This is a genomic window from Actinoallomurus acaciae (assembly GCF_042429965.1).
Lineage (GTDB): Bacteria > Actinomycetota > Actinomycetes > Streptosporangiales > Streptosporangiaceae > Actinoallomurus > Actinoallomurus acaciae.
Window position 1 is genome coordinate 1 of record NZ_JBHLZP010000056.1, and the last position, 53,858, is coordinate 53,858.

Genomic DNA, 53,858 nt, shown 5'->3' on the forward strand with positions numbered 1-53,858 from the left:
CTCCAGCGCGGTCCCGTCCGCGGCGACCACGGCCGCGAGCAGTCCCGGGCCGTGGCCGACCACGGTCGCCGCGGCGACGGCGGGATCGGCCAGCAGCGCGGCCTCCACTTCGCCGGGCTCCACCCGGAAGCCGTGCACCGATACCTGATCGTCGAACCGGCCGAGGAACTCCACGGTGCCCTCCGGCCGGTAACGTGCCAGATCGCCGGTGCGATACCAGCGCCGACCGTCGTGCCGTACGAACCGGTCCGCGGTGCGCTCGGCGTCGCCGAGATAGCCGCGCGCGACTCCGGCGCCGCCGATCCACAGCTCGCCGGTCACCCAGTCCGGGGCGTCGCGCCCGCGGGCGTCGACCACCCGCATCGCCACCCCGCGCAGCGGCGTGCCGTAGGGCACGCAGGCCCAATCCGCCGGCACGTCGCCGGTGACCTCGCAGATCGTGGAGTGGATCGCGGTCTCGGTGGTGCCGCCGAGACCGGCGAACCGGCAGCCGGGGACCGCCGCGCGAAGCCGCGCGGGCAGGTCGACCCCCACGCGGTCACCACCGAGCAGGACCACCCTGAGCGTGTCGCCAAGGGGCTCGCCGGAGGACAGCAGCACGTCCAGCAGCGGTGGCGCGCAGTTCAGGACGGTCACGCGGCGGTCGCGGACCAGCCCGGCCCAGGCGGCCGCGTCGAGCCGGTCCTCCTCCGCGGGCAGCACCACCGCGCCGCCGCTGCCCAGCGGGGCGAACAGGTCGAAGACCGACAGGTCGAAGTCCAGCGCCGACACCCCGAAGGTACGGTCGTCCGGCCCGAGGGCGAACCGGCCGACCAGGTCGTCCACGGTCGCGGCGGCCGCCCGGTGCGGAACCTCCACGCCCTTGGGCTCGCCGGTGGAGCCGGAGGTGAAGATGACGTACGCGGTCGACTCGACGCCGTGCGGCGGGGCGACCGGCGCGGCCAGCGGCGGCGCGGAGCGTGCCACCTCGACACCTACCGCACCGTCGCCGTCGTCCTTCTCCTGTACGGTGACGCGCGCCCCGGCCAGCGTCCGGATCCGCTCGGCCCGTGCGTGCGGCTGCGCGGTTCCGATCGGCACGTAGGCGGCACCGGCGGCGAGCACGCCGAGCAGCGCCGCGGCGTGGCCAGGCCCCTTGGGCAGGCGGACCGCGACCAGGTCGCCGGGGCGTACGCCACGGGCCACGAGCGTGGCCGCGATCCGCAGCGCGTGGTCGGCCAGCGCCCCGTAGGACACCGAGCCGGGCGCCGTCACCACGGCAGGGGCCGCCGGATCCCGCTCGGCCCACGCGAAGAACCCCTCGTGCAGGCACCGGCCGCGTGGTGCTCCACCGGCCGGATCCTCGTCCGTGTCGTTGACCCGATCCCGTACGGCGCGCTGGGCCGGAGGGAGGAGCGCGCCGACCGGCTCTCGCCAGGCCGCGGGCGCGTGCGCCATCCGGCGTACCAGACCTGCGAAGGCGTCGAACATCGCGTCGGTCACGCCGTCGGGGAACGCGTCGGCGCGCAGATCCCAGTTCACCAGCAGGCCGCCGTCGACCTCGGTGACCTGGGCGTCGAGGAGTACCTGTGGCCCCTGCGAGACGATCCACACCGGGTCGCCGAAGCGGTCGCGGACCTCGGGCGCGAACAGCTCGCCGAGCCTGAGGGCGCTGGTGAACACCACCGGCGCGAGCACCGGCTCGCCGCGCCGCCGGCCGAGGTCGCGCAGCACTTCCAGGCCGGAGTACGCGGCGTGCGCGGCGTCGGCGTGCAGGCGCGACTGCACCGCCCTGGCCCGGTCGGCCAGGGGCAGCTCCGTGGACAGGTCGACGTCGAGGAGCACCGAGCTGGTGAAGTCGCCCACCAGCCCCGGTACGTCGGGGTGCAGCGGCTCCCGGTCGAACAGCGGCACGTTGAGCAGGAACCGCGGGGTGGCGCTCCAGGCGCCGAGCGTCTCGGCGAACGCGGTGGCCACCGCCGCGGCCGGGGTGATCCCGTACGCGCGGGCCGCCGCCTCGAGGGCGGCGCGTTCTCCGGCGTCCAGGACGATACTGCGGCGGGTGACCCGTGGACGCCGCTCCCCGGGAGCGAGGGTGGGGAGTTCGGGGGCGCCCGGGAGCGTGTCCAGCCGGGCCGCCCAGTGCTCACGGGCCCGGGTCAGGGACCGTTCGCGGGCGGCCGCTCGTGCGGCGAGGTAGTCCAGGTAGCCGAAGCCGGCCGGTTCGGCAGGCCGCCCCGGATCGTCGTAGTGGCGGGCGAGGTCGGCGAGCAGTATGCGGTAGCTCACCGCGTCCGCGGCGACCATGTCCACGTCCAGGTGCAGCCGGGTCCGCCCGCCGGGCAGCAGGGACAGCGCCGTGGCGAACACCTCGCCGGCGGCGAGGTCGAGCATCGCGTGCGAGCGTGTCTCGCGCTCCCGGGCGAGCCCTCGCTCGATCTCGTCCGGCTCGGCCTCCCGCAGGTCCTGGACGGCCAGGCCCCGCCAGCCGGCGGGTCCGCCGACGGTCTGCTCGCCGTCCTCGGTGACCCGTACGCCGAGCATCGGGTGCCGGGCGATGAGTCGTTCGACGGCCGTGCGGAGCCGCTGCGGGTCCACGCCGTGGCCGTCGAACTCGGTGTAGAGGTGGGCGGCGACGCCGCCGAAGGCATGGGTGTCGCCCCGTCCGAACCAGTACGCGTGCTGCATCAGCGCCAGCGGCGCCGCCTCGCTCGCCTTGCGTACCGGGGCGGGCTCCCCCGCGTCTCCCGCGGCCCCTGAGTCCGGCCCGTGTGTCGTGAGCAGGGCGTACCAGGCGCGCAGGGTCGGGTCGCGGGACAGCGCGGCGAAGTCGACCTCGGCGCCGTCCCGGCGCAGCGAGGACACCAGCCGCATCAGCGCGATCGAGTCCAGGCCGAGTTCGAACAGGTTCGCGTCGTCGGCGAGGTCGGCCGGGTCCTCCTCGACCAGGTCGGCGACGACCGTCCGCAGTCGTTCCCACGATTCGAGGCCGGGCTCAGCCATCCTGCCGCACCTCCCGGAACGTACCTTTCGGATCGGCGCCGGCGGGGACCAGGAACCGGCTGACGCTGCGCAGCTTCTCGCACGTCTCCTCGAACTCCCGGGCCGGATCGGACGCACCGACGATCCCGGCCCCGGCGCGCAGGACGTACCGTCCGTCCTGCTCGAAGATCGTCCTAAGGACCAGGGCCGCATCCAGCGAGCCGTCGGCGTCGGCGATCAACACGGCGCCGCTGTAGAGGCCGCGCGGCTCCGGCTCGTTCCGGTGGATCCACGAGCAGGCCGCACGCTTCGGAATCCCGGACGCGGTGATCGCGGGGAACAGCGCACGCAGCGCGTGCCAGGCGTTGCGGCCCGCCGGCAGCTGCCCGTACAGGCGTGAGGCCAGGTGCTGCACGGACCCCCGTTCGAGCACGTCCATGAACCCGGTCACGCGCACCGAACCCTCCTCGCACAGTCCGCGGAGTTCTTCCTGAGCGAGCTGGACGGACATGGCATGCTCCACGATCTCCTTGCTGTCGCCTTGCAGGTCCCGGCGCAGTCTGGCGTCGGTCGCGGGGTCGCCGACCAGGGCCCGGGTCCCGGCCAGCGGGTGAGTGGACACCGTCCCCTCGGCGGCGACCTCGACCACCGTCTCCGGGCTGAACCCGGCCGCTCGAAGACCGCCGAGATCGAGCAGGAAGGATCGGGCGGGCGTATTCGCCCGCCGCCCGGCGAGATAGGTCGCGGGCAGGTCCAGCGGCCGGTCCACCAGCACCCGCCGGGAAAGGATCACTTTCTTCAGGGCGCCGGAGTGGATCCCGGCGATCGCCTCGGCCACCAGCCGCGGGTAGTCCGAGTCCGGACGGTGCTCGTCGACCAGGTGCTCGACCACCGGTTCGGCGTCCGGCCGGGTGACCCGCACCAGCTCGGTCAGCCGGTCGAGCTCCGCCTCACGCACCGCCCGCAGCTCCACGTACCCCGGCCTTAACCGGATCTCGCGTTCCGGCACGACCACATACGCCAGCGTCTGGTCCGGTGCGCCGGGGACGCCGATTCCGAACAGCGCCGCGGCCAGCTCGAAACGGGCCCAGCCATAGGCCCGCCAGCCCGTCGAAGGCAGCTCGCTCAGGACCGCGCGCACCACCTGGAGGGGGTCCTCCCCGGACGGCCGGAACTCGGAGGCGCCGTCCGCGCGGCGTACCCGTACTCCGTCCCGCCGTACGGAGATCTCGACGAGGGCTCCCGACCCCAGGGACCACTCGCCGGCGCGCTCGTACAGCATCACGGGAGCGGCCGACCGCCGGGCGAGCGCCGTGCCCAGGGCGAGCGGATCGGAGGTGGAGGGAAGGGTACGGGATCGGAAGCGCTCGGGCAGCATCGCGCCGTCGCCGACGGAGGTCACGACGTGGTGGCCTGGGGTCCGCCGTCTTCGGCCATGTCCCGGACCAGCGACGCCGGCCGCATGTCGGTCCACACGGACTCGATGTAGTCCAGGCAGCGTTCCCGTGTGTCCGTACCGAACGCCACCGTCCAGCCGTCCGGGACGGCCGCGAAGCTCGGCCACAGCGAGTACTGCCGCTCGTCGTTGACGAGAGCCAGGAAGGTCCCGTCGGGATCGTCGAAGGGGTTGGTCGTCATCTCGGCCTCCTTGGAGTTGACGGTCGCGATGTGCTCAGCCGCGGCGGCTCGCCAGTGCGGGCCGCAGGCTGTCGAAGAATTCCAGGAGCAGGGCGTTGACCAGGTCGGGACGCTCCAGGTAGCCGTAGTGCCCGCAGCCGGGCACTACGTGGTAGCGGGCCCCGGGCACCGCGTCGGCCACCTCGCGAGACAGGAACGGCGGGATCATCCGATCGTCGGCGAACCCCACGACGAGCGTCGGCACGGTGATGTCGCGGTAGGCCGGGACACGGTCGGCGAACTCGCACAGCGCGATCTGCGCCAGCGCCCCCGCGCTCCGCGACGGCGGGTACAGCTCGAACAGCTCCAGCCAGTCCTGCGCGCCGCGCGGGTCGGCGAGTGTGGCCGGAGACAGGTTGTGCAGCGCCGTCACCGCCGCGGCGTACTCCGGCGGAAGCTCGACGCCCGCCCGTATCAGCTCGGCCTCACCGCGGGACAGCGCCCGCTGGACCGGGTCCAGCCGACCGTGCGCGGCCAGCAGGGCGATGCCGCCCAGCAGGTCCGGGCAGGCCAGCGCCAGCTCCTGTGCGATCCGGGCCCCCAGGGACGTACCGGCGACCAGCGCCGGCCTGCCCTCGGCGACCGCCTCGACCACCGCCGCTGTGTCGTCGACGAGGTCGTCGATCGTGAAGGCACCGGCGTCAGCGGTGTCGCCCGTACCCCGGTTGTCGAACACGGTGACCCGGTATCCGGCCGCGACGAGCGCAGGAACCTGATGGAGCTCCCACGACCGGCCGGTGCTCCCGGCCCCCATCACCAGGACGACCGGATGGCCCTCCCCGGCGCTGTGGTAGCGGATGTGCAGGCCGGCCCGCTCAACGGTCGACACGCCTTGCTCTCCTCGGTCGGGTACCGCAGCCGCCACCCCTTGACCAGCGAAACGACATCCAGTCAAAGTTAGGCGAGCCTAACCATACAAGAATTAGGCGAGCCTAACCATACTTAGCGCGTCCGCCAATAGGTCATCTGATACGTCCCGATCAGTGGGTGTACCAACACACCCGGTGGGTCGATCAGCCGGCGGCCGGCGATCAAGCCAGTACCGATGAGACAACGGACTTCGGGATCCTGAGCCGGATTCTTCGTACTGACGCGGTGCTGCCGCCCAAGCTCAAGGCCACGATCTTCCAGATGAGTGACGCAACGTCAACGGGCCGGGTCGGCGGCTCCGCCGGGATCCGCGGCGATGGGGGCGGCCGCGGCCTCCGGGCCCGAGAGGCTCACCCGCCGCAGCGGCGGGGAGGTCGCGCCGAGCAGCGCGGTGAGAGCGACGCAGATGCCGCCCCCGAGGGTGATCGCCGACCGCGGGCCGGCCAGCCGCGCGCCGAGACCGGCCTCGACCCCGCCGAGTGAGGGCCCCACCATCGCCTGGGCCAGCCACACACCGTTGACGCGGCCCTGCAGGTCGTCCGGGGTCGCGGCGGTCAGGATCGAGCGGCGGAGGATCTCCGAGACCATGTCGGCCGCGCCGGCGACGGCCAGCAGGACCAACGCCAGCGGGAGGGGCGCTGGCCCGACCAGGCCCGTCGCCAGCCCGAACAGGGCCACCGACCCCAGCAGCACCAGGCCCGACCGGCGTGGCCGCGACACCCACCCGGAGGTCAACGCGGCCGCCATCGCCCCGACGGCCGACGCGCTGTAGAGCGCGCCGGTCACGGTGGCGGAACCGCCGAACGCCTCGTCGGTCAGCTGCGGGAAGAGCACCCTGGGCATGGCGAAGACCATCGCGGCGACGTCGACCAGCAGCACCCCGCGTACCACGGATGCGCGCCACATGAACTCCGCGCCCTCGCGCAGCGCCGACCACGGACGCACCTCGCCCGGCACGCCGCGCGAGGTGGGACTCAGCGGCACCGAGAGCGCCGCGCCGAACAGGATCATCGCCGCGGTGACCGCGTAGAGCCAGAACAGTCCGACGGCGGAGATCAGCACGCCGCCGATCAGCGGGCCGACCACGGCGCCGACCTGCGTGCTGAGGGCGAGCAGGGCGCTGGCCGCCGTGAGCTGCTCGCGTGGGACGGCGGTCTGCGCGAGCGCGTTCATGGCCGCCTGCCCGAAGGCGGTGGCGCCGTTGACCGCGGCGCAGGCATAGATGATCCACATCTGGGGTGCGGGCAGCGCGGCGTTCACCGTCAGCGCGGCGAACACCAGCACGGCCAGGCCCCGCGACCACACGACGAGCGCCCGCCGGCTGTAGAGGTCCGCGAGCACCCCGCCGCACAGCGTGCCCGCCAGGATCCCCACGCCCAGGACCGCACCGACCGCGGCGACCTGGAGCGAGGAGGCCGTGAGGTCATAGACCTGGATCGGTATCGCCACCGTCGCCAGGCCCACGCCCAGCAGCGACAGCACCCGGACGGTGAACAGAATCCGGAAGTCCCGACTCGTCCCCAGCGGCTTCAGATCGATCCAGAGCACGCTCACGGACTCCTCCCGTCGACGGTCGCCTCTACGGCGATGGTGTTGTTCGGGCCGCTCGGGCCGAAGGGATGATCATGGGGGTGCCGGTCACGGGGTCGGGTACGACGGTGCAGGGCAGGCCGAAGACGTCGGCCACCAGCGGGGCCGAGACGACGTCCTCCGGGCGTCCGGTCGCCACGATCGCGCCTTCGCTCATGACGACCAGGTGCGTGGCGTACCGGCACGACTGGTTGAGGTCGTGCAGGACGGCGACGAGCGTCTGCTCGCGGTCCCGCCGGAGCCCGGCGCACAGGTCGAGCACGTCGTACTGGTGGGCGATGTCGAGGTACGTCGTCGGCTCGTCGAGCAGCACGATGCGTGTCTGCTGCGCGAGCACCATGGCGAGCCAGGCCCGCTGGCGCTGACCGCCGGAGAGCTCGTCGACGTAGCGGTGCGCGATGTCGGCCACGCCGGTGAGCGTCATCGCCTCGGCCACGACGTGTTCGTCCTCGACGGACCAGCGCCGGAAGATGCTCTGGTGCGGGAACCGGCCGCGGGCCACCAGGTCGCCGACCGTGATCTGGCTGGGTACGAGGGCCGACTGCGGCAGAAGGCTGAGACGGCGGGCGATCTCCTTGGTGGAGTAACGGTGGATGTCCTTCCCGTCGAGCACCACCGAACCGGCCTTCGGGCTGACCATCTTGGACAGGGTCTTGAGCAGGGTGGACTTTCCCGACGCGTTCGGTCCGATGATCACGGTGAACGACCCGTCCGGAACGACGATGTCGACGTCGTCGATCACGACCCGGTCGTCGTAGGCGAAGGTCAGGCCGGTGCCGGCCAGTCGGCTCGTCTCCACTGCCTCCGCTCTCCTCTCCGTCGTGATCGGCTCGTCCCGCGGTGGCCTCACGGTGACCGCCTCCGTACCTGGGTGATGAGCAGCCACATCAGGTAGCCGCCGCCGATGACGGCGGTGCCCACCCCGACGGGCAGTTGAAGGGGAGCAACGACGCGCTGCACGGCCAGGTCGCTGGCGACGACGAGCAGGATCCCGGTCAGCGCCGACGGCACGGGCACCGGGCCGGGCGCCCGGGTGAGCCTGCGGGCGATGTGCGGCGCGGCCAGCGCCACGAACACCACGGGGCCGGCCACGGCCGTGGCGGCGGCCACCAGGGCGACACCGACGAACAGGGCGGCGACCCGGGTCGATCGCACCGGGACACCGCGGGCCTGGGCGGTCTCGTCGCCGAGTTCGAGAACGGTCAAGCGCGGCCCCAGCGCGACCGCCACCACGACCAGGACGACCAGCATGAGCCCGGGAGCCGCCAGCGCGGCCCACTGGGTGGCGTTGAGGCTGCCGGACAGCCACCGCTGCGCCGTCTCGGCGTCGGTGAGGTCGGCCCGGGTGATCAGGTAGGAGTCGACTCCCTTGAGGAGCGCGCTGACCCCGATGCCGGTCAGGATCAGCCGGAAGCCGCTCAGGCCGTGCCGGGCCGTCAGCGCGTAGACCACGACGGCGGTCAGCACGCCGCCGGCGAACGCGCCGGCGGCGATCTCGGCCGAACTGCCGTGCAGGATGAGGATGGCGGCGATCGCGCCGGTGGCCGAACCCGACGTGAAGCCGATGATGTCCGGGCTGCCGAGCGGATTACGCGACACGCTCTGGAACAGCGCGCCGCTGACCCCGAGTGCGGCACCGACGAACGCCGCGCCGACCAGCCGGGGAAGGCGGATGTTCACCACGGTCTGGGTCAGCCCGCGCGGCCCGTCGCCGCCCGTCAGCACCGTGAGCACGTCGCCGACCGGCGCCGTGTAGCTGCCGGTGACGAGGGTCCAGAAGCCGATCGCGGCCGACGCGAGCAGCAGCGCCAGCGACACCCACACCGTACGGCGGCGCACCTGCAGCGACAGTCTGCCCGACGGTGTCCGTAGAACCCACATGGACGTGCGCGGTACCCCGGTCACGGCATCGCGATCCTGCGTCGCCGGGTGAGAGCGATGAGCACGGGCGCGCCCAGCACGGCGGTCACGATGCCGACCTCCAGTTCGCCGGGACGTGCCACGATCCGTCCGATCACGTCCGCGCCGATCAGCAGCACCGGTGCGATGAACAGCGCGTACAGCAGCACCCACCGCTGGTCGGGACCGGTCATGAGCCGCGCGAGGTGCGGCACCGCCAGCCCGACGAACACGATCGGCCCCGCCGCGGCGGTGGCCGCGCCGCACAGCAGCGCGATCGACACGGCCGCGCCGACCTGAGTGCGCTTGACGTGCACGCCGAGTGACCGCGCGACCTGGTCGCCCATCGCCATCGCGTTGAGCGAGCGCCCCAGCATCATCGCCACGGCGATGCCGACGGCCAGGAACGGGCCGATCTGCCACACCACGTCGATCTTGCGCCCGGTCAGCGACCCGACGGCCCAGAACCGGAACGCGTCGAAGCTCTGCGGGTCCAGGATCAGCACGGCCGACACGAAGGCGCCGAGCGCGGCGCTGATCGCCAGCCCGGCCAGGACCAGCCGGTCCGGGGTGCCCGGCCGGCCGCTCCCGCCCAGCAGGTACACCACGACCGAGACCGCGCCGGCGCCCGCGATCGCGAACCACACATAGGCGCCCGGGGCGGTGACACCGAACGCCGAGATGGCGACCACGACCGCGGCGGACGCGCCGGTGTTCACCCCCAGCAGCCCGGGATCCGCCAGCGGGTTGCGCACCAGCGCCTGCATCAGCGCCCCCGACAGCCCCAGCGCGGCGCCCACGAGCAGTCCGAGCACCGTACGGGGAATCCGCACGTCGTGAACGGCGAAGGCATCGTCGCTGCCGTTGTCGTGCCACATCAGACCCCACACCGAGGTCAAGGGGACCGTGCGGGCACCGATCGCGAGGCTCAGCAGGCAGACCAGCGCCAGCACAGCGATCACGACGACGAGCCCGCTCCAGCGCCACCATCGGCGGCTTCGCCAATCGAGGTCCGCATCCGCCCGGCGGGGCTCACCGACGCCGACGTCGCCTACCAGCGCCATGACCTGTTTCCTGCCTTACGCGTTGGATGCCTCCGCCCTCGCGATGGCTGATCGTACCCGGCCCGCGTCGGCCGCCTAGGACAGCGTCTTCGCGACCAGCGGTACGAGCTCGTGTACGACGTAGGGGATGCTCAGCACGGACGCGGCGGACAGCGCGAGGCCGATGTTGGGGTCCTCCGGGTAGACCATGCGTCCTTCCTTGTTCGCCGCCATGCGCTCGATCTGTGGGTACTGGGCGAAGGTGTCCTTTTTCGGCCGGCCCTGCTGGCTCAGCACGATCACCAGATCGGCGTCGGCGTCGTCCATCTTCTCCGGCGACAGGTCCACGAAGTAATCGGTGGTGCCCAGGCTCTTGACGTAGGGGGACGGCTTGAACCCCCATGCCGTGACGACCTGCATGCGCGTGTCGTTGGCCGTGTAGACGCCCACCTTGCCGCCGTAGGCGAGCAGGATCGACACCGTACGCCCGTTGAACTTCGGGTTCTCCTTCGCGACCGCGCTCAACCCCGCCTGGGTTTGGGCCACGAGCTTGTCGCCCTGGTCCGGCTGCCCCAGCGCGGTCGCGATCAGCTTCGTCGACGTCTGCCAGGGAACCTGGTTCGGCGCCGTGTTCTTCGGCAACCCGATCGTGGGGGCGTATTTGTTCAGCGTCTTGTATTCGGCGTCGTCGCCCGAGGACTGCACGTTGAAGATGACGTCGGGCTCAAGCGCCCCGACCTCTTCGAAATTGAACGGAGGGCGGAAGAATTTCGGCGTGGCCCCCTTCAGCCGGTCCTCGGCCCACACTCCGACGCCGTGTTTCATCGTCGGCACGAACTGAAAGACGCCGACCGGTACGATCCCCAAGGCCAGCAGGACATCGTGGTCCGTACGGCCGAGGGACAGCACCCGCGACGGCGCCTTCTTGACGGTCACCGACCCGAACTTGTCCTCGACGGTCGCCGGGAAATGCCCCTTGGACGCGGCCGTGGCGTCGCCATTCGCCGACTTGTCGTCCGTGCCGCAGGCCGCCACCAGCGCCGCCGCACCGATCCCCATTACACCGGCCGATAGAAATCCGCGGCGGCTCATCGCCCGGCCGCCCAGCAAGGAACCGCTCATGTCACACATCCCGCAGTCAGTCAAGGCCATCTAACGGAAGCCAGCAAAGATTAGGCTAGCCTAGCCTAATCTCTATCGGCTCCGCTGTGCGGATATATCGCCCGACGCGAGCGAGAAGGCGGGACGTCCGATGAACGCCCGCCCCCCGATACGCTTCGCGGACTATCCGGTCTTACGGGCGGGTAGGCGGATGCCGGTCCAGACCCGCTCGATGTGGTCCAGGCAGGTCCGCCGGTCGCCGTGTACGCCGGTGTACCACCAGCCTGGGGGCAGGTCGCGACCGTCCGGCCACAGGGAGTACTCCCCGCGGCCGTTGACGACGACGTGGTGGGCGGACCGGTCCCCGCGGGTCTTGCCGGTCCCGGAGTGGAACGGGCAGCCGTGGATCTCCTCTTCGTTGCCGTCCGGCAGGAAGTACTGCTTCCACTCCCGGTTGTCCTCGGCGCCGTAGTCGCCGAGCTGGGGTGCCGGTTCCATTCCGTCGAAGCGGCGGATCCGGTTGCGGATCACCCGGCGGGCCGCGCCACCGCGCGGTGTGCCCGATTCCAGGCCCTCGAAGACCCAGCGGGGCTGGAAGGTGATGACCATTCCGCTGCTGTGGCGGCTGCGGCGCCGCGTGTGCGCCGGAGTGTTGCACACCACGAAGATCGGTGTGCCCCCGAAGCTGAACTCCCACAGGGGTTCGCCCGGGTCCTCGGGTATCTCACCGGGCCAGGGCAGCGTGTCCTTTCGGTGCAGGTATTGCAGGACGTCCCAGAACCGGGAGAAATACGACGACATCCCGGCGGGCTCCTCTTCTGGGCGGAAGAAGACGACCAGTGAGGTCTCCCGGTCGATGTCCTGGTAGACGCGAAGGTACTCGCCCAGGATGTCGGGCAGCGGGCCCCAGCGGCTCGGGTCCTTCTCGCTGTCGATGAAACCGAAACGCAAGGTGTGTTTCTTCGCGGCGGCGACCGCGAACGTACAGGGGAAGGACTTCTCCACCAGGAGGTTCGACATGAGCTCCTCGGCGCACGCCCGGCCCCAGTCCGGTAGGTCTCCGATGGTCTGGCGCTCCAGGTCCGGTACGGCTCCCACCCTCGGCCCCGGCATCAAAACCGCTGGTACATCTCTTCGGGAATGATCGGCTGATGGTAGGTACAGGACCCGGACAACACCACCGAGCCGTGCAGGCGCCCCAGCGGGATCAGCAGCTTGTCGCCCTGTTCCAGCTTGATCTGGTGGGTGACGTTGTTCCAGAAGTGCATCTGCCCCACCTCGATCATCACCACCGGTGCTCGTCGTGAACGTGGGTGGTGGAGGTCTCCTCACACGACTCCACGAACGTGTCGAGGTCGACGTCGATGTGCTCGTCCGTGATGTGCTGTTGGATCCGCTCCGCGCGATCCATGTACGCCGGGATCTCGTCCGCCCAGGCGAGTTGCTCGGACAGGTCGCGGTTCCACAGCTCTGCGAGTCGGCGAGCATCCTCGAACCCGGCGTGGAACTCCTCGACGACCCGGGTTCCGAACCGTGCGATCAGCGGTTCCAGCAGCACGTCCAAGCGGCCCTCGTCGAACGCCGCGGCCTGGTCGAACAGGCGGGTCCGGTGTCCGAACGCCTCCTCCGACAACGCCGCGTACCGGTTCGCCGTCACCGCGTCGTCGATCCTCTTGTGCACCCAGGCGCCGAGGAACCGGAAGGCGTGCTCGCGGGTCCGGGACAGGTGATGCAGGTGGTTACCACGGGCCAGGGAGGTGCCCAGGAACAGCTGCCAGTACGCCGCGGTGCCCGGCTTGAGCCCGGCCGCGCCCAGCAGGCCGGCGTAGTCGGAGGCGCGGTCAGACCAGTCGGCGTAGTCGGCCAGCAGGGTCCCGCGCAGCGTCGGATGGGCGAGCGTGTACTCGCCGAGCGCGGCCCGGCCGACCGCGTCGTAGGCGGCGGGTAGGTAGGCGCTCAGCTGGAGCAGCACGAACGTGGCCGCCTCCCGGCGGTCGCGGCGGGTCAGCGCGATCGCGAAGGCGTCGTCGCGGATCGCCGACCGCTCCTCTCGGTACGCCCGCAGGTGCGCCTTCAGCGGGCCGAGTTCGGGCACCGCCAGCGGCTCACGGTCCTCCTCAAGGTAGGTGAACAGGTGCCGCTCCAGGATCGGCCCGGCGAGCGCGCCGAGCACCCGGTTCTCCAGCGAGTAGAACTCCCCGCCATCCCGATCCGCCGCCGCACTGGGACCCGGCGGCAGGTGCAGCAGATCCGTGTCGTAGACGTTCCGCAACATGCGATGGCCCAGCAACCAGCTCAGCAGCAGCGTCTTGTCCGCGGGCATCGGGGTCGAGTAGTCGAGCCAGGCGAGGTCGTCGGGCCGTACCGGACGACGGTACGGATCCTCCTCCGTCGTCAGTTCCTCCTGCGTCGCGGCACGGTACGCGGGGTTGGCCGCGAACCGTCGGACGATGTCATTGGGGTCCGTGCCGTCCAGCTTCGACACGAGCTCAGCGGGCGTGGCGGCCATGGCAGCTCCTTCGAATGAGCGGATCAGTCGTCCAAGCGCGAGCAGGTTAACTTAGGTAAACCTAACCTAACAAGCCAGGCCTCACTCGGAGTCAAGTGCCGTAAACCGCCCCCTAACAGGCAATCCACCTTCAATACCTCCACCGCGAACCATCACCGTTAGGTTAGGCATACCTTGCTCATTTTGCGACGGCTCCGTCGGCCCCGCCACCCGATGGCAAGGGCACTGCGGAGTCAAGAAATGAGTTTCCGTAATCGTCAGGCCGGAGGGTCCGTATTCCGCCGGTTTTCGGTGCCCTCCGGAATTGCCGGCCCTCCCAGCGACGGTCCTATTCGCGGGCGGTGAGCCGCCAGCCCTGGGCCTTGTGCCGTGACTCCCAGAAGTCGGCGTATCGGCCGCCGGTCGCAAGGAGTTCGGTGTGGGTGCCGGCCTCGGCGATCCGGCCGTCGTCGAGGACGAGGATCTGGTCGGCGGCGGCGACCGTGCCGAGGCGGTGGGCGATGACGAGCAGGGTGCTGCGCTCGGCGATGCGTCGCAGCGACCGCTGAAGGTAGCGTTCGTTCTCCGGGTCGAGGGCCGCGGTCGCCTCGTCGAGGAGCACGATGGGTGCGTCCTTCAGCAACGCCCGTGCGACGGATACGCGCTGGCGTTCGCCTCCCGACAGCCGGGCACCGCCTTCACCGACGCGGGTCCGCCATCCGCCGGGCAGGCGTTCGACGATCTCCTCGACCCCCGCGAGACGCGCCGCCTCGCGGACCTCCTCGTCCGTGGCGTCGGGCCGGCCGAGCCGGATGTTGGCCTCAAGGGTGTCGTCGAAGAGATAGACGTCCTGGAAGACGAGGGCGAGCCGGCTCATCAGTTCCTCGGTCGAGGTGTCCCGCACGTCGACGCCTCCGACGCGGACGACGCCGGCGTCGGTGTCCCAGAAACGGGCGATGAGCCGGGTGACGGTCGTCTTACCGGAGCCGGAGGCCCCGACCAGCGCGGTCATCGACCGCGCCGGCACCCGCAGGCTGACCTCACGCAGCACCGGGCGGGCGGGGTCGTAGCCGAAGGTGACGTGGTCGAACTCGATCTCGCCGGGGGCCGGCGCCGGGGCCGAGGCCGGGGGTTCGGGCAGGCCCGGCTCGCGGAGCACGTCGGTGACGCGGCGCAGGTCGTTGCCGACGACGCGAAGGACGCCGGCGAACTCACCGACCTCGGCGAGCGGGCCGGCGAACCGGAACGTCAGCGCGAGGACCGCGACCGCCGATGCGGCCGTGATGTGCCCGTCCAGCGCCAGCCACACGCCGGCGGCCAGGAGGACGGTGAGGACGAACTGGACGGCGAGGGCACCCACGCTGAGGCCGACAGTGGTGAGCCACAGCGACCTGCGCCCGGCACGGCGCTGGCCTTCGATGGCGGCCTCCAGCGGTGCGTACCCTTCGGCCGTACGGCCGAAGGCCCGCAGGGCGGCCTGGCTGCGGGCGAACTCGATGACCCGGTTGCCCGACTCGACCGCGGCCGCGTGGTCGATCTCCTCTCCGCGCCCGACGCAACGCGCGCCGTACCGGAACGCGACGGCCAGCACGGGAACGCAGGCGAGCGCGACCAGACCGAGTCGCCAGTCGTAGACGAACATGGCCGCCGCGACCGTCGCCGGCCCGGTGATCCCCACCACGAGTGGTGTGAGCAGGTGGGCGAACAGCCCGGCGATCATGTACGTGCCCTCGGTCGCGGACCGGGAGACGCGACCGGTCTTCTCCCCGTCGAACCAGCCGAGCGGCAGCCCGGCCAGATGGTCGCCGAGCCGTCCGTGCAACGTGCCGAGCACCTCCAGCGCGGCGGCGAAGCCCTTCATCGCCTGGATGTACTGCACCACGCAGGCCGCGACGGCGGCGGCCCCGACCAACATCAGGTCCCGGCGGACCGCGGCCAGGTCGCCCTGGATCAGGTCGGCGAAGGTGGGGACCAACAGCGCCGCGGCGACCCCGCTGAGGACACCGCACAGGGCCGTCCAGGCCACGAAGGTCCACAGCATGCGGCGCCGGCCGCGGCCCAGGAGCAGTTCCAGATCGGCGATCATTTCGTCTTCTCCGTGTCAGGGCCCTGGTGGGCCGCCCATAGGCGGGCGTACGTGCCGCCCGCGCCCACGAGGTGCTCGTGGGTGCCGGTCTCGGCCACCCGTCCGCGGTCCAGGACGACGATCTGGTCGGCGCCGACGATGGTCGACAGCCGGTGCGCGATGACCAGGACCGTACGTCCGCGGGCCAGCTCCGACAGCGCGTCCTGGATGGCCGCCTCCGACTCCGGGTCGGCGAAGGCGGTGGCCTCGTCGAGGACCAGCACCGGCGCGTCGGCCAGCAACGCCCGGGCGATCGAGACCCGCTGCGCCTCTCCCCCGGAGAGCTGGGCGTCCTGGCCGACGATCGAGTCATAGCCGCGCGGCAGCGCGAGGATCCGGTCGTGGACGCGCGCGGCGGCGCAAGCGCGCTCCACCTCCCCGGCGGACGCGTCCGGCCGGCCGAGCCGTACGTTGTCGGCCACCGTGCCGTACACGAGCTGGACGTCCTGGAGCACGAAACCGACCAGCCGGTAGAGCTCCGCCGACGCGATCCGGCGTACGTCGACGCCGCCGATCCGTACCCGGCCGCCGGTGACGTCGTGGAAGCGAGGGAGCAAGGTCGCCAGGGTCGACTTTCCCGACCCGGACGGGCCGACGAGCGCGGTGACCGTACCCGGCTCACAGGCGAAGCCGACCCCGCACAGCACGTCGGTCGACCCGTCATAGCTGAACCGGACGTCGTCGAACTCCACCCGATGCCCGTCCGGTGAGGCCGGGGCAGCGGCGACGGGGAGTTCCGGGGTGCGCAGGAGGTCATGGATCCGCAGGGCGGCGGCGGAAGCCGAACGCCTGGCCTGGGCGCCGAACCCGAGCGGCTGGATCACCGTCGGGAGCACCATCGCGACCAGTACGCACGCGACCGCCTCCGGCACGCGCACCCAGCCCCGTTCGACGAACCACGCCGAGCCCGCCGACGTGACGAGGCCGATGACCGGAGCGGAGATCGCCATCAGGGCCAGTGCCTCGGTCCGCAGCATCGGGCGGACCCAGCCGGAGAAGAACCTCACGAACTCGTCGGTCGCCTGACGATAGGCGGCGAACGCGCGACGAGACTGGCCGAAGGTCTTGACCACCGCGATCCCGTGGACGAACTCCGCGACGGCCGCGCTGATCCGCGCATTGCTCTCGTCCATGCGGCGCATCTGGTCGGCGTAGCCACGCATCATCCACGCGTAGGCGACCGCGTACACCGGCAGCGTCGCCAGTGCCAGCAGCGCCAATCGCCAGTCGAGCCACAGCAGGTACGACAAGCCGCCCAAGGGCATCACCACGGCGGCGGTCATCTCGACCGAATGGTGCGCGACGAGCTGGTGCAGGTCGTGCACGTCACTCATCGCCGCCTTCCGCACCCGGCCCGACGACTGCTCCGAAAACCAGCCCAACGGCACCCGACCCAGGCGCTCGACCATCCGGCGCCGCAGAATCGCCTGCAATCGCACGTCCGCGAAATGCGTGATGGTGAGCGCCGACCCCATGAGCATCGCCCGAGCCAACAACCCGCCGGCGATCAGCAGGCAGATCGTGATGACCCGGCCCCGGTCGACCGAGTCGGCCAGCAGCACGTCGGCCAACTCCACCAGTCCCAGGAAGGGGGCCAGCCCAGCCAGCGCCCCCAACGCACTGATCACGCAGGCGACCCGGACACTGCCCGCCACGGGCCGCCGGATCTCGGTCAGCGCCCGGCTCGCCGCCTTCCCGGCGGCCGAGGCCCCGTCCGGGACCGCGTCCACCGGGCCGGACGCGGCGGGCGAATCGACCGTATCGACTGTCGTCGTGCTCAAGGTGATCACCTCGGGAGGTAAGGCGTAACTTAGGTAAGGCTAACCTTATTTAGCCTCATGTGTCGGCGACTGCAAGAACAACCGGCAGGTACGAGAACGGACACGGCCGCACCGGTCCCGGCGGTGGTCGCGGCGTCGTCCATCGGCTCCTCTTATGCGTACATCGTTCGCATTTATGCGTACAGCATACGCGTAAGGTATGCCTAACTAAGAGGGATGGGAAGTGGGTTCCCCGATTCCCGTGGTCGGCCGGCGACACCATCAGGCCATGGCGAACCCAGCGAGCAGCAGGTCCGGCAGTGGCGACCGATCGAGCGCCGGGCCGCTACCATCGGCTCCGGCCTCACCACCGCGCGGCCGTCGTCGCAGCCGGCCGGAGAGTCATCGAACGCGACGGCCTGGACGCACTGTCCACGTGCAGCGTCACCAACGAACTCAACACCGTCCCGACGTCCTTCTACCGGCACGTCGCCGACCGACTACTCCCCACCTCGCGACGTGAGTTCCGGCTGGGACGAGATCGCACGTGCGCTCAAGCCCGGCTACACCGCACCGACCGAATCAGCGGAAATGGAGCGATGGCCGGAGTCCGCCGAAGAATGGGGACCAAGTACCCGACGATCGTGCGGCTGTGGCAGTCCCGCTGCACGTGCCGCTCGGGACTCAACTGGCTGGGGCGGCCCGAACCACCACGCGCGTGTGTCGTTTTTCCGCGACCAGGTGACCATCAACGTCGCAGGCGGTCCCGGCGGAGTGGACCTCGATCCACGTGTTCGTCAGCGATCGGCCGGCTGCTCGCGGTGTAGGCCGTACGCACAGACGCCGTCCGCGCGTTCGAGGGCGACCGAACGCGTCAGCCCACGCACCCGCAGAGGCACCGCAATCCTGCCGCCGGTGGTGAGCTGATCGGACCACGGGGGTGGCACGTCCCAGGCTCCCGCGGTGACGATCAGCCTGTCGTACGGCGCGCCGTCGGAGTGGCCGTACTCGCCGTCGCCGCAGACCACGTGCACGGTGCCGTAGCCGACAGCCGCAAGTCCGTGCCCGGCTGTATCAACGAGGTCCTCGTCGATGTCCAGGGTCGTCACGTACCCGTCCGGGCCCGCCAGGTGCGCAGGCAACGTCGCGTTGTAGCCCGTGCCCGCACCGATCTCCAGGATCCGGTGACCCGACTGCACGTCGAGTTGCTCAAGCATCTGCGCGACGATGCTCGGCGCGGACGCCATGCTGCGCGGCCGGCCGTCTGCCCGCGTCGGTGCTCATCCTGCGGTCGTGCTCTGCCGGTGACTCGATTCGCCTTCCACCCCGGCGGCGTGCGTGACGTCCTGCCGGGAACAGGGGCCGACAACCTTCTCGCCGTGCTACAACGCGTTTGTGAACGACTACAGGCTGACGCCCGAAGGCGTCCGTGCGAAGCAATTCCCTACGACCAGGCTCCGGCCTGGTTATGACGAGACCGATGTCGATGAGTTCCTTGATCTGGTGGAGAGCGAGATCGCGTTGTTGATCCGCGAGCGCGAAGACGCCCGTGCCGCGCTGGAGGAACTCCGCCGGATTCTGCCGAAAGACCAGACGCTGGATGAGTTGACCTCGAAGGTGGCCGCGCTATACCGGGTTATCTGGGGAGAGCCGCACCCGGAAGCCGAGACGGCGACGTAACTCCGCTCGGAGAGATCGCCGGCGTACGGCAGCCCCATCGGGGCCACCGGGCCGTCACCCGAACTTCGTAGGCATTCCGCAGCGCTTCATTTGCTCGGCCGCACACGCCCCGGCCCCACACGCTGACAGCATGTCGAGAAAGAGCTGCCACGCAGGAGCGCCCGGAACGCTGCGGGTCAGAGCTCCTCCGGGAGCGGAGCCCCGGCCATGGCCTGCTCCGTTTCACCGAACCGCGCGACCGCCACGGCACCCGCGACGGCCAAGAGGAATCCGGCCGTCGCCACCGAAGCGTATCCGGGGCGCGATGCGTCACCGAGCCAGACGACGCCGAGGGCGCCGGGCACCACCGTCTCACCCACGACGAGGGCCGCCGTCGCACCGTTGACCGAACCGATCTGGAGGGCGACGGTGTGCAGGTACATGCCGCCGACCCCGCCGGTCAGAATGGCGTACAGGGCCGGGTCGGTCAGCAGCGCGCCAGGGGCGATCGGGTCCGCGCCGTTCAGCACGCGCACACCGACGCCGACCGCGCCGAAGCCGAGGCCGGACAAAAGTCCGGCCAGGATCGCGGCCTTCGCCCCCAGCCAGCGCACCCCGACGATGCCACCGCCGATCACCAGTGCCGAGGCCACCAGCAGCCACCAATGTGTGGAGGTCGAGGTACGGCCGCTTCCCTCGTGACCTGCCGCGGCGGCCAGCAGAACCAGAGCCGAGCAGACCACGGCGATGGAGAACCACTCGGGTCGGTTCAGCCGGATGCCCAGCATCTTGATGCCCAGTAGCGCGGTGATCACCAGGTTGGCGCTGATCACTGTCTGCGACAGGAACAGCGGCAACAGCCTGGCAGCCAGCGCGCCGAGGCCGAAGCCGACGACGTCCAGCACGGTTCCGGCCAGGAACTCCCAGGTCACCGCAGCCTTCGCGGTGGACACAAGGCTGGGGCCGCCGTAGGAGGTGATGCCCGCCGTGGACATCGCGGCGGCCTCCCTGTGGGCCGACTTGCGCGAGCCCACAGCCTGCAGCACCGAGCCGGTGCCGTAACAGGCCGATGCGGCGACAGCGGTCACCAGACCTGTGATCATTCAGCGCTCCGTCCGTGTACCGCCGACCGGGGATTGCGGCGCCACGCACGGGATACACGGCGTCGTGGGCAGCGTCCGGATCACCACCCTTGTACGGCTGGACGCCCCACGGGGGGCGAGAAGTTCCGCCAGAGCCTCTCCCGCCGACGGCAGAGCCTCCCTGCGCCGTGCCAATATCCGCGCATTCGATCTCAGCGGAGGCGTTGGACGATTCCAAAGAACGCCTGGGCTTTGATCCCGCACCGCAACGCAGCGGCCCGCTTCGCCATCTCATGGCCACACGGCTGACGTCGCCCGGCGGGCAAGACCCGATTCACCAGAGCCGTACCCCTGCACGGCGGGCGACGCTGATCGTGCGTTCGCGACCGAACGTCGTCTCACGTCCAGAAGAACCGCAGGTCACAATCGGCAACCGAGTGTCGCCGACTCGGGTACCTCGGCTGCTTCACCTACGCACTCTTGCCAACCGCAAGAACGGTCACAGCCCGCACATTCGCCCCCGCGACCGGCGTCAACGAGGACATCGCGAATAGCCAACAGCGTCGGCAGCCTCGCCGCCCACCTACTCGACACCTCCAGCAACAACGAAACCGAAGTCCACCAAAGTGCGGCACCCCAGAGAGCGTCATCGATATCCGCCAACGCGACACACACCGAATCCGGCATCGTCACCAGAATCGGCGGAGTGCTCGACCTCGGCCCACCCATCATTCCCAGCTGAAATAACAAGCCATTCACGGCGATAATCGGACGCACGGTCATCGGCAAAAGCGGACACGCACCAGCCAGTCAGTCAACCTCGAAACGGCCATCAATCACCAGTTGGCCACCACAAACACGCAGGTCACGCCCGTTCCCATCTGTGTGGCATCCCCCACGGGATTCGAACCCGCGCACCGTCGTGGCGACCATCGCGGAACGCAGGATGACTGCGTGTAGGAGTGTCCGGCGGGAACGGGGTGACCGGCGGGACGAGGCTACTGTTGCGATCGCTCTTTGGCGCAGCATCACTGCGGGCCAGCCGACGGCCCCGGCCGACAAGATCATGGCATTCGAGCACCCACGGGCCCAGGCCGCCCCAGAACGCACACTGGGCACCCTCGACAGCGTCGAGAATGCCCAGCTCAGTACGGGTGCGCCGCCAGGGACTTGAACCCCGAACCCGCGGATTAAGAGTCCACTGCTCTGATGTCAGGTCAGTGCTCTCACTGTCGGTCTATGCCGGTTCGTCCGCGACTCCGACGATTCCGGTGTCATGGCATGTCGCCGCGAGCCATGGCGTGCCGCGACGTACGAGCACCCATCGAGCAACCACGGTTCCGATGATGACAGCCTGTTCGCCAGGGCACGGATCCTGTCCTTAACAGCCCAGATTCTCACCAAATCTCCGGCACCTGCCATTGGACACATGCCGGCCGCTGCCCTCCAGAGACCAGAAACTCCTTGACGGCCCGGCATACGAGCTCGATGGGAATCTCCGAACGATCCGGGAACTCTGTCACCTGCCCCGTAATAAAGTAGGAAACCTCCCCCCGACCTTCCGACGGGCCAAGCGTCACCACATTCCCTACCTCGGCATCCATGAATGCGAGGACACCAACCTTTAGGCTCGCGTCAATCCCCACCAAAAGCTCGTGGTCAGGATATCCAGAAGGAAGCACCGGCCGTTCCAAAGAATGGAGTTGGGCTAGATTGTGATAGGCCGGCCCCGTAAGAAGTGCATCGATTAGCTCATCGACATCCTCACCGGAACTGAGGATCACCGGCTTCTCGGCATGCTCCTGTCGATATACCGCCTCTACGCGGTTTTCCATCAGGGGGTCCCTCCATATTTCTTCGACGCCCAGCCGCCGCTTCCGTCCGGCCAGTGTACCGTAAGCGTCTTATCAGGACCGAGAATGGTATTCAGTACATTATCGCACCCGAGCCTAACCATACAGGGACCCGTCGGGTTATTAATCACAAGATTCGCATCATCGATTCCGTCCCGAATCATGATGGCGGCGAACTTTTGTTCGGCATCGCTGGCACGAGCCGAATTCGCCGCCCCCGGCAACACACCTTGGCCTCGGAGTCGCCCGTTGACTATCTTCAGCAAATCGGCGTCACCGCGCTTGTTTCCGCTCACCACATCGTATGTACGGCCATCCGCAGCAACCCCAGAGCCAGACGTCGGACCCGTATATTTCGGAAGCCCAGCTCCTGCTTCGGCTGGGTCGAAGCAGTTGTGGACCAGAACCGGAGCGTCGCCCGCTTTTACGTAGAACGTATGTAGCTTAGCAACGGTCAGGTCGCGTACAACCGGGTGACCTGGGCGTGGGGCAGCGCTGATGACGCGGACCGACTTGCCGGTCGGCGTGCGGAGTGTGTCCTGGCGAGTGAGGTGGTCGGCTCGGGTCCATGCGTGAGTAACGGCATTCCAGAACTTGTGGTGTTCGGTGGCGATGATTACGCCGGTCTTGTGGCCGCTTTTACCGTCGGTATCAACGGTGATCTTAATCAGCTTTTTGTAGTTGGTGCCGCCGAATGATGCGATGACTGGTTCGGCGCGGACTTTACCCGTCTTGGGATCTGCGGCGAGGACCTTGTCGCCTGTCCCGCTCGAAAACTCGGTTTCGTACGGTGACCTGGGGTTTTGCTGCGGGATCAGAGCTGCGGCTGAGACCATCTCGAGGTGCTGTTATCGCTCGTCTATCGCTTGCTGAGGTGCCTGTTCGGCCTGCTCGCGGTGCTGGTCCGGTCTGACGTGTCCAAGGACGTTGAGTTACTCGTGCTGCGTCACGAGAACCAAGTGCTGCGCCGTCAGGCTGTAGGCCGGCCGCGATGGGATCACACCGACCGGCTCTGGCTCACGGCGCTGTCACGGCTGGTGAACCGCTGCCGATGGGCCGAGATCTTCCCGGTCACCCCGACCACGATCTTGCGCTGGCACCGCAGCCTGGTGGCCCGAAAGTGGACCTTCACCGAACGGCGCCGGCCAGGACGACCCTCCACCTGTGCGTCGCTGAAGACGCTGATCCTTCGGATGGCGCGGGAAAACCCGACCTGGGGCCATAGGCGGATCCAAGGTGAGCTGGCGCGGTTGGGGTATACGATCGCCGCTTCCACGGTGTGGGAGATCCTGCACACCGCTGGCATCGATCCCGCGCCGCGGCGGACCGGGCCGAGCTGGCGGCAGTTCCTGGCCGCCCAGGCACACGCGATCCTCGCCTGTGACTTCCTGGTGGTCGAGACGGTGCTGCTCAAACGGTTGTACGTGCTGATATTCATCGAGCACGGCACCCGAAGACTGCACCTGGGCGGAGTGACCGCACACCCGAGCGGTACGTGGGCGGTGCAACAAGCCCGCAATCTCACCATGGACTTGGGCGACCGCCTTGAAACGCTGCGGTTCCTCATCCATGATCGCGATCCGCTCTTCACCGCCGCGTTCGCCGAGGTGTTCAAGTCCGAAGGGATGCGGATCATCACCACCCTGCCGAAGACACCGCGGATGAACGCCATCTGCGAACGCGTCATCGGCACCCTCCGCCGTGAACTCCTGGACCAGACCCTGATCCTCGGCGAACGCCATCTGGCACTGGCTCTCGGCGAGTACCTCCACCACTACAACGCAGCCCGGCCGCACCAGCCCCGGAGCCAGCGACCTCCAGACCTTCAAACACTGCCGACCCGGGACGCGGCCGACCTCACCGACCTGCGAACCATCCGGCGAAGACCCGCCGTCGCGGGCCTGATCAGCGAATACCACCACGCCGCATAGCCACAGGCCAGGCCACATGACCCAATTTTCGAGCGGCACAGGCTGGCAGCCAAGGCCCGCGCCGCCGCGGTTGATCGTGTCCCCCTCTTCCGGCCATCGGTGCAAGCAGCCGCCAGCTAGGATTCATCCTTCTTCAACGCATCCGGCAGCAGCTTCTCGTGCGCCCGCCGCAGGTATTCAATACCTTCATCTCGGCCAGAGCGGTACTGCAAGCTATCACTCAAGAACTTCAGGCGATGCTTAGCGTCAGAGATGACCTCTGCCCACGTCTTAGCAATAACGCGGTACCGCTTGGTTTGCTTGACCACGCCCGGTGGTCTATCGGGTGATGTGGCCTCTTCGGTCACGTAGTCGTCGAGTTTGTTGCCGATGATCCAGAATTCCCAATGCACGTTGGGCTGGTTAAACCGCTCGTCCTTCCCTACGGCAAAGGCGTAGTCTTCGATCTGCTGCAACTCTTTCCGGCGGATCGTGACATTAGGTCGCTTCAGCTCGACTACGAGATGCTCCAAGCGATTGTCGCGGTTCTGCATCGGCCGCGACAACACCAGATCTGGAACCGCCTCCGTACCATCCATGCGCGTGAGCGGCTCGGTGCCGGCCAGCTCGACGTCTTCGCCCAGGAGCTCCAGGTGCTTCCGCAGAACCACAAGCAGCCGATCATCGTCACCGGTGAGGGCGTACTCCTCCCCGAACAGCCAGGTCTCCTCAGCAAGTATGCGATGCAACTGCCGCCGTTCGAGTGTCTGCTGCTTCGGAGCCTTGTCGAACAACAAAGCGTCAAGGCCGTTTATGAACGCCAGCCTGTCAGTGATCATGCGGGCAGTTACGATCACTGAGGTCAGCGGAGTCCGTTGCAGGAGCTGGGCGAGCTCCTTTAGCTGTTCCTCCGAGAGATCGACGACTTCAGCGAGCACCGTTCGAAGGTTACTGGGGTTGGTTTCCAGCGCCTCTTTGATGAGCCGCAAGGAGAGCTTCCGTGCGCTTGTCTCAGCCGCTTCGACTGACTTCGCCGCGCTTACCGCAACGACTTCAAACAGCTCACGCTCGCTGGCCTCGATCTCATTAGCCGGCTCACCGGCATACGGATAACTCCGTTCCGCCTTCCATCTGCGAACCATCTCGCTGCGCTTGGCCTCGATACGCTCCTTGAAATGCCGTCTCAAGGCGTCACGAGCAGCTTCGATGACCGGAGCCATGGCCTCATGACCGAGGTCAGCCAGTAGAATGTCGTGGCCGAGCTCGCGAAAGCCTTGCCACCGAACGTACGCCGTGAAGTCGAATCCAGGGGCTTGCACGCTGGGCAGCATGTCGTGAAGCGCCATCCCGTCCGCATCACATAGATACAGCGCACGACGCACCGGCTTCTTCCATTCAATGACAACCACGGAAGCCCGACGGCCGTCGCCAAGCGCCTCCGTGAGATCGTACTCCTCTCTAAAGTCTTGAAGGTCTTTCGGATCTACGAGCTGTCCCTGCCACCGTATTTCAGCTGGATACGATTCAAGATAGAGCGCAAAGGTGGTTGCCAACTGATGGATCACCGAGGGACGGTCGAGGGCACTCTCTGCTTCCGGATGAATCGCCTCGATCCGTACCCGCGTGCCCGACCGTTCCGAAGTTGGCACCACTGGTGGTAGGTCGAACTCATCAAGACTCTCTTGGGAGCCGCTAATGACAATCTGTTTGCGTTCGCCTGTGTCGTCCTGCGCGACGGAGCTCCACGATACCCGCCTGCCGATGCCGAAGGCGGCATACCGTCCCTTGCCGTTGCTGCCATGAAGTACTCGCCGTTTTTCTCTGGTTACGGCCGCAGAACGTTTCCAGGACTCACCCAAGGCTCCGAAGGTACGACTAGCCTCTTCTTCGGTCATGCCGTGGCCGTTATCGGTGATAGTGACCGACCGTATAGTCTCGATACCTCCTCGCTCGACATCTGCCGCGACCTCTGTGGCGTCGGCGTCCAAGGCGTTCCAGATGAGTTCGGTAAGACCCTGTAGAGGTGAGCGAATCAGGCCCTGAAGATGGTCCCGGCTAAGCTTCACGGTTACGCGTGCCACAAGTGACATACTGACATCGCCAAACGACGCACCGCGATAACAGGCGGATATCGGCCTAAAACGGCCGTGCTCATCGACCAGACGACAAGACACTCCAGCGCGCCGCCCAGCCCTTCGCGGCCTCTGCCATCGCCAGTATCCAATCCGCCGGATCGTTGCCCGATTTCTTCACACATCCGCGCGCAGGCGTGTGCGAAGACCGATGCCTGTAGGGCGCCAAAACTGTGTCCACGGCCTCTGAACTGCAGTTTCTGGATCAGTCGGTGATCTTCATGCCGCCCGGTCGGACTCATGAATCAGCCCGCCGAGGACCTTGCGACGTCGTATCCGAGCCGTCGCAAGGTCGGTGACCGGGGCTGCGATGCCGCTGTCCGGTGGCCGCAGGTTCCGGCCCCAGTGCGGGCGACGTACTCATCCAGGACCGTCCGCAGTCGCCGCGCGGTCCGGTGATCAGCATCCGGTCGGTGACCTCGGATCGGACGGTACGCACCCAGCGTTCGGCATAGGCGTTCGCTTGCGGGCTATCTCGCGAACAGTCGAGACCATCAATGGCAAATGGCGCGGTAACTTCGGGATAGGGGCTCCGAGCGCGCTGCGCGTCTCCGGCTATCGCGTCGCTCGCGCCACCATCTGACCCTGAACCGCACGAGGACGGATCCAGACGATGGAGGAGCGCGGGAAGATCGGGTACGAGCTGGCCAGAGCGCGGGAGTACCTCGACGAGCGGCGCGGACGGGACACGGTGAGTGTCTGAACGGTCAATGCCGATGGCGTCTTATACGGGCCCGGCTCCACCGCGACGGCGGCGTCTGCCAGTGGTCGACAGAAAGCGGCATCTGCGGACAGCACGCGACTGACGTCGACCTCCAACACCCCGCACACCTCTGCGGCGCCGACCTGCTCAAGCTCCCCACGAGGCAAGCGCGGCAGCAACTCGCATCGCGACCAAGCGCTACCGCTCCGTTGAGTCGTGAGGTTCTGTCAGTGCCCGAAGCCATAATCGGGCCACCGAACAGAACCTCACCGAGGGAGAGCCATGACAGAGCGCGAGCGAAGCTACACCACTGGAGTTTCCGGAGCCCTGCATGCACTGTGCGGCAGACGCTGCTACTGGCCAGACTGCAACGAACCGGTCGTCCGCTTCGTCGAGGACCAGCCGGTAAACAATCTCCAGATCGCTCACATCGCTGCTGCTAAGCCGGGCGGCGCTCGCTTCATCAGCATGCCGCCGGAGGAACGCAAGTCCTTCTCGAACCTCATCCTGCTCTGCCATCCCCATCACACCTTGGTCGACAGGCTTGAGCCGGACAAATACTCGATCAAACTGCTCCAAGAGTGGAAGGCGCGGCGGGAGGGACCCGAAGGCGCCGCATTACGCGGAGTGCGTGATCTCACCGAGGACCGCCTCCAAGAGATGATCTTGGAGGCGGTCGTTGCACGTGACAAGCGCATCGATGCAGCGATTAAGCGCTTTGAGGAAGTGGACTTCGAGGCGGCCCGGGTCCTACGGGGCATGCTCGAAGAGCTGAATTCCCTTCGCACCTACGGTTCCGTTCTCGATCCAGATGTGGTCTCGATGCTCCACGACGCCGCCACCACCCTCACGCCAAACGTGAACCACGACACGGTGATCGGGCTTTGTCACGCCGCGGATACGCTTCAAAACCAGAACTTGAGCGATACCGCCGTGGCTCTTAACGCAGCGGCAACGGGACTGTCGAGCATCCCTAGCCTCGTCGATCAATTGCACAGTGTCGTTCAGCAGCTTGAGAACGCACGGGGATACATGTAGTAGCGCAGGCTAGGGCGCTGCCCCCGGCGTCGCACCAACGTCGCCCGCATCGGCATTGCCCCAGAGGCTCTCTACGGTGTAGGGCTCGAAAACCTCGGTCAGGGTGGGTGACCTGCGCCATTACGACACGATCACCGCGGTCCGTACGGCAGGATCAGCACTCGTGCTGGCCTCGTTCATCTACAAGTCAATGATTCAGTTCGCCCAGTTCATGATTCTGCGGTTCCGCGCCGATGTCGACAAAGAGGTGGAGATCCTCGTTCTTCGCCATCAGCTGGCAGTGCTGCGCCGACAGGCCGGCAAGGTCAGAACCGCGCCAGCCGATCGGGCCGTGCTCGCCTTGCTGTCTCGGCTCCTGCCCCGCGCACGATGGCCGGTGTTCTTCGTGACACCGGCAACGCTCTTGCGCTGGCACAGAAATGCGGTCCATCGAGGCCCTCGTCGAGCCGCGATGCTGGTGGGCTTGCCGGAAATGGCGGAGGATCGCGGCGTACACCTTTAACACTCAGTTGGCCATCGAGGGTCGCACAAGCCTGATACCGCGCACCAATGACCCGGACTTGTGGGGGAAGGGTGATCAGGTCTGGAGGTAGAGACCGGTGCAGCGGTCCACAATCCCGATGACAGTCAAAGATCGACGACCACGATCCGCGAGGCAAGCACCGCCGCCTAGTATGTCGCCGCACCACGAGCGGGATCACTCGTAAAATCCGGGAATCCAGGAGGAGTCGCCGTCGTCCGTGGGCGGCAGGATCGCGGCCAGATCTTCCTCGACCGGTAGATCGAATTTCTCGGCCATGGTGGCGATGGCCAAGCCCATCACCGTCCGCAGGTCTCCGAGCGCAAGGCTCAGCGGATCTACTGTGTGCGGGTTTGGGTCTCTGTGGCGGAAGTTAGCGGCCTCCGGTCCTGCCCTGTCGACGAACTGGCGACAGGCCGCACGCATGGATCGGAGGACTCCCTCTAGCGTCTTCCCCGGGCGTGCTGCCTCGATCTGCTGGGTCAGGAATGCTCGAATCTGCAGGGCAGATGTAACACAGTGCATTTCATCTTCTACGTATCGCTCGCCAAACAAAAGGCGCCGATCCTCGAGGAATATGATGGCCTGGCGTGCTACGTCCTTATCGCCTTCGACCGTCTCCCATTGGAGGCCACCAAACGAGGTTGAGATACCTGTAAGCCGCTTCGCCATGCGACCACTCTATCGAGTTGACGACCGCCGCACGTCGATCATCCTGAAGGATTTGATTGGACGCTGGGTCTGCATGAGCGCACTATCTTCGGCATGAGCGGGATGTGAAGGACTCAAACGCGAGGTCCACGTTCTGCTGCCCCGCGCCTCAGCACCTGTTCGCTCGCAAGGACCGGTCTCGTCCCCGCCTCCTCACACACCGTGACCGGCGCCGCTCCGCGCATTGGGTGCGATGTTTGCTCGTCGTTTGCTCGGACGTCGCGGTACCGCCCATCATCCACCGACACAACCCGGCATCAGAACCGACAGAGTCGCAGACAAACCGACATAGAATGACACTGAGAGTACCGATATGACATAAGGGCTGTGGACTTTTAATCCGCAGCTTTGCTCGGGCAGGAACGTCAGGAAAACCGCAGGCCAGGACCTGCAGCGCCGCCATGCCTATGCTCGTCGTGGCGGCATCGCCGACCGGTTCGCTGGCGGAGTTCATAGAGGTGGCGTGTGGAGCCTGTCGGCGGTCTGACGCGAAGTCTGGGCTGGTCATAAGGCGCTGGTCGCTGTAGCCAGCCCGCACTATGGCCACATACCCCACGACTCCAGCGCAGCATCAGCCACGCCGGGCGGCCAGAAAAAGCTGTGGGCAGGCGCTCCTGCATCGCACGACGGTTGACGGATTCGTTACAGGCAGGGTCGCTGTTAGCGATCTCCGCTTCGGGACAATCTCCGTGCAACATCACGAGCCCCCAGCCAGGAGACGCTCCGTGGCCAGCCTCGTTCGCCGCCTTCTCCTCCCCCTGGCGGCGCTACTGCTCGTCGCCCCCACGGGCTGTTCCACCACCAGCACCAGCGGCGGTACCGCTGACGCCGGCACGAAACCAGCAGCAGGACAAATCCCCACCGGCGCCGGCCCGCAGCACCATTACACCGCGCAATCCCAACCGGCGGCCGGCACCTGCCACTACCGCCACACCGGCGGCCAGCCACTCCCCGACCCCGCCTGCACGCCCGGTGCACTCAACCCGGATGTAACCCCCGCCACGATCACCACGACCATCTGCCGAAAGGGCGGCTACACCGGCGGCATCCGCCCCCCGGCCAACATCACCGACAAAGAAAAACACCTGAACGCCGCCTCCTACGGCTACACCGACTCCCTCCACGACGCCGAATACGACCACCTCATCAGCCTCCAACTCGGCGGAGACCCCAACGACCCACGCAACCTCTGGATCGAACCGCCCTCCCCCGGCCACAAACCCGGAACAGGCCCCAACAACCCCAAAGACGGCGTCGAAACCCAGCTCCACACCACCATCTGCAAAGGCACCATCACCCTCACCGCCGCCCAACACGCCATCGCCACCAACTGGACCACCGCCGAATCAACCCTCGGCATCGCCCGGTAGCCCGCCCATGCTCGGGAATCGCCACCGGTCCTTAAGAGTGCTAGCGAAAACGAGGTGACGGACGGGAACACGTGGGTCGCTTCTCGAGAGGACGGGGATGCCCGCGGGGGAGGCTGCCCCCGGTTCGGGCTCTCAGGTTCGCATTTGGATGGCGCAGGGGCGACGCCGGCGCGAAGAGGTCGATGGCTAAACCCGTCGGCCCCGAAAGGCTTGAGGCAGGGGCTGGGGCACGCCTACTCCTGATGCTGGTGGTGCGATTCGAGTGACCGTGAACTGTCAGGTCCCCGAACCTTTCGGCGCCAGCGCGTCAGGTTTCGACCCGTCCGTAACCACCCGGCGCAGGCACCGCCGCAGGCCTGCCGACGGCCCCGTCCGACAAGATCATGACATTCGAGCACCCACCGAGCACCCGGAGGTCGCAAACCACCCCAAAACGCACACTGGGCACTCTCGACAGCGTCGAGAATGCCCAGCTCAGCACGGGTGCGCCGCCAGGGACTTGAACCCCGAACCCGCGGATTAAGAGTCCGCTGCTCTCGTGTCAGATCGGTATTCTCGCTGCCGGGTTGTGCTAGTTCGTGCGCGACTCCGTTGGTTCGGCTACCGGATTGTGTTGCCGCCTGACGGCACGTACCGCGACATACGAGCACCCACGGAGCACCCCATCATCCCCCGACGGGTTGATCAGCAAAGTCGGATCGTCGCGCCAGCTTGTGTCCGAAATTCTGCGGGGAACGAGGTCGAGGACTTGGAGGCTTCCAAACTTGGCAGCTGCGTCAATGCACCCAGGCTTTGCCCGTTGGCCTGGCCACCGCGGCTGCCGTGATATCGATCCCGACCGGGCCAGCTTCACCATCGCCGGGCAGACCACCCGCGACCAGCTCCTTGAGGCGGCGAACACCCTCCCCGGCACTACCGTGGACGTGACCGACACGCCCGGCCGACAGGTCCTAACCGAACCGCTGCCCACCCGCCGGCTGCGAGCGTTTCCCTACATCGTCAAACGGCGCCATCTCCAACTACCAGGCCCGCGCCCCCACCATCGACCGGACCAGCTAAAAGTCACAGTCAGAATCGACATAATCACCCCGACAGCCTCTTGACGATCAGCATCACGGCCTCGACATCAGATCCGCAACCACAAAGGAGAGTTTTTCCAGTCGCTAGATCCGACAACGAATCCTTTAAACGCTTCCACGACGAAATCGACATCATTTGTCACTTGACGATAATGGCGCGATGGGCCGCCTTCCCGATATTCAAGAGCGAACGTACCCACTGGCGCGTGAGCATTTTCTCCGATGCCGACCTGAATAAACTCTCCAGGCCGATGCTCCAACCACGCATACCAATTAGTCGAGGAGAGTCGCTGGAGCAGATCGCGAAGATCTTCCGGCCTTGGATCGACGATTCGACCGCCATCACAAAACTGGAACCTGAAAGGGTATTCGCCACCCATTTCACTCGAATTATAAACTTGGCCAGCCTGAGGATCGAAGTAGAGAAGCCCATGACGATCCGCCAACTGCCGCACGTAATCCTCTATCTCACCGGCCCGCGACCAGTCAATATTCATGATGACATAAGCATCGGTCACCTCGGGACTACCATTCCAAGGCGACGAGTCGAGCTCTTCATCTGCCAATTCCTCCAATGGAGGAAATTCGGCAATTAGATTTCTATAAAAAGCACCAACCCAGGCATCCGACTCCACTACCGCGCCAAGCCCGGTACAGATCTTTCGATATGTATCGGCCGCCTCCTCGGACGACAAGGGGCGCATAGAGCGCCATATACCGATATCAAAGCTCACAGGAACACCTCCTTTCGGTACCTTACTCGCTGCAACCCAGTCACAGCATCATCGCGCGGGCCTCGACCGAACATCATTGAGCCGGGGCCTTGAGCCGACCTGCCCGACAGCTCGTCAACGCACTACGGAACCCAGACGTCGAAGACCCCCTCCAGCAAGATCCCGTCCGGAGTCTCGACGCTGTTCCCCGGCATCCTGAGCCAGTTATCAAACTTAGTCTGATCTGGATTTCTAGTGGCCGTGCGCGCCTTAGTCTCTATTCCATACCATTTACCATCTATTCTTACCGCACCGTCATAAACTCGCAGCTTAAAACCCTCAACTCGAGCGTATACCCGCTCGGGAAGAACGGTTGCCCCATCCACAGAAAGCGCATCCCATGCGAGCTGCTCCTCGTCGGCACCTTCCACTCCCGGCGTTCCATGCCTTGGCGCAAACTTGCCAGACGCGGTTCGCGGAATTGGCAGCATTGCCAATGCGGCAAGGCCACCGCTACCCGTACCCACTAGGAGCTCTAGCCCAGACTTGAATAGCCGCTCAGCCCGAGTTGAATCTAGAAATCCAACACTAGAACTTGTGTGTAGGAATATATCCTTCAATCGGTAATTACATGGGGTTTCCTGACCTGCACAAATCTGCTGCCATTTATGGGCACTGCCACGTGAGGGCTAATCTGGACTAGTTGTGGGATCGCCACTCCGTTAGAGTTATTGCGCCCCATATTGGTCGTGCTGCAGGTAGGGTCGAGACATCCACCGCCGCCAGAGCTCCCTGTATTTACCACACCGGTTGAGCTGTGGGTATTACCGGAATCATCTTTCCAGCGACAGCCCGAATTTCCTGGTTCGTTAACGCAGCCGTTTTTGCCGGTTGGATCGGAGACGTTGGGTGGATCGTTATCGGAGTAGGTGTAGCCGTTCCAGCTTTGCGGGTTCTTCGAGTCGAAGAGTGGGTCGACGGAGATGAATCGGCCGGCGTCGGGGTCGTATTCGCGGGCGCCGAGGTGGGTGAGGCTGTCGGGATCGATAGTGCCGCCGACGAATCCCTTGTCGTTGGGCCAGATGCCGGTGGGGCTGCCGCGGAACTGCCCGAACGGGGTGAAGCGGCGTTGTGTCTCGGTTTGGGTGGTGGCGTCGATTGCGAGTTCGGCGCTGCCGTGGGGATCGGCGGAGATGAACTGGACCCCGGAGGCGGTGCGCATCGCGACCACGGTTGCGGCATGGGTGTAGTAGCGGGTGCCTGTGACGATGTTGGTGGTCTTGTCCAGGCGCAGTTCCATGTTCGGCAGGTACAGCGTGGTGCTGGTGGGGTCGCGCCGCAGGATTCGGTTGCCGTCGGCGTCGTAGGCGTAGCTGGTTGTGCCGGTGGAGTCGACGGTTGTGGCGAGGTGGCCTTCGTCATCCCAGGTCAACGCCTGGGAGGCGTTGCCGATTTGTCGGCTGGTGGTGTTGCCGTCGGCGTCGTAGTCGAACGTGTCGGTGCGGTCGCCGGCGGCGCCGGTCTGTGTCACTGAGGCGAGTTGGTGCTGGCCCTGTCCGGGGTCGGGGTAGTCGTAGGTGCGGGTGGTGTCGGCGGCTACCGCGCTGGTGCCGTGGTCGGTTTCGCTGGTGCGGTTGCCGGTGACGTCGTATTGGTAGCTGGTCCAATACGGCGCAGGTCCGCCGAGTGTGCTTTTGTCGGGATCCGCATCACAGGCACCGGTTGGTGTCCAGGCTTCGGTGAGGCGTTGCAGGTAGTCGTAGCGGAAGCACTGGGTGTCGGTGCCGGCCCTAGAGGTATCGGTGATCGATTTGAGGTTTCCGGCGTCGTTGTAATCGTAGATTGCGTCGCGGTCGACGCCAGCGATGCCTTCCCGTTCGGTACGTGACTCGTGTAGGCGCTGGGTACCGTACTCATAGGAGTAGGTCAGCCACGCCTTCTTCACGCCGGTCGACAGTTCGAATTGTTCAGGTTTGCCGGTGAGGGAGTAGCGGCTGTTGGTGACGTAGTCGGAAAGGCCTTTCGTCGTGGTGGGCCGCTGGAGCGTGTCGTAGCCGTAGGTGACGACCTCTGCCGACATGCCCGTAGCGTTGGGAACCAGGGGGAACCCGATGGATTGAAGCGTGTTGTCGATGTTGTGTGGGGTGTTGTACTGGTAGTTGCCGGCGAGTTTTTCCTCACCGGGCACCGATGGGATCGTGTAGGTCGTACGGGTGGGGTTGTTGAGATTGTCGTAGGCGTTGTTCGTGGTGACGTAGCTCGCGCCGCCGATGTTGCGTGTGATGCTGGTCAGTTGCCCGTGGCGGATCGTGTCGTAGACCCAGGAGGTTAGGACCGTCCCGGTTGGCGAGTCTTTGCGTTCCTAGTTTTGCGGCCAAACGCGTCGTAGCCGATGAAGATCTTCTTGCCGCGAGCGTCTTCAGTCGAGGTGATCTGGTCCAGGTCGTTGTAGGTCGTCTTGGCGACGCCTTTGTCCGGGTCGTTGGTCTGGACCTCACGGCCGCGCAAGTCGTAGGTGTGTGCCCATTTGTTGCCGGCGGCGTCGGTGACGGTGTCCGGCTTGCCGGCCCCCTCTCTGTCAGACTGCTGCGAGACATGGGACGAACGAGTCCTTTTGATGCGAAGCAGGGTGAGACAGGACGATCGGGACAGTGACGATGACCCTCGCCGACCAGGCCGCTGTGACGGGGCAGGATGGTCGGGTGACCGAACAGCAGCCGGGCCGGGCCAAGCGTCGGACGTTCACCAAGGCCTACAAGGCCCGGATCCTCGCGGCGTTCGACGCGCTGCCCGAAGGCAGCCCCGAGCCGGGGTGCCCTGCTGCGCAAAGAGCGGCTTTACCACTCCCACATCGAGCACTGGCGGAAACAGGCGGAGAACGGGACGCTGGCCGCCTCGACGGGGAAGCCGGAAAAGAGTGCCGAGGCCGATGAGCTGGCCCGGCTGCGGGCCGAGAACAAGAAGCTGAAGGACGCCAACGCCAAGCTGTCCGGTGAGCTGGGCAAGACCAAGACCGCTCTCGATATCGCGGGAAAAGCATTCGCGCTGCTTCAGGACATCTCAAGATGCGTAAACCCGAGTTGGAGGCCGATGGCCCGAACCAGGTCTGGTCTTGGGACATAACAAAGCTGAAAGGGCCGGTACGCGGCGTCTACTACCTGCTGTACGTCATCATCGACATCTTCTCCCGCAAAGCCGTGCATTGGGAGATCTGGCCCACCGAGACCGGAACATTGGCCAAGGAATTCATCCAGCACGCCATCGCCGCCAACGATGGGATCGCCCCAGCCGCGATCCACACCGACCGGGGCACGTCAATGACCTCGAATACCGTCACCGGCCTGCTTGCGCCACTCGGGATCGACCAGTCCCATTCCCGGCCGCACGTGTCCAACGACAATCCATACTCCGAAGCCCAGTTCAAGACACTCAAATATTGCCCGGCGTTTCCCGGGCGATTCGGATCGATCGAAGACGCGAATGTCTTCTGCGCCCAGTTCTTCGCCTACTACAACCACGAACACCGCCATTCCGGGATCGGAATGCACACCCCCGCCCCGGTCCACGACGGCACCGCCGCCGCGATCCAGGACCGACGGACCGCCACCCTGCACACGGCCTTCCTCGCCCACCCCGAACTATTCCGCGGCCAGCATCCCTCCCCACCGCCGCACCCGACCAAGGTCTGGACCAACCAGCCACCCACAACATCGCAGACCGACACTTCACCACAAACCACGCAAATAGCCTGACGTCTCAACCGGTTTGACAGGTTCCGGGACGATGCAACTGTTGCGATCGCTCTTTGGCGCAGCATCACTGCAGGCCAGCCGACGGCCCCGGCCGACAAGATCATGACAGTCGAGCACCCACGGGCCCAGGCCGCCCCAAAACGCACACTGGGCACCCCCCGACAGCGTCGAGAATGCCCAGATCAGCACGGGTGCGCCGCCAGGGACTTGAACCCCGAACCCGCGGATTAAGAGTCCGCTGCTCTCGTGTCAAATCGGTATCCTCGCTGTCGGATTGTGTCGCCGCGTGACGACACGTACCGCGACATGCGAGCATCCACCGAGCACCCACGATCAATGGCATGGTCATCATCGAACGCAGACCGCAGCGTGCGGTCCCATGGCCGAAACCTTCGGTCATGTTGTGGCAGTGCCCCGAACGAAAACTCGCAGCCGACGTTGTTGCTGTGGCCGCAGGCGGACAGCCGCGCTTCACAAGGCTGGGCGATCGGCCTGCCCGAACTGTTCCGCGCCACAGGATCCCCGATGGAGCGCGGAAGAGGTGTTCCAGACGACCCAGAACAGGGTCGGCCTCGACCACTACCAGGTCCGCAAGCATACCGCCTGGTACCGGCACATCACCCTCGCGATGGTCGCGCCCACGCCCACCTCGCGTTCCTCGCCACGGACCCACCCGATACCTCGGACGGCGAGCCCGGCGAGGAGCCTGACGGCCTCGCTACACAGGGGCCCGAAACAACCGGACGATCACCCCCTGACACCTCGAACGGTGACGATCCTGGCGAGCTGATCCCGCCCACCGTCAACGAGACCGACGCCTGCACGCCCACCTGAACCAGCCCCGACACCCCGCCGCCACCGAATCCGCTAGTCACGCTGGGACGCCGCCACCAAGCCCGCACCCACTACCAACGCCAGCAACGCCTCACCAATCACTAAACGCGACTGGAGTGCCAAGTCCACAAAATCCGTGATTTCGACTCTAGCAACGCAAGACGCAGTTTATCGATGTCCAATATCGAACATTTCAAAATATCTTGCGAAAATTACCGCGAGACCGTTTTCGTCCCGAAATTCAAGGAATTCATTCAGTAGATCAAAAAGTGCATTTACTGCCAGTCCATTACGTCTATTGTCAAGCTTTGCAATAGGCGAGCCCCAAGGACCATCCGGCAAAGCATGTCTCAGAATAAGCGCCTGCCAACTCAAGTTCTGACCATGGCCCAGACCGACTGCCAGCCACTCACTGAAGCCATCTAACAGCCGCCACGCATTACCGGCATCACAACCATTGACGAAAGCCGTCGCTCCAGCAAATGAGCCATCTAGGCCAAACATCATGGGCCTACGGAAGGCCTGCCGGAAGAGTTCTCTATAGTCCATACTAGAATCCAAAGTTAATTACGTCATGATAGTCGAATAGCTTTTTGTATTCGTCGACCGGAACTCCATTCCTTGGACTGAATTCATCATATACTCTGCCACTCCTCACCACGACTGTATGCGAATACCAACCACTATCCTGCCCTCTATAAGGGCCTAGTTGAAGCCTCCTATGCGGGTCAACTTGGATAGTTTTTATCTCACCACCGATTTTAGCTTGAATTTTTTAGCGACTTCTTCACACCCACTACTGCAAGGGATACTCGATGGAGGCGACTGCTTCCATTTCGGGCCGAGATCACCGCCGCCACCAAAAAGGTTTCGCTCAGCCTTTACCCCTTCTGGGCCGTGCCCTTCGAAGCCGAACGCTCCACCTGCAGCGCCAAGAGCATCGACAAAGGAGTTCCACGAAGCATTTCTCGAACAGACACCCTCGAAGTGACTACACGCCTCACTATACAGTAGGCTTTGTTGCATTTTGCAGCCGACGTCGTCGTTGCATGGGCCGAAGTAGCCGGAGCATGCTGCCGCCAAGGAGGAGCTGCCGAATTCGCAGCGTTTGAGCATGTAGTCGAAGATCGCTATACCTTGCTCGGGGCTTTTTGGATAGAAGGTGTAGACCGGGGTGAAGTGGATGACGACCGGGGGTTTGGGTACCGGCCCGTTTGCGGGGAAGACTGTGGGGTCGCAGTTGTGGTGGTCGCAGTAGTTTTTGTTGCTAGTAGGGCCGTGCGATCTTCCGTTGTCGTCGCGGACGGTGCCGGTTTGGTCCGTCCATCTGCAGCCCCCGCTGCCCTCTTCGCGGACGCAGGCGTTCTGGCCGTCGGGGTCGCTCTTGGTGGCGGGGTTGTTGTCGCTGTAGGCGTAGCCGCTCCACGATTGCGGGTCCGTGATGTCGAACAGTGGGTCGACGGAGATGAAGCGGCCGGTGTCGGGGTCGTATTGGCGCGCCGAGGTTGATCAGGCCGGAGGGGTCGATGGTGCCGCCGACGAAGGGGACTGTACGGTTTTCGGCTCTGTCGCTCTTTCGGTGGTAGCGGAGAGTGAGGCTATTGGAGAAGGATGCGGTGGCGTAGGAGATGGAAGCCTGCCCGGCCGTACATCTGTCTTTTGATCAGCTTCGTTTTAGTGTTGACGCCCTCGGTGCCGCCGTTGTGGTATTCGCTGGTCAGGGCGGCGTGGACGGCGTGCTGGTCGAGTCGCAGGCCGCGGATGAACGAGTGGACGTGCGGCAGGTTCGTCTCTTCTGCGGTGTTGATCCACTCCTGCAGCCGTCGCCGTTGCCGTCGGCGGGGGTGAGGAGCTGGGCGAAGTCGCGGATCAGCGAGGCGAGTTGAGTCATCTCCGGGCAGGCGCTGGTGGTCTTGTGGAGCAGTTCCTGCTGGTCAGGCTTGAGAGTGTCCGGGCGGGTGAGGAGCAAGCGGGAGAGCTTGCGGGGCGAGACGGCGGGCCGGTCGTTCTCGACGCGGCCTTGGGTGATGTAGCGGTAGAGGAGGTTCTGACTGCCGGCGTAGCCGCGTTCCCGGATCTCGCGCAGAAGCTGCAGCACGGAACCGCAGGGTCTTCGGCCCGGCGTTTACACAGGTACTCGCGGTAGGGATCGACAAGGGTGGGACGGTACTGGGGTGCCCGACGCATCTGCTCAGGCTCGGCGATCCGCGCGTAGCGCTTGATGGTGTTCAGGGCAAGGTTCAGCCGCCGGGAGCATTCGAGCAGGCCGACGCTCGCGTCGAGCAGGTCGTGGACCTGATGCCATCGCTGCAGGGTCGTGATCTTTCCGCCGTCGAGTTTGCGTACCCGGGAGGCGGTGGCCCAGCAGCCGCTGTGAACGGCCACTTCCTTCCCGGCGGCCTGGGCGAAGTTGTGCCAGATATGCCACCGGTCGCCGACCTGGACGGCATGAGGCAACGCCAGGCGCACTGCGTCGGCATAGCCGGCGGCGCCGTCACGGCAGACGATCTGGGCGCCCGGATGCTCGCCCAGCCACGCGGCAAGGGTGTCGGACCTGCGGTCGGGCAGGACATCGACCCGCCTGCGAGTCTCGGCATCGATCAAGACGGTGGCGTAGGTGCGACAGCGCCGCAGCGAGAAGTCATCCACGCCCAGCACTCGCGGCGTCGCCACCGGCGGAAGCGGGATCCGCAACAGCGCCCGCAACGCGGCATGACGAGAGATCCGCACTCCCAGCGCGGGCAACACACGAGCACTGGCCCGGCCCGCTAACTCCCGAACCACCGCTGCGACCTGGGCGGCCAGGCGGGCGGTCCGTCTTTGATACCGCTCCAGCACCCCAGACACCTGTTCCCGGAACGTCCGCCGCGGGCACCGCCAGTCCCGGCAGGCGAGCCGGCGCACCCGCACGTTCACCACCACCGGCCGCCCATCGACCGCGACATCGGCCACGACCCGCTCGCACCAGGCATGGACATGGGCGGTCTGGACCGCACATCCCGGACACGGGACGGGCACCTGCCGGCTACAGGCCCGCACCCGGATCAGCTCGCCCTCGTCCGTCACATCGTCGATGACCAGGCCGGACAGACCCGAAAACACCACCCCGACCAGCTGGTTGATCTCAAGCACGCCCCAGCGTGACAGGACAACACTCTCCGCTACCACCGAAAGAGCGACAGAGCCCGAACTTTCGGCGCTGACGCGTCACGTTTTGGACCGTCCGCAATCACCCCAGTACAGCATCACTGCAGGCCAGCCGACGGCCCCGGCCGACAAGATCATGACATTCGAGCACCCACGGGCCCAGGCCGCCCCAAAACGCACACTGGGCACCCCCGACAGCGTCGAGAATGCCCAGTTCAGTACGGGTGCGCCGCCAGGGACTTGAACCCCGAACCCGCGGATTAAGAGTCCGCTGCTCTGCCAATTGAGCTAGCGGCGCTTGCGACGTTCGTTACTCTAGCAGTCCCCTCACCACCCTCGCGAATCGAACGATCCTCCCCGGTTCCGGGTCAGCTCTGGGTCTGCCACAGGCTGATCGCGGCGCCTCGGGAGTTCACCTCGAGCTTGGCGTAGATGCGGTTGACGTGGTTCTTCACCGTCTTCTCGCTCAGGAACAGCTCCCTGGCGATCTCTCCGTTCGAGCGGCCGCTCGCGATCAGGTCCATGACCTCCGCCTCTCTCGCGGACAGGCCCAGGTGGGCTCGGTCGGCGTCGCGTACGGCCTGGATCAGCCTTCTCGCGGTCAGTTCCTTCGGGCGGAGGCAGCCGCTGGCGCCGTCACGCAGGGCCACGGTCGCCGCCGCCGGCGACGGGCACAGCACGAACACGCGGGCCGTACGGCTCAGCGGGGCCGTGTGCGCGGCGGAGGAGAGCCCCAGCAGGACGACGTCCGGTCTCAGTCGCCTGGCGGCCTCGATGGGCTCGCCCGGCTCAAGAAGCACTTCCACCTCGCCACTGCTCCTGAGCGACGACATGAGAGAAGGGTCGCCGTCGACGACCATGACGCGAAGTGGTCGGTCCGAACTCATCCGGCCTCCGGGGGGCACCGTATCAGGCCGGAGCATAACCCGGCCGCGTGCGATCTGAGATGAAGATCTAGCGTCGATCCCACGGCCGCCCCGCCTCGACGTCACACTGTACGGGCCGGCCGGCCCACGACGGGATGGTGCGAGATGAGCCCGACGGACGTGCTGGTGGTCGGTGGTGCCGGAGTCGACACGATCGTGCGCGTGCCGGCCCTGCCGCTCCCGGTCCGCGATTCGATCACGGTGCCGCCGGTCGAGGACTTCGCGGCGCACACCGGCAACGGCGTCGCCCTCGGCTGTCACGCGCTCGGCCTGCGGACCGTGTTCGTCGACGTCATCGGTGAGGACGAGCAGGGACGCCTGGTGCGCCGCACGTACGAGGAGGCCAGTCTGCCGTTCCGGTACGCGACCCATCCCAGCGGCACGCGGCGCAGCGTGAATCTCGTCGACCCGCAGGGCAACCGCCTGTCGTTGTACGGCCCCCGGCACCCGTCCGGCATGAAGGTCGATCCCGGGCTGTACCGGACGGCGGTGCGCGAGGCCCGGCACGTGCATGTGTCGATCATGCCCTGGGCCGCGGACGCGCTGGCGGCGGCCGTGGCCGCGGGCACGCCGACCTCGACCGACCTGCACGACTGGGACGGTGAGAACGAGCACCATCGTGGGTTCGCCATCCGGGCCGACGTGGTGTTCGTGTCAGCCGCCGAGCTGAGTGAACGCGTGGACGCGGTGGCCGGGGAGATCATCGAACGGGGCCGGGCGCGGGCCGTCGTGGTCATGGCCGGGGCCGCGGGCTGCCACCTCACCGTCCGCGGCGAGCCGGTCCGCGCGATCCACGCCGCCACGCTGGCCGGCCGGTCGTCGACGGCAACGGCGCCGGTGACAGCTTCGTCGCCGCGTTCCTGTACGCCCGGCTGCGCGGCGACTCCTGGGAGGACGCGGCACGGGCCGGCGCGATCGGCGGCGCCTACGCCTGCGGCACCGCCGGCACGCACACCTCTTTCGTCGACGCCCCGACGCTCGACGGCGAACCGGCCCGCGTCGCGGGCGGCGGGTAGGCCACGGCGAATCGGCCGCCTCAGGCGTCCCGGCCCGACCCGTTGAGGCGGCCGCGCCACCAGGGAGTCTCGATGAAACCCCGTTTGAGGTTGAGCATCTCCATGTTGGCGGTCCAGCCCTGGACACCGGGGAGCGGGCCGAGCGTCCTGGTCACGAAGTCGAACACGTCGCGCGTCGTCGGCAGGATCACCTCGCACATCAACGAGCTCCCGTTGAGTGTGGCCGCGACGTACCGGACGCCTTGATAGGTGGCGAGTTCACGGGCGGCCGAGTCGAGGTTGGCCGGCGTCACCGTGATCATGAAGATGATCTCGGACTCGAAGCCGAGGGCGGGCGCGGGGACCAGCGTGTTGACCAGGATGCATCCCCTCGCCCGCAGCGTCTCGAACCTGCGGCGGACGGTGCTCTCGTTGACCCCGATCACGTCCGCGACGCCCTGGAAGCTGGCCCGGCCGTCGTCGCGGAGCACGGCGACGATGGCCCGGTCGGTGTCGTTGAAGTGGCTGGAGTCGCACTCGTGCGGCTCGACGGGCGTGTAGACGTGGTCCTTTCCGGTCAGGAGCTGGCGGCTCCAGTCGTTCGTGGCCTTGTAGGTGTGGAGCAGCAGGTCGGTCTCGCATCGCGACACACCGTCGATCGCCAGCACCTCGTCGATCAGGCGCGTGTGCAACAGGTCGTCCGTCCGCACGTTCAGCTCGGCGATGATGTCGGTCTCCCCCGTCACCAGCGTGAGGAAGCGGACATCGTCGCGGCGGACGAGCTCCAGGGCGACCTTGGCCTGGCGGCCCGCCTCACAGCCGATGCGGAGGATGAACAGGTTCACCGGTCCCGCGTGGCTGATGTCCGGGGTCACGCCGACGCGGACGATGCCCTCGGCGAGGAGCTGCTGGGCGCGGCGCGCCACCGTGGGGACCGACGTGTCGCAGACGTCGGCGACCGACGTCCAGCTCGCGCGGCCATCGCTCTGCAGCGCGACGATGATGCGCCGGTCAAGCTCGTCGAGTTCGTTCAGAACCGGATTGATGCTCATTCCTTATCGCTGATCGGCGCCCACGTCGCGCAGGAAGTCGCGGACGACCTTCCGCCACCGCACGGCCTCCTCGATCTGGGGAGAGTGCCCCGACTTCTCGAAGACGACCAATTCGGCGTCCGGAATGAGCGACACGATTTTCTCACTGCTCTCGACCGGGGTTATCCAGTCATCCCGCCCGACGGTGACGAGGGTCGGGCAGATGATATCGGGCAGCTGCCCCTTGATGTCGTAACCCGGCTGATTCACCGCGAAGGCGAAGTTATGCGTCTCGTAGCGGTAAGGGGTGGCCGCGACTTTCTCTTCGACCTTTGCCGGGTCGTAGACATGGTCATAGAGCGGCAGGATCTCGCGCCAGCAGTCGCGCAGGTCATCGTTGTCGCGTACGAGGCCGTTGTTGATGCGGTCGAGTTTCTCCACGTCGACGGTCACCCTCGTCGAGCCGAGCGCGTTGCGGCGCGCGGCCTCCTCATTGTCATGGTCGGGCGAGGTGTCGCGCAGGACGAGCGCCTTCACCCGCTGCGGGTGGCGAATCGCGTACTCCATCGCGATGAACCCGCCGTACGAGCCGCCGGCCATGACGATCTGCTCGGCCCCGATCCACTCACGCAGCCCATCGACGTCGGCGGCCCACTGCTCGTGGGTGAACGGCGGGTTGCCGCCGCTCTCCCCCGATCCGCGGGCGTCGAAGACGACGACCCGGAAGGTGTCGGCGAACGGCGCGAAGGTCGCCCGCGGCTCGGCGCGGGAGCCCAGCCCGGGAGCGCCGTGGTGCGCGATGAGGACGGGCGCGCCCTCCTCCCCGAAGACCTCGACCGCCAGTTCGTTGCCATTGATCGTGACGAACACGATCCCTCCTTGCTAGACGGGGACGACGACGTCGTCGAGCGAGCGGGGGTGGAAGGTGAGGGGGACGGCCGCGTCATCGGTGACGAGCATGCTGTCGGAGATCCGGTATCCGGCGTGCCCGGTGACGTAGATGCCGGGCTCGTTGGACACGACCATGCCCGGCTCCAGCACCGTGGCGTCGCCGTCCTCCAGCCATGGCGGCTCGTGCATGCCCAGCCCGATGCCGTGTCCCTGGCGGTGCCGGAGGAACCCTTCCAGCCCCGCGTCCCGGATGACGTCCAGGCAGGTGCGGTTCACGTCGGCGCACCGCGCCCCCGGCCGGATGCTCGCCGCGCCGACCGCCTGGGCCTCCCGTACGGCCTCGTAGTAGCGACGCTGCTCCGCCGACGGCTCACCGAGCACGAACGTCCGCTCGCCCTCGACGAAACGGCCGCCGACCGCGCACCCGAGGGAGAGCACGAACGTGTCGCCGGGGCGCAGCCGGCGAGCCGACGGCAGCCCGTGCGGGCGCGCGCTGTTCTCCGCCGCGTAGACCAGGCCGCCGGCCAGCGGCGAGACCACCACGACGTCGTCGTGCTCGGCGTACATCGTGCGGCTGCCGAACGACGTCACGTGCGCGGCGAGTTCGGCCTCGCTCGGCAGTTCCCCGCCGGCGGCGACGGCCTGTTCGACCAGTTCCCGCCCTGCGGTGAGCATCGCGTCGGTGATCCGCCCGGCCTCGCGGTGCAGCGCTGTCTCCTCGGGCCGTTTGCACAGGCGGGCGCGTTCGGCGACGCCGGTCCGGACGAACTCCCTGCCGGGAAGCGCGGCGCGAATGGCGGCGAGACGGTCGACCGCCATGCCGCCCGGATGGCCGACGCGCCGGCCGCCGGGCACGCGCCCGGCGAGCGCGTCGAAGGGCGGGACCACCCCCGGGTACTCCGGGTAGACCACGAGTTCGGCCGCGGTGTTCTGGACCTGGGCGTGCTCGACTTCGAGGTCGGGCAGCAGCAGGGCCGTGGTCCCGTCCACGCCGATCCACGCCGCGACCGGTCGCTCGCAGGGATGGTGGAAGAACCCGGTCAGATACGCCACGTCCTCCGGAGAGTCGGTGAGAAGAGCGTCCACACGCTCGGCGGCGAGGGCCGCGCGTACGCCGTCCTGCACGTCGGCGTAGAAGGCGGCGGGAAGCCGCTGGTCGAACGCCACGCTCAGTCCTTCCTCGTCCGCGGGTCGCGGGCGTCGTTGTAGGCGATGGAGAGCAGGGTCGCGGCCACCACCAGCGCGAGGATGGCCAACGACGGGAAGAGCGTCGTCCACCACGCCTCCTGCATGGCGCCGGACTGCTGGGCCTCGAAGAGGATGCGGCCCCACGACCAGCTGTTCGGGTCCCCGAGCCCGAGGAACGCCAGGCCCGCCGCGGACAGCACGGCGCGGGACGCGGTGAGCACGACGGAGACCGCGATCACCGGCGCCACCGCCGGGAGCAGGTGCTTGCGGATGATCCACAGCGGCGATCCGGTGGCCAGCCGCGCGGCGTCCACGTACGGCAGCCGTACGACCGCGAGCGCCTGTGACCGTACGACGCGGCTGACCTCCGGCCAGGAGAAGAAGGCCAGGACGAACACGATGGTCTGCAGACTCGGCCCGACGAGGGCGGCGACGAGGATCATCAGCGGCAGCACCGGAAGGGACAGGAAGAGGTCGACCAGTACGCCCATCACCCCGTCGACCCAGCGGAAGTACGCGCTGCACACGGCCACGGTCACGCCGATGACGATCGCCAGCGCGGTCGCGCCGGCCGCGACGAGCATGCTGGCCCTCGTGCCGTACACCACCTCGGCGAACACGTCGCGGCCGAGGTTGTCGGTGCCGAACCAGTGGCCGGCCGAGGGTGGTCGCAGGATCGCCGTGCCGTGGCCGCGCGGATAGCTCGCGAGCAGCGGCGCGGCGACCGCGACGACGATGAGCAGGGCCAGCAGCGCCATCGCGAGGACGCCGAGCGGGTTGCGGCGGAACGCGTCCCAGGTCGCCTTCGCCGCGGCGGGCCGGTCCGCCACGTCCGCCGGGTCCGCCGCGCCGGCCGTGGACTCGATGAGTGAGGTCATGCGGTTCGCACCCGTGGATCGAGCAGCCCGTAGGCGAGGTCGGTGAGCAGGTTGGCGACGATCACGGTCGCCGACAGGAGTACGAAGGCGCCCTGCAGAACCGGGAAGTCCAGCTGGGTCACGGCCTCGTAGATGCCGCGCCCGATCCCCGGGTAGGCGTAGATCGTTTCAGTGAGCACGGCGCCGCCGACGACGAAGCCGAGCTGGAGCCCGACGAGAGTCGTCGTCGGCAGCAGCGCGTTGCGCAGAGCGTGCTTCCAGACGACCTTGCGCTCACCCAGCCCGTTCGCACGGGCCAGCATGCAGTAGTCCTCGCCGAGCGCGTCGATCAGCGTGGACCGCAGCGTGAGCACGTACGAGCCGAGCTGGACGAACACCAGCGACAGGCACGGCAGGACCAGGTGCCGCAGCACACTGCCGTACCAGGCGATCCCGTAGGTGTTCTCCGTGTAGGCGCCCCCGATCGGGAACCAGCGCAGCTTCAGGCCGAGGAGGTACAGCAGGAAGATCCCGATGCTGGGGACGAACAGGGACTGCCCGATGACCCCGCTGAGCTGCACGGCCCGGTCCCAGAACCCGCGGCGCGAGGCCGCGACCACCCCGAGCGGGACACCGATGACGATCGTGACGACCAGCGCGGAGACGGTGAGCAGGAGCGTCCACGGCAGCCGTTCCATCAGCGCCGTGGTGACCGGCACCGACTGGCTGAACGACATGCCCAGGTTCCCGTGCAGGAGCTGCCACAGGTACTTGCCGTACTGCACGGCCAGCGACTGGTCCAGGCCGTACTGGTGAAGCAGCGCCTGCCGCGTCTCCCTCGTCATGTTGGGCGTGGCCACCGCCAGCGCCGGGTCGCCCGGCAGCAGGCGGAGCATGAGGAAGGTGACGGTCACGGCGAACCAGATCGTGACCACTCCGCGGAGGAGCCGTCGCAGCGCGAATCGGGCGAGAGGCGGCATGGCGGTGGCCCTTCGTCAGCTGTTCGGCTTGACGTTGGCCAGCGACTGCGGATCGACGATCGACAGCAGCTCGCTCGGCTTGACGACGAACCCGGTCCAGTTCGTACGGTGCGCCACGTAGAGGTTCTGCGTGTACATCACGTTGTCGTAGACCTGGTCGTGCACCAGCTTGGCGGCGGCCTGGACGAGCTTCTTCTGCTCGTTCACGTCGGTCGTCGCCTGCGCCCTGGTCACCAGCGCCGACAGGTCGGGAGCGTCGACGTGGGAGTAGTTGATGATGCCCTTCGGCAGGTAGGTCAGGGTCATGTTGGTCGCCGGGTCGTCCATGATGGCGAAGTTGCCGGCGTAGATGTCGAAGTCACCCGCGTCCGTCTTGGCCAGGTACGTGTTGCGCTCCAGGCCCTGCGGCTTGATGGTGATCCCCGCCTTGGCCGCGTCGTCCCTGACCATGGTCGCCCACTGCGCGGTGACCGGGTCCTGCAGGGAGTAGATCATCCGGAACGACAGCGGGAACCTGCCGCTGCCGTCCGCGGTGTATCCCGCGTCCTGCAGCAGCTTGCGCGCCATCGCCGGATCGAACATGTACTCCTGGAGCGACGGGTCGTAGAACTGCTTGAGCACCGGCATGATCGGGCTGCTGCCCGTGGAGACCGCCTGGCCCTGCAGGACGACCTTGCGGATCGCGTCGTAGTCGACGGCGTGGGCCAGTGCCTGGCGCACCTTGACGTTGTCGAGGGGCTTCTTCGCCATGTTGTACGCCAGGTGCGAGTAGCCCAGACCCGGCACCTCCTCGACGGTGATGCCGGCGGCCTTCTTGAGCGGCTCCACCTGCGCGGGCGGCAGCGCGTTGGCGATCGCGTCCACGTCGCCGTTCTTCAGCGCGAGGATCTCGGTGTTGACGTCCGGATAGACCTTGTAGACCACCTGGCTCACCGTGGGCCGGCCACCCGGCGCCAAGGGGTACGGCGTGACCCGCTCCAGCGTGTAGCTCTGCCCCTTCGCCACCTTGGTCAGCTTGAACGGCCCGGCGCTGACCCAGTTCGCGTTGTTGGCGAACTTCGCGACGCTGCCGGCCTTGCCGAACACGTGCTCGGGGACGACGTTGCCCCAGAAGCCGACCTCCGGAACGACGGTGGCGTCCGGCTTGGACAGCTTGAGCTCGACCCGGGTGGGTGACACGGCCTTGGCCGAGGAGAAGTTCGCGAGCTGCCCGTACAGCGTGCCGGCAGGCTTGTCCTTCTTCACCGCGTTGAGCGTGTAGGCGACGTCCGAGGCGGTCAGCGGCGTTCCGTCGCTCCACTTCAGGTCGCCGCGGATCTCATAGAAGCCCGTGGTCGGGTCGGTGTACCCCCACTTGGTCGCGAGAGAGGGCTGCTTGCTGCCGTCGTTCCCGATCGTCAGCAGGTGGGGGTACATCAGGTTGGTCAGCCAGTAGTCGGTCCGGCTGCTGCCGATGAGGGGGTTGAAGTTCACCACGTCGGTGGTGGTGGCGATCCGCAGCTGGGCTCCCGAGCCCGACTCGGCCGCCTTCTTGCTGGGCGCGCAGGCGCCCAGCGCGCCGGTCAGCACGGCCACCGCGGCCGTGCCGGCCATGAGTCCGGTGCGCCGGCGCATCACACCCACACCTCTTCCAGCACCCGTAGCGTGTTGCCGCCGACCACGGCGCGGATCTCGTCGTCGGAGTAGCCGTGGGAGACCAGCCAGCCGATGATGTTGTAGAAGCACTCGGCCGGGTTCTCCAGGCCGTCGACGTACTCCACCTTCGGGAACTCCACGCCGCTGTGCGCCTGCCCGATCGACAGGTTGGCCGAGAACGCGTCGTGCAGGCCCACGTGGTCGCCGAAGAGGGTGTCGGGCCCGAAGGTGACGTGTTCGATGCCGATGAGGTCCACGCAGTGCACGAAGTGGTCCATCACCGACTCCAGCGAGTGGCGCGGATGGTCGTGGGACAGCGTCGTGTGCGGCGCCGCCTCCAGTCCGAGGACCCCGCCGCGCTCGGCGCAGGCCTTGATGACCGCGTCGGGCTTCATCCGGTTGGTCGGCCAGACCTCGCGTGACCCGCAGTGCGTGATGAAGATCGGCTTGGTGGACTTCTCGATGACCTCCATGGCGGTCCGGTCGCCGGAGTGGGAGACGTCGATGGCGATGCCGAGCTTGTTCATCCGCTCGACCGCGCGCTCGCCGAAGAAGGTCAGGCCGCCGTCGCCGCGTTCCTTCAGGCCGCTGCCGAGGGTGTTCGCCTCCGAGTAGGCGATGCCCATCTGGCGGACGCCGAAGCCGTACAGGACGTCGAGCCGGTCGACCTCGTTCTCGATCATCGTCGCGGCCTCGAGGCCGAAGACGTGCGCCACGCGGCCGGTCGCGTGAGCGTCGTGGATGTCCCTGACCGTCTCCCCCCTGACCACGAAGTCCTGGTGGGCGAGGTCGGCCATCCGGACGCCGAGGTCGAACAGGACGTCCTGGTACTTCCAGCCGGCGTCGCTGCTGATGCAGCACGTGCCGTCCATGCCGTTGTCGAACACGGCGGTCATCCCCGAACGGGAGAGGCCCTCGTAGCCGGTGGGCTCGCGGCCCTGCCGGATGTGCTCGCGGAGGTCGGACATGTCGTCGGGGAAGACCTGGACGTGCTCGTGCAGCGAGATGACGACCTCGTCGGTCAACAGGCGCTTGGTGCGTTCCAACTGCGCGTCGGACAGCTCGAGGCCCTGGTACGGGGGTACCCGGCCGATCTGCTTGGCGTACGCGATGTCCCGGTAGTCCTTGCCGCGCTCGAGGTACTCGTAGGCGGTGTAACCGGTGTAGCGCTTCGCGGGCTCGAGCACTGGCTCTCCTCTCGCCTCCCGACTCGCATCGGACCGTTATCGCTGTTACTTCGGGTCCGAAAGCCGAGAGTTCCGTGTGGCCGCATACTCTTGCCAAACTTCGGCGGGAGTGTCAAGGTATCGGCAACATTCCGGCTGAATACACGTCTGAGCTTGTTACATCCGGCGCTAGGAGGTTTCGTGGCGGTTACGTCGACCTCACCGACGGCGGCGCGATCCGCGTTGCGCGTACGCGGCCTGTCCGTCGAATTTCGGACCCGGCGGGGTCTGGTCCCCTCGGTCCGGGGTGTGGATCTCGACGTCGCGCCGGGCGAGCTCGTGGCGCTGCTCGGTGAGTCCGGATCGGGCAAGTCGGTGACCGTGCGCTCGATCATGGGTCTCGACGCGGACAACGCGCGGTCGAGCGCGGACGAGATGCGGCTGGGCGACACCGATCTGCTGGCGCTGGGCGACGACGAGCGCCGCCGGCTCCGCGGACACCGGATGAGCATGGTCTTCCAGGACGCGCTGTCGGCACTGAACCCGGTGCTCTCGGTGGGTGACCAGATCGGTGACCTGATCCGCGCCCACACCGGCACCTCACGGCGCGCCGCCCGCGCCCGCGCGGTCGAGCTGCTCGCGATGGTCGGCATCCCCGGGGCGTCCCGGCGGGTCGGGGACTACCCGCACCAGTTCTCCGGCGGGATGCGCCAGCGGATCCTCATCGGCATGGCGATCGCGCTCGAACCGGAACTGCTCCTCGCCGACGAGCCGACCACCGCGCTCGACGTCACCGTGCAGGCGCAGATCCTCGAACTGCTCGACCGGCTGCGCCGCGAGCTGGACATGGCGGTCCTGCTCATCACGCACGACCTCGGGGTGGTCAGCGAGGTCGCCGACCGGGTCGCCGTCATGTACGCCGGGCGGATCGTCGAACGCGGCAGCGGTGACGACCTGCTCTCACGGCCCGCGCACCCCTACACCGAGGCGCTGCTGACCTCGGTACCGCAGGTGGAGGACCTCGGCCGGGACCTGGTGACCATCCCCGGCTCCCCGCCGAACCCGGAGCGGGTCCCGCCGGGCTGCGCCTTCCATCCCCGCTGCTCATGGGTGGTGGAGGACTGCCGGAAGACACGTCCGGCTCTCATCGAGATACGACGCGGGCGGGACTCGGCCTGCCACCGCGGTCAGGAGGTCGTCGGTGCCGTCCACGAGTAGCCCCCGCACACCGCCGCCGGCCGGAACGGCGGCGCCCGGGGAGGTCGTGCTGGAGGCTCGTGACCTGGTGAAGACCTTCACCACCGGGCGCGGCGGCCTGGGCCGCACCCGCGTGTCCAGCGTGGACGGGATCAGCCTGTCACTGCGCGCCGGCGAGTCGCTGGGCATCGTCGGCGAGTCCGGCTGCGGCAAGTCGACCCTCGCACGGATGCTCGTCGGCCTGGAGGTGCCGGACTCGGGCTCGATCGGCTACCGCGGCCGCGACGTGACCGCCGCCCGTCGCGGCGACCGGAGGCTGCTGCGGCGAGGCGTGCAGATGGTCTTCCAGGACCCCTACACCTCGTTGGATCCGCGGATGACCGTGCTGGAGATCGTCGGCGAGCCGCTGAACGCGTCCCGTACGGGCACGCGGGCCGCGCGACGCGACCGGGTCGCCGAGTTGCTCTCCCTGGTCGGCCTGGCGCCCGGCCTGATGGAACGCTATCCGCACCAGTTCTCCGGCGGGCAGCGGCAGCGGATCGGGATCGCCCGCGCGCTGGCGCTGGAGCCGGATGTCCTGGTGTGCGACGAACCGGTCTCCGCGCTCGACGTCTCGGTGCAGGCGCAGGTCGTGAACGTCCTGCGCGACCTGCAACGGCGACTCGGCGTGACGCTCCTGTTCATCGCCCACGACCTGTCGGTGGTCCGCCACGTGGCCGACCGCGTCGGGGTGATGTACCTCGGGCGGATCGCCGAGATCGGACCGACCGCCACCGTGTACGAGGCGCCCGCCCATCCGTACACCCAGGCGCTGCTGTCCGCCTCGCCGGTGGTGGACCGGTCGCGGCGCGGGCGGATGGCGGCACGGATCGTGCTCGACGGCGACCCGCCGTCGCCGACCAGTCCCCCGGCCGGGTGCCGGTTCCACACCCGGTGCCGGATGGCCCGCGACGACTGCCGGACCGACGTGCCGTCGCTGCGCCGGCCGTCCGAGGCACCGGAGCGGGCGCGGCTGGCCGCCTGCCACCACGCCGAAGACGCCCTCACTCGCCTGGAGGACGTCTTCGGCCCGGCGTAGCGGGTCTCCCTCCGGGCCGGGGCGGTGGCGACCGGACGGAAGGCCTCCTGGTCTCATGGTCCGTGCCCGACTCCGACCGCGAGCCTCCTGTGAGTACGCCGTGAACACCACCGCCCGGACCCTGGCCGATCCGGACACCCCGTTCGCCGACGGCGGCTACACCGCGGTCGGCATCGACCCGCACAAACTCCCCCGCGTGGTCGCCCTGCCGCGCCGCGGCGTCACCCTGCGCGTCCTGCTGGACAGCACGGAGCAGGCGTCGTGCGTCGCCGAAGGCGCGCGGGAGGCCGGCGTCGCCGTTCCCACCCAGATCGAGATCGGCCCGACGCCCCCGCGCTCGTCGAGATCGGCCGCGTTCTGCACGACGCGGGCTGTCTCGACGGCGTCCTGACCCACGCGGGCGAGTCCTGCTTCGCCCACACCCGCAGGAGCGGCTGGGCTCCACCCCCACCGCCCACGCCACCGAAGACCTCACCGGGGTCACCGAACCGCGCGCGGGGAACCATGTCTTCTTCGACCAGATCGAGGACCTCGCCCTGTCGGTCGTCGTGACCGTCATCGGCCACCGCCCCGAGTACGGGTGGATCGTCACCGACGGCGGCTGGATGGCCATGTCCCGCGACCGCGGTACCGCGGCCCGGGCGCAGGACCAGGGCTACGGCCTGGTCACCGACCTGACGGGCGAGCCGATCCCGGGCCTCGTCATGACCGCCGCGAGCCGGGAACACGGCACCCTCACCGCCCGCGACGGCGCCGACCTGCCGGAGTCGCCCATCGGCACCCGTCTGCGCGTCCTGCCCGACCACGCCTGCGCCACCGCGGCCCGGCATCACGGCTACCACGTCATCGGCGGCACCGGGAGCACGGACCCGGCACCCGCGATCGAGGCCTTCTGGCCACGCGTCACCGGCTGGTGACCCGCCGCGCGGTCACCCCCGGATACCGGGGGCGCGGTTTCGCGTTACCGGGTGGGCCCGGGGGGTAAGCGATGCGACATGACACGCTGTTCGATCGTGCCGGGCCGGACCGACCATGTGGTCGTCGTCGGCGCCGGGCTGGCCGGGCTGGCCGCCGCCTCGCACCTGTGCGGGCGCGGTCGCACCGTGACGGTGCTCGAACGCGACGGGGTACCCGGCGGCCGGGAGGGCCGTCTCGACGTCGGCGGTCATCGGCTCGACACCGGGCCCACCGTGCTCACGATGCCCGACAGCGTGCGCGACACGCTGGAGGCCACCGGCGCCTCGATGGACGAACGGCTGCCCCTCGTCCGCCTCGACCCGGCGTACCGGACGTTCTTCGCCGACGGCGCGTCGCTCGACGTGCACACCGGCGCCGAAGCGATGACCGAGGCGGTCCGGGCGTTCGCCGGGCCCCGTGAGGCGGCGGGTTACGCGCGGCTGCGCGCCTGGCTGACCCGGCTGTACGAGGTCGAGTACGCCGGCTTCATCGCGGCGAACGTCGACTCGCCGCTCGGCCTGCTCACGCCGCGGCTGGCCCGGCTCGCGGCGCTCGGCGGCTTCGGCCGCTGGGAGAACGCCGTCGGCCGGTTCCTGCGCGACGAACGGCTGCGGCGCGTCTTCACCTTCCAGGCGCTGTACGCCGGGCTGTCCCCGCGCCGGGCGCTCGCCCTGTACGCGGTCATCGCCTACATGGACACCGTCGGCGGCGTGTTCTTCCCCCGCGGTGGCATGCGGGCGCTCCCCGACGCCATCGCCGGCGCGGCCGCCGACGCCGGTGTGGAGTTCCGCTACGACACGCGCGTCACCTCGCTCGAACGCCGCGGCCGCCGCGTCACCGCCGCGCTCACCGCCGACGGCGACCGGATCCCGTGTGACGCCATCGTCCTCACCTGCGACCTGCCGGCCGCCTACCGGCTGCTCGGCCGCGTGCCCCGGCG

Annotated in this window: 45 protein-coding genes, 2 tRNA genes and 1 pseudogene; 12 read left to right on the plus strand and 36 right to left on the minus strand. The window is 67.5% G+C overall.

All coding sequences use genetic code 11. The annotated features are described in order from the left end of the window. The 15 genes from ACFFNX_RS10655 to ACFFNX_RS10725 form a co-directional block, all read right to left on the minus strand. Positions 1 to 2,982: non-ribosomal peptide synthetase (locus ACFFNX_RS10655; protein ID WP_378198739.1), on the minus strand; the 2,982-nt coding region annotated here is incomplete at its 3' end. Beyond that, positions 2,975 to 4,363 carry a salicylate synthase gene (locus tag ACFFNX_RS10660; RefSeq protein WP_378198742.1) on the minus strand — a complete coding sequence of 463 codons (1,389 nt, stop codon included), beginning with the start codon at positions 4,361 to 4,363 and terminating at the stop codon, positions 2,975 to 2,977. The genes ACFFNX_RS10660 and ACFFNX_RS10655, both read right to left, overlap by 8 nt. Next, positions 4,360 to 4,599, minus strand: a complete 240-nt coding sequence (locus ACFFNX_RS10665) for an MbtH family protein (protein ID WP_378198745.1) — start codon at positions 4,597 to 4,599, stop codon at positions 4,360 to 4,362. The genes ACFFNX_RS10660 and ACFFNX_RS10665 overlap by 4 nt, the downstream gene beginning before the upstream one ends. Before the next feature lie 34 nt (positions 4,600 to 4,633). Further along, a complete protein-coding gene (locus ACFFNX_RS10670) occupies positions 4,634 to 5,467 on the minus strand; it encodes an alpha/beta fold hydrolase (protein ID WP_378198747.1) in 834 nt (277 codons plus the stop codon). Positions 5,468 to 5,784: 317 nt separating this feature from the next. Further along, positions 5,785 to 7,056, minus strand: a complete 1,272-nt coding sequence (gene entS / locus ACFFNX_RS10675) for an enterobactin transporter EntS (RefSeq protein ID WP_378198750.1) — start codon at positions 7,054 to 7,056, stop codon at positions 5,785 to 5,787. A gap of 31 nt (positions 7,057 to 7,087) precedes the next feature. Then, positions 7,088 to 7,897: an ABC transporter ATP-binding protein gene (locus ACFFNX_RS10680; RefSeq protein ID WP_378198754.1), complete on the minus strand. Its 810-nt coding sequence runs from the start codon at positions 7,895 to 7,897 to the stop codon at positions 7,088 to 7,090. A gap of 47 nt (positions 7,898 to 7,944) precedes the next feature. Further along, positions 7,945 to 8,979 (minus strand): FecCD family ABC transporter permease, encoded by a 1,035-nt coding sequence (locus tag ACFFNX_RS10685; RefSeq protein ID WP_378198757.1) that lies wholly within the window; start codon positions 8,977 to 8,979, stop codon positions 7,945 to 7,947. A gap of 20 nt (positions 8,980 to 8,999) precedes the next feature. Continuing rightward, complete coding sequence (locus ACFFNX_RS10690; RefSeq protein WP_378198760.1) at positions 9,000 to 10,061, minus strand: FecCD family ABC transporter permease; 1,062 nt, start codon at positions 10,059 to 10,061, stop codon at positions 9,000 to 9,002. A 75-nt stretch (positions 10,062 to 10,136) separates the two neighbouring features. Next, positions 10,137 to 11,162, minus strand: a complete 1,026-nt coding sequence (locus ACFFNX_RS10695; protein ID WP_378198763.1) for an ABC transporter substrate-binding protein — start codon at positions 11,160 to 11,162, stop codon at positions 10,137 to 10,139. A 162-nt stretch (positions 11,163 to 11,324) separates the two neighbouring features. Next, on the minus strand, positions 11,325 to 12,239 hold the full coding sequence (locus tag ACFFNX_RS10700; RefSeq protein ID WP_378198765.1) for a YqcI/YcgG family protein: 915 nt from the start codon (positions 12,237 to 12,239) through the stop codon (positions 11,325 to 11,327). A gap of 14 nt (positions 12,240 to 12,253) precedes the next feature. After that, positions 12,254 to 12,433, minus strand: a complete 180-nt coding sequence (locus ACFFNX_RS10705) for a cupin domain-containing protein (protein ID WP_378198768.1) — start codon at positions 12,431 to 12,433, stop codon at positions 12,254 to 12,256. Further along, on the minus strand, positions 12,427 to 13,650 hold the full coding sequence (locus ACFFNX_RS10710) for a hypothetical protein (protein WP_378198770.1): 1,224 nt from the start codon (positions 13,648 to 13,650) through the stop codon (positions 12,427 to 12,429). Before ACFFNX_RS10710 ends, ACFFNX_RS10705 begins: the two co-directional genes overlap by 7 nt. 328 nt (positions 13,651 to 13,978) lie before the next feature. Continuing rightward, positions 13,979 to 15,715, minus strand: coding sequence for an ABC transporter ATP-binding protein (locus ACFFNX_RS10715; protein WP_378198773.1), 1,737 nt, complete (start codon positions 15,713 to 15,715; stop codon positions 13,979 to 13,981). After that, the gene (locus ACFFNX_RS10720; protein WP_378198776.1) at positions 15,712 to 17,535 is read right to left on the minus strand and encodes an ABC transporter ATP-binding protein; all 1,824 of its coding nucleotides are present in this window, start codon (positions 17,533 to 17,535) and stop codon (positions 15,712 to 15,714) included. The genes ACFFNX_RS10715 and ACFFNX_RS10720 overlap by 4 nt, the downstream gene beginning before the upstream one ends. Before the next feature lie 776 nt (positions 17,536 to 18,311). Then, positions 18,312 to 18,761 (minus strand): methyltransferase domain-containing protein, encoded by a 450-nt coding sequence (locus ACFFNX_RS10725; RefSeq protein WP_378198779.1) that lies wholly within the window; start codon positions 18,759 to 18,761, stop codon positions 18,312 to 18,314. A 148-nt stretch (positions 18,762 to 18,909) separates the two neighbouring features. On the opposite strand from ACFFNX_RS10725, the gene ACFFNX_RS10730 reads away from it, so the two are divergent. Beyond that, positions 18,910 to 19,194: a DivIVA domain-containing protein gene (locus tag ACFFNX_RS10730; protein ID WP_378198782.1), complete on the plus strand. Its 285-nt coding sequence runs from the start codon at positions 18,910 to 18,912 to the stop codon at positions 19,192 to 19,194. 176 nt (positions 19,195 to 19,370) lie between these two features. Here the strand turns inward: ACFFNX_RS10730 and ACFFNX_RS10735 are convergent, their stop codons facing one another. The 3 genes from ACFFNX_RS10735 to ACFFNX_RS10745 form a co-directional block, all read right to left on the minus strand. Continuing rightward, complete coding sequence (locus ACFFNX_RS10735) at positions 19,371 to 20,276, minus strand: DMT family protein (RefSeq protein ID WP_378198785.1); 906 nt, start codon at positions 20,274 to 20,276, stop codon at positions 19,371 to 19,373. Between the two features lie 1,376 nt (positions 20,277 to 21,652). After that, a complete protein-coding gene (locus ACFFNX_RS10740) occupies positions 21,653 to 22,090 on the minus strand; it encodes an Imm1 family immunity protein (protein WP_378198788.1) in 438 nt (145 codons plus the stop codon). Beyond that, a complete protein-coding gene (locus ACFFNX_RS10745; protein WP_378198791.1) occupies positions 22,090 to 22,944 on the minus strand; it encodes a polymorphic toxin-type HINT domain-containing protein in 855 nt (284 codons plus the stop codon). Before ACFFNX_RS10745 ends, ACFFNX_RS10740 begins: the two co-directional genes overlap by 1 nt. 6 nt (positions 22,945 to 22,950) lie before the next feature. Between ACFFNX_RS10745 and ACFFNX_RS10750 the strand changes: the two genes are divergently transcribed. Further along, positions 22,951 to 24,039: an integrase core domain-containing protein gene (locus tag ACFFNX_RS10750; RefSeq protein ID WP_378198794.1), complete on the plus strand. Its 1,089-nt coding sequence runs from the start codon at positions 22,951 to 22,953 to the stop codon at positions 24,037 to 24,039. A gap of 116 nt (positions 24,040 to 24,155) precedes the next feature. Here the strand turns inward: ACFFNX_RS10750 and ACFFNX_RS10755 are convergent, their stop codons facing one another. Beyond that, positions 24,156 to 26,099, minus strand: coding sequence for an ATP-binding protein (locus ACFFNX_RS10755; RefSeq protein WP_378198797.1), 1,944 nt, complete (start codon positions 26,097 to 26,099; stop codon positions 24,156 to 24,158). Between the two features lie 1,036 nt (positions 26,100 to 27,135). Between ACFFNX_RS10755 and ACFFNX_RS10760 the strand changes: the two genes are divergently transcribed. Together ACFFNX_RS10760 and ACFFNX_RS10765 are read left to right on the plus strand one after the other, a co-directional pair. After that, positions 27,136 to 27,891, plus strand: coding sequence for a hypothetical protein (locus ACFFNX_RS10760; RefSeq protein WP_378198801.1), 756 nt, complete (start codon positions 27,136 to 27,138; stop codon positions 27,889 to 27,891). 103 nt (positions 27,892 to 27,994) lie between these two features. Beyond that, positions 27,995 to 28,393, plus strand: a complete 399-nt coding sequence (locus ACFFNX_RS10765; RefSeq protein WP_378198804.1) for a hypothetical protein — start codon at positions 27,995 to 27,997, stop codon at positions 28,391 to 28,393. A 195-nt stretch (positions 28,394 to 28,588) separates the two neighbouring features. On the opposite strand, the gene ACFFNX_RS10770 is transcribed toward ACFFNX_RS10765, so the two are convergent. Then, positions 28,589 to 29,083, minus strand: coding sequence for a DUF6650 family protein (locus tag ACFFNX_RS10770; RefSeq protein WP_378198806.1), 495 nt, complete (start codon positions 29,081 to 29,083; stop codon positions 28,589 to 28,591). Between the two features lie 764 nt (positions 29,084 to 29,847). On the opposite strand from ACFFNX_RS10770, the gene ACFFNX_RS10775 reads away from it, so the two are divergent. After that, a complete protein-coding gene (locus tag ACFFNX_RS10775; RefSeq protein WP_378198809.1) occupies positions 29,848 to 30,492 on the plus strand; it encodes a hypothetical protein in 645 nt (214 codons plus the stop codon). 484 nt (positions 30,493 to 30,976) lie between these two features. Here ACFFNX_RS10775 and ACFFNX_RS10780 read toward each other — a convergent pair. The 4 genes from ACFFNX_RS10780 to ACFFNX_RS10795 all read right to left on the minus strand — a co-directional run bounded on the left by ACFFNX_RS10780 (position 30,977) and on the right by ACFFNX_RS10795 (position 34,472). After that, positions 30,977 to 31,076 (minus strand) — tRNA-Lys (locus tag ACFFNX_RS10780). A 542-nt stretch (positions 31,077 to 31,618) separates the two neighbouring features. After that, the gene (locus tag ACFFNX_RS10785; RefSeq protein ID WP_378198812.1) at positions 31,619 to 32,305 is read right to left on the minus strand and encodes a hypothetical protein; all 687 of its coding nucleotides are present in this window, start codon (positions 32,303 to 32,305) and stop codon (positions 31,619 to 31,621) included. Positions 32,306 to 32,427: 122 nt separating this feature from the next. Then, positions 32,428 to 32,715: a hypothetical protein gene (locus tag ACFFNX_RS10790; RefSeq protein WP_378198816.1), complete on the minus strand. Its 288-nt coding sequence runs from the start codon at positions 32,713 to 32,715 to the stop codon at positions 32,428 to 32,430. Positions 32,716 to 32,900: 185 nt separating this feature from the next. Further along, positions 32,901 to 34,472: an RHS repeat domain-containing protein gene (locus ACFFNX_RS10795; RefSeq protein ID WP_378198819.1), complete on the minus strand. Its 1,572-nt coding sequence runs from the start codon at positions 34,470 to 34,472 to the stop codon at positions 32,901 to 32,903. An 877-nt stretch (positions 34,473 to 35,349) separates the two neighbouring features. Here ACFFNX_RS10795 and ACFFNX_RS10805 point away from each other — a divergent pair. Then, positions 35,350 to 36,036, plus strand: a complete 687-nt coding sequence (locus ACFFNX_RS10805) for a DDE-type integrase/transposase/recombinase (RefSeq protein ID WP_378198822.1) — start codon at positions 35,350 to 35,352, stop codon at positions 36,034 to 36,036. Between the two features lie 1,002 nt (positions 36,037 to 37,038). Here the strand turns inward: ACFFNX_RS10805 and ACFFNX_RS10810 are convergent. From ACFFNX_RS10810 to ACFFNX_RS10830, 5 genes and pseudogenes are all read right to left on the minus strand, one after another. Beyond that, positions 37,039 to 37,377, minus strand: coding sequence for a hypothetical protein (locus ACFFNX_RS10810; protein WP_378198825.1), 339 nt, complete (start codon positions 37,375 to 37,377; stop codon positions 37,039 to 37,041). Positions 37,378 to 37,614: 237 nt separating this feature from the next. After that, a complete protein-coding gene (locus ACFFNX_RS10815) occupies positions 37,615 to 38,337 on the minus strand; it encodes a hypothetical protein (RefSeq protein ID WP_378198867.1) in 723 nt (240 codons plus the stop codon). 131 nt (positions 38,338 to 38,468) lie between these two features. Beyond that, positions 38,469 to 40,002 (minus strand): annotated as a pseudogene (locus ACFFNX_RS10820) (ISL3 family transposase). Between the two features lie 240 nt (positions 40,003 to 40,242). Continuing rightward, positions 40,243 to 40,315 (minus strand) — tRNA-Lys (locus ACFFNX_RS10825). Between the two features lie 70 nt (positions 40,316 to 40,385). Next, complete coding sequence (locus tag ACFFNX_RS10830; RefSeq protein ID WP_378198828.1) at positions 40,386 to 40,823, minus strand: LuxR C-terminal-related transcriptional regulator; 438 nt, start codon at positions 40,821 to 40,823, stop codon at positions 40,386 to 40,388. 225 nt (positions 40,824 to 41,048) lie between these two features. Between ACFFNX_RS10830 and ACFFNX_RS52365 the strand changes: the two genes are divergently transcribed. Next, the gene (locus ACFFNX_RS52365; protein ID WP_446678511.1) at positions 41,049 to 42,005 is read left to right on the plus strand and encodes a carbohydrate kinase family protein; all 957 of its coding nucleotides are present in this window, start codon (positions 41,049 to 41,051) and stop codon (positions 42,003 to 42,005) included. On the opposite strand, the gene ACFFNX_RS10840 is transcribed toward ACFFNX_RS52365, so the two are convergent. The 7 genes from ACFFNX_RS10840 to ACFFNX_RS10870 are packed head-to-tail and all read right to left on the minus strand — an operon-like array spanning position 41,980 to position 49,707. Next, positions 41,980 to 42,990 carry an Lrp/AsnC family transcriptional regulator gene (locus ACFFNX_RS10840; RefSeq protein ID WP_378198830.1) on the minus strand — a complete coding sequence of 337 codons (1,011 nt, stop codon included), beginning with the start codon at positions 42,988 to 42,990 and terminating at the stop codon, positions 41,980 to 41,982. The genes ACFFNX_RS52365 and ACFFNX_RS10840 overlap by 26 nt on opposite strands. Before the next feature lie 3 nt (positions 42,991 to 42,993). Further along, positions 42,994 to 43,839 carry an alpha/beta fold hydrolase gene (locus tag ACFFNX_RS10845; protein WP_378198833.1) on the minus strand — a complete coding sequence of 282 codons (846 nt, stop codon included), beginning with the start codon at positions 43,837 to 43,839 and terminating at the stop codon, positions 42,994 to 42,996. 12 nt (positions 43,840 to 43,851) lie between these two features. Next, positions 43,852 to 45,027: a M24 family metallopeptidase gene (locus tag ACFFNX_RS10850; protein ID WP_378198836.1), complete on the minus strand. Its 1,176-nt coding sequence runs from the start codon at positions 45,025 to 45,027 to the stop codon at positions 43,852 to 43,854. A gap of 2 nt (positions 45,028 to 45,029) precedes the next feature. Further along, positions 45,030 to 45,926 carry an ABC transporter permease gene (locus tag ACFFNX_RS10855; protein ID WP_378198839.1) on the minus strand — a complete coding sequence of 299 codons (897 nt, stop codon included), beginning with the start codon at positions 45,924 to 45,926 and terminating at the stop codon, positions 45,030 to 45,032. Continuing rightward, the gene (locus tag ACFFNX_RS10860) at positions 45,923 to 46,885 is read right to left on the minus strand and encodes an ABC transporter permease (RefSeq protein ID WP_378198842.1); all 963 of its coding nucleotides are present in this window, start codon (positions 46,883 to 46,885) and stop codon (positions 45,923 to 45,925) included. Before ACFFNX_RS10860 ends, ACFFNX_RS10855 begins: the two co-directional genes overlap by 4 nt. 15 nt (positions 46,886 to 46,900) lie before the next feature. Further along, entirely contained in the window at positions 46,901 to 48,499 is a 1,599-nt protein-coding gene (locus ACFFNX_RS10865; RefSeq protein ID WP_378198845.1) for an ABC transporter substrate-binding protein, read from the minus strand. Beyond that, entirely contained in the window at positions 48,499 to 49,707 is a 1,209-nt protein-coding gene (locus ACFFNX_RS10870; protein WP_378198848.1) for a dipeptidase, read from the minus strand. Before ACFFNX_RS10870 ends, ACFFNX_RS10865 begins: the two co-directional genes overlap by 1 nt. 180 nt (positions 49,708 to 49,887) lie before the next feature. On the opposite strand from ACFFNX_RS10870, the gene ACFFNX_RS10875 reads away from it, so the two are divergent. The 5 genes from ACFFNX_RS10875 to crtI form a co-directional block, all read left to right on the plus strand. Beyond that, a complete protein-coding gene (locus ACFFNX_RS10875) occupies positions 49,888 to 50,904 on the plus strand; it encodes an ABC transporter ATP-binding protein (RefSeq protein ID WP_378198851.1) in 1,017 nt (338 codons plus the stop codon). Further along, positions 50,888 to 51,961, plus strand: coding sequence for an ABC transporter ATP-binding protein (locus tag ACFFNX_RS10880; RefSeq protein WP_378198854.1), 1,074 nt, complete (start codon positions 50,888 to 50,890; stop codon positions 51,959 to 51,961). The genes ACFFNX_RS10875 and ACFFNX_RS10880 overlap by 17 nt, the downstream gene beginning before the upstream one ends. Positions 51,962 to 52,061: 100 nt before the next feature. After that, complete coding sequence (locus tag ACFFNX_RS10885) at positions 52,062 to 52,352, plus strand: hypothetical protein (RefSeq protein WP_378198857.1); 291 nt, start codon at positions 52,062 to 52,064, stop codon at positions 52,350 to 52,352. Between the two features lie 145 nt (positions 52,353 to 52,497). After that, positions 52,498 to 52,878 carry a type III PLP-dependent enzyme domain-containing protein gene (locus ACFFNX_RS10890; protein WP_378198873.1) on the plus strand — a complete coding sequence of 127 codons (381 nt, stop codon included), beginning with the start codon at positions 52,498 to 52,500 and terminating at the stop codon, positions 52,876 to 52,878. Between the two features lie 78 nt (positions 52,879 to 52,956). Further along, on the plus strand, positions 52,957 to 53,858 hold a 902-nt coding region (crtI, locus tag ACFFNX_RS10895; RefSeq protein WP_378198860.1), incomplete at its 3' end, for a phytoene desaturase family protein.

Excerpts from the sequence above, each read along its gene's own strand:
- ACFFNX_RS10665 (WP_378198745.1), bottom strand. The coding sequence starts at position 4,599 with ATGACGACCAACCCCTTCGACGATCCCGACGGGACCTTCCTGGCTCTC.
- ACFFNX_RS10685 (WP_378198757.1), bottom strand. The coding sequence starts at position 8,979 with ATGTGGGTTCTACGGACACCGTCGGGCAGACTGTCGCTGCAGGTGCGC.
- ACFFNX_RS10690 (WP_378198760.1), bottom strand. The coding sequence starts at position 10,061 with ATGGCGCTGGTAGGCGACGTCGGCGTCGGTGAGCCCCGCCGGGCGGAT.
- ACFFNX_RS10695 (WP_378198763.1), bottom strand. The coding sequence starts at position 11,162 with ATGAGCGGTTCCTTGCTGGGCGGCCGGGCGATGAGCCGCCGCGGATTT.
- ACFFNX_RS10710 (WP_378198770.1), bottom strand. The coding sequence starts at position 13,650 with ATGGCCGCCACGCCCGCTGAGCTCGTGTCGAAGCTGGACGGCACGGAC.
- ACFFNX_RS10715 (WP_378198773.1), bottom strand. The coding sequence starts at position 15,715 with ATGATCGCCGATCTGGAACTGCTCCTGGGCCGCGGCCGGCGCCGCATG.
- ACFFNX_RS10725 (WP_378198779.1), bottom strand. The coding sequence starts at position 18,761 with ATGGCGTCCGCGCCGAGCATCGTCGCGCAGATGCTTGAGCAACTCGAC.
- ACFFNX_RS10735 (WP_378198785.1), bottom strand. The coding sequence starts at position 20,276 with ATGATCACAGGTCTGGTGACCGCTGTCGCCGCATCGGCCTGTTACGGC.
- ACFFNX_RS10740 (WP_378198788.1), bottom strand. The coding sequence starts at position 22,090 with ATGGAAAACCGCGTAGAGGCGGTATATCGACAGGAGCATGCCGAGAAG.
- ACFFNX_RS10745 (WP_378198791.1), bottom strand. The coding sequence starts at position 22,944 with ATGGTCTCAGCCGCAGCTCTGATCCCGCAGCAAAACCCCAGGTCACCG.
- ACFFNX_RS10760 (WP_378198801.1), top strand. The coding sequence starts at position 27,136 with ATGACAGAGCGCGAGCGAAGCTACACCACTGGAGTTTCCGGAGCCCTG.
- ACFFNX_RS10770 (WP_378198806.1), bottom strand. The coding sequence starts at position 29,083 with ATGGCGAAGCGGCTTACAGGTATCTCAACCTCGTTTGGTGGCCTCCAA.
- ACFFNX_RS10805 (WP_378198822.1), top strand. The coding sequence starts at position 35,350 with ATGCGTAAACCCGAGTTGGAGGCCGATGGCCCGAACCAGGTCTGGTCT.
- ACFFNX_RS10810 (WP_378198825.1), bottom strand. The coding sequence starts at position 37,377 with ATGATGTTTGGCCTAGATGGCTCATTTGCTGGAGCGACGGCTTTCGTC.
- ACFFNX_RS52365 (WP_446678511.1), top strand. The coding sequence starts at position 41,049 with ATGAGCCCGACGGACGTGCTGGTGGTCGGTGGTGCCGGAGTCGACACG.
- ACFFNX_RS10840 (WP_378198830.1), bottom strand. The coding sequence starts at position 42,990 with ATGAGCATCAATCCGGTTCTGAACGAACTCGACGAGCTTGACCGGCGC.
- ACFFNX_RS10855 (WP_378198839.1), bottom strand. The coding sequence starts at position 45,926 with ATGACCTCACTCATCGAGTCCACGGCCGGCGCGGCGGACCCGGCGGAC.
- ACFFNX_RS10860 (WP_378198842.1), bottom strand. The coding sequence starts at position 46,885 with ATGCCGCCTCTCGCCCGATTCGCGCTGCGACGGCTCCTCCGCGGAGTG.
- ACFFNX_RS10865 (WP_378198845.1), bottom strand. The coding sequence starts at position 48,499 with ATGCGCCGGCGCACCGGACTCATGGCCGGCACGGCCGCGGTGGCCGTG.